The sequence below is a fragment of the Psychrosphaera sp. 1_MG-2023 genome (assembly GCF_030548245.1).
Classification (GTDB): Bacteria; Pseudomonadota; Gammaproteobacteria; order Enterobacterales; family Alteromonadaceae; genus Psychrosphaera; species Psychrosphaera algicola.
Window position 1 is genome coordinate 1 of record NZ_JAUORW010000025.1, and the last position, 47,633, is coordinate 47,633.

General features: G+C 40.4%; 25 protein-coding genes. 7 read left to right on the plus strand and 18 right to left on the minus strand.

The window, feature by feature from the left end; genetic code table 11:
* Positions 1-1,123: 1,123 nt before the first annotated feature.
* From Q4575_RS18045 to Q4575_RS18055, 3 genes are all read right to left on the minus strand, one after another.
* Positions 1,124-2,545, minus strand: coding sequence for an arylsulfatase (locus Q4575_RS18045; RefSeq protein WP_303523736.1), 1,422 nt, complete (start codon positions 2,543-2,545; stop codon positions 1,124-1,126).
* Positions 2,546-2,864: 319 nt separating this feature from the next.
* Positions 2,865-4,244 carry a hypothetical protein gene (locus tag Q4575_RS18050; protein ID WP_303523737.1) on the minus strand — a complete coding sequence of 460 codons (1,380 nt, stop codon included), beginning with the start codon at positions 4,242-4,244 and terminating at the stop codon, positions 2,865-2,867.
* A gap of 92 nt (positions 4,245-4,336) precedes the next feature.
* On the minus strand, positions 4,337-5,866 hold the full coding sequence (locus Q4575_RS18055) for a sialate O-acetylesterase (protein WP_303523738.1): 1,530 nt from the start codon (positions 5,864-5,866) through the stop codon (positions 4,337-4,339).
* 403 nt (positions 5,867-6,269) lie between these two features.
* Between Q4575_RS18055 and Q4575_RS18060 the strand changes: the two genes are divergently transcribed.
* On the plus strand, positions 6,270-7,517 hold the full coding sequence (locus Q4575_RS18060; RefSeq protein WP_303523739.1) for a hypothetical protein: 1,248 nt from the start codon (positions 6,270-6,272) through the stop codon (positions 7,515-7,517).
* Positions 7,518-7,810: 293 nt separating this feature from the next.
* Here Q4575_RS18060 and Q4575_RS18065 read toward each other — a convergent pair whose 3' ends face one another.
* From Q4575_RS18065 to Q4575_RS18090, 6 genes are all read right to left on the minus strand, one after another.
* Complete coding sequence (locus Q4575_RS18065) at positions 7,811-9,373, minus strand: hypothetical protein (protein WP_303523740.1); 1,563 nt, start codon at positions 9,371-9,373, stop codon at positions 7,811-7,813.
* Between the two features lie 246 nt (positions 9,374-9,619).
* The gene (locus tag Q4575_RS18070) at positions 9,620-12,640 is read right to left on the minus strand and encodes a TonB-dependent receptor (protein WP_303523741.1); all 3,021 of its coding nucleotides are present in this window, start codon (positions 12,638-12,640) and stop codon (positions 9,620-9,622) included.
* Positions 12,641-12,759: 119 nt separating this feature from the next.
* Positions 12,760-13,860 (minus strand): FecR domain-containing protein, encoded by a 1,101-nt coding sequence (locus Q4575_RS18075; protein WP_215964403.1) that lies wholly within the window; start codon positions 13,858-13,860, stop codon positions 12,760-12,762.
* Positions 13,860-14,459 (minus strand): RNA polymerase sigma factor, encoded by a 600-nt coding sequence (locus Q4575_RS18080; RefSeq protein WP_215964402.1) that lies wholly within the window; start codon positions 14,457-14,459, stop codon positions 13,860-13,862. Before Q4575_RS18080 ends, Q4575_RS18075 begins: the two co-directional genes overlap by 1 nt.
* Positions 14,460-14,850: 391 nt before the next feature.
* Positions 14,851-15,984, minus strand: coding sequence for an alpha-L-fucosidase (locus Q4575_RS18085; RefSeq protein WP_215964401.1), 1,134 nt, complete (start codon positions 15,982-15,984; stop codon positions 14,851-14,853).
* A 95-nt stretch (positions 15,985-16,079) separates the two neighbouring features.
* Entirely contained in the window at positions 16,080-19,244 is a 3,165-nt protein-coding gene (locus Q4575_RS18090; RefSeq protein ID WP_303523742.1) for a glycoside hydrolase family 2 TIM barrel-domain containing protein, read from the minus strand.
* A gap of 212 nt (positions 19,245-19,456) precedes the next feature.
* On the opposite strand from Q4575_RS18090, the gene Q4575_RS18095 reads away from it, so the two are divergent.
* The 5 genes from Q4575_RS18095 to Q4575_RS18115 all read left to right on the plus strand — a co-directional run bounded on the left by Q4575_RS18095 (position 19,457) and on the right by Q4575_RS18115 (position 32,004).
* Positions 19,457-21,370, plus strand: coding sequence for a hypothetical protein (locus Q4575_RS18095; RefSeq protein WP_303523743.1), 1,914 nt, complete (start codon positions 19,457-19,459; stop codon positions 21,368-21,370).
* A gap of 329 nt (positions 21,371-21,699) precedes the next feature.
* Positions 21,700-23,799: a DUF5011 domain-containing protein gene (locus Q4575_RS18100; protein WP_303523744.1), complete on the plus strand. Its 2,100-nt coding sequence runs from the start codon at positions 21,700-21,702 to the stop codon at positions 23,797-23,799.
* 394 nt (positions 23,800-24,193) lie between these two features.
* Positions 24,194-27,553: a TonB-dependent receptor gene (locus tag Q4575_RS18105; protein ID WP_303523745.1), complete on the plus strand. Its 3,360-nt coding sequence runs from the start codon at positions 24,194-24,196 to the stop codon at positions 27,551-27,553.
* 220 nt (positions 27,554-27,773) lie between these two features.
* The gene (locus Q4575_RS18110; RefSeq protein ID WP_303523746.1) at positions 27,774-29,072 is read left to right on the plus strand and encodes a tetratricopeptide repeat protein; all 1,299 of its coding nucleotides are present in this window, start codon (positions 27,774-27,776) and stop codon (positions 29,070-29,072) included.
* Positions 29,073-29,418: 346 nt separating this feature from the next.
* Positions 29,419-32,004 (plus strand): immunoglobulin domain-containing protein, encoded by a 2,586-nt coding sequence (locus Q4575_RS18115; RefSeq protein WP_303523747.1) that lies wholly within the window; start codon positions 29,419-29,421, stop codon positions 32,002-32,004.
* A 373-nt stretch (positions 32,005-32,377) separates the two neighbouring features.
* Here the strand turns inward: Q4575_RS18115 and Q4575_RS18120 are convergent, their stop codons facing one another.
* From Q4575_RS18120 to Q4575_RS18160, 9 genes are all read right to left on the minus strand, one after another.
* Positions 32,378-32,968 (minus strand): hypothetical protein, encoded by a 591-nt coding sequence (locus Q4575_RS18120; protein WP_303523749.1) that lies wholly within the window; start codon positions 32,966-32,968, stop codon positions 32,378-32,380.
* 69 nt (positions 32,969-33,037) lie between these two features.
* Entirely contained in the window at positions 33,038-34,864 is a 1,827-nt protein-coding gene (locus tag Q4575_RS18125; RefSeq protein WP_215964394.1) for a dockerin type I domain-containing protein, read from the minus strand.
* 379 nt (positions 34,865-35,243) lie between these two features.
* The gene (locus tag Q4575_RS18130; RefSeq protein ID WP_303523751.1) at positions 35,244-35,807 is read right to left on the minus strand and encodes a hypothetical protein; all 564 of its coding nucleotides are present in this window, start codon (positions 35,805-35,807) and stop codon (positions 35,244-35,246) included.
* Positions 35,808-38,864, minus strand: coding sequence for a glycoside hydrolase family 2 TIM barrel-domain containing protein (locus tag Q4575_RS18135; protein WP_303523752.1), 3,057 nt, complete (start codon positions 38,862-38,864; stop codon positions 35,808-35,810).
* Positions 38,865-39,154: 290 nt separating this feature from the next.
* Complete coding sequence (locus tag Q4575_RS18140; RefSeq protein WP_303523753.1) at positions 39,155-40,627, minus strand: arylsulfatase; 1,473 nt, start codon at positions 40,625-40,627, stop codon at positions 39,155-39,157.
* A gap of 286 nt (positions 40,628-40,913) precedes the next feature.
* Positions 40,914-41,891, minus strand: coding sequence for a family 43 glycosylhydrolase (locus tag Q4575_RS18145; protein ID WP_303523754.1), 978 nt, complete (start codon positions 41,889-41,891; stop codon positions 40,914-40,916).
* 21 nt (positions 41,892-41,912) lie between these two features.
* Complete coding sequence (locus Q4575_RS18150) at positions 41,913-43,421, minus strand: sulfatase (RefSeq protein ID WP_215964389.1); 1,509 nt, start codon at positions 43,419-43,421, stop codon at positions 41,913-41,915.
* A 1-nt stretch (position 43,422) separates the two neighbouring features.
* Entirely contained in the window at positions 43,423-45,387 is a 1,965-nt protein-coding gene (locus Q4575_RS18155) for a glycoside hydrolase family 97 protein (protein ID WP_303523755.1), read from the minus strand.
* A 524-nt stretch (positions 45,388-45,911) separates the two neighbouring features.
* Positions 45,912-46,328: a DUF4760 domain-containing protein gene (locus Q4575_RS18160; protein ID WP_303523756.1), complete on the minus strand. Its 417-nt coding sequence runs from the start codon at positions 46,326-46,328 to the stop codon at positions 45,912-45,914.
* 608 nt (positions 46,329-46,936) lie between these two features.
* On the opposite strand from Q4575_RS18160, the gene Q4575_RS18165 reads away from it, so the two are divergent.
* Complete coding sequence (locus tag Q4575_RS18165) at positions 46,937-47,395, plus strand: hypothetical protein (RefSeq protein ID WP_303523757.1); 459 nt, start codon at positions 46,937-46,939, stop codon at positions 47,393-47,395.
* Positions 47,396-47,633 lie beyond the last annotated feature (238 nt).

The following is a 47,633-nucleotide window of genomic DNA, read 5'->3' on the forward strand; positions in this document are numbered from 1 at the left end:
AGTAAGTAAGTAAGTAAGTAAGTAAGTAAGTAAGTAAGTAAGTAAGTAAGTAAGTAAGTAAGTAAGTAAGTAAGTAAGTAAACACCAACCCCACAACACCTACTATGCGGGATAAAACTAAGCCATTAGTTTTATCCCGCATAGTAGGTGTTGTGGGGTCATACTTTCATGGGGTCAGAGCTGCTGATTTTTGTAATTTCCTCTGCACTTGGTTGGAGATCCCTAATATCGCTTAGCCTGCCTAACTTTACAAGCTACGGGGATGACGTTTTTTTGTTCTGGTTATTGTGAGCCAGTTGAAAGCGAATTATGACATTCCTCTACTTTCATGGGGTCAGAGCTGCTGAATTTTGTAATTTCCTCTGCACCTGGTTGGAGATCCCTAATATCGCTTAGACTCTTTTGGGATGACGTTTTTTGTTCTGGTTATTGTGAGCTAATTTAGGGCGAATTATGACATTCCTCTGCACTTGGTTGGAGATCCCTAATATCGCTTAGACTCTTTTGGGATGATGGTTTTTGTTCTGAACTTATGAGCCAATTTAGGGCAAATTATGTGATTCCTCTGCACTTGGTTGGAGCTCCCTAATATCGCTTAGACTGCCTAACTTTACAAGCTACGGGGATGACGGTTTTTCTGTTTAATTGGAATGACGGTTTTTCTAAAAAAACGTTTTATCACACCTAAAGTTCAGGCTACATATAACTTCGTCTAAATCCCCCTTAGGTGAGATTTTTATCTCGAAGTGAACGGCAGGGACGCCGTTGCAAGGAATGTGCATAGGGATGTGCGTACATTCCGTCTTCGACGATAATATAAATATCAAATAAGGATTAGGGATTTAGCCGAAAGCGGTCTTTTTGCCTACTTTTGGGGCTGTTGCAAAAAGTATGGTCGACGTAGTCGAAATAGCCGCCTGCAAGGCAAAGAAAACTTCAAGCCCCGCGCCAGTATGGTCGACGCAGTCGAAATAGCCGCCTGCAAGGCAAAGAAAGGCGCAGCCTGCAAAGCGAATTATGACATTCCTCTGCACTTGGTTGGAGATCCCTAATATCGCCGAGGCTGCCTAACTTTACAAGCTACGGGGATGACGTTTTTTGTTTGGTATTTGTGAGCCTATGCTTATTTTTTTCTTTTACTGGCGTGGATCATCTGTCTAAGTGGGAACTCCTGGTGTTCGGTTCGTGCAGAGTCCATATAATTTTCAAGTCGTTTAGCAATTTGCGGATTCGCACTTGCGACATTTGTCGTCTCGCCAATATCTTTGCTTAGGTCGTATAACTCCGGTGTTTTATTTAGCTTTCGAAGCAACTTCCAATTGCCAGCACGAACCGCCTGAATTGGGCCTTTACGCTCATTAAATTCCCAATATAGATAGTCATGCTCTTGCTGTTGTTTGGTATTTCCTAAGAGTGAAGGAACAAATGAAATTCCATCGTTTGCCGGACATTGTGCAACACCCGCCAATTGACAAAAAGTTGGCATAATGTCCCAGAACGCCGATATATGATGACTTTCAGTATTAGGCGCAATCGTTTCTGGCCAATAGGCAATCATAGGCACTCTTATTCCGCCTTCATATAAGTCTCGTTTTTTACCTTTTAAGTCGCCATTACTATTAAACCAGTTGTTCCCCGAATCCGGGCCATTATCTGAGGTAAATATGACTAAGGTATTTTTGTCCAAGCCTCGGCGTTTAAGTAATTCGACTATTTTTCCAACATCTCGATCCATCCGAGTGATCATGCCAGCATAAGAAACATTACCTTCGGCATCGTGTTTATAATGCCCTTTGGTATTCATCTTGCGTTTAGGCCAACCTAGGTCGCGATATTCTAATTGTGAGTCTTCAGGTACAGTTAGTGGCGCATGAGGAATGGTGTAGGCCAAATATAAGAAAAACGGCTTATCTGGTTTGGCATTGCCAACATAAGATAACGCTTCTTGAGTAAATAGGTCGTGAGTATATTGCCCTTGGTTTTCCTCAGGAATATTCGCTGAAAAATAGTATGGCGTATTGTTTTTCCAAAGTTTATTCCAGTAATAATAGTGCGCATCACGATGGTACTTATAGCCAAAAAAGTAATCAAATCCCTGCTGATTAGGCATCGCAGGGTCAATTTCATAATCACTAACATCGGTACTTTCACTTAGTCCCCATTTACCAATCGCAGCAGTACGATATCCGGCCGTTTTCAACATTTCAGCAATGGTTAAGTCTTCCTTTTTAAGGCTTACCGCTTTACCTGAGGCTGTCCATTTTGGATTGCCACGGATTGGGCTGTGCCCAGTGTGTAAGCCTGTAACTAAGCTAGCTCGCGACGGCCCACACACAGTAGAACCTGAATAATGCTGAGTAAATTTAATGCCCTGTTTCGCTAGGCTGTCTATATAGGGGGTTTTGAGTTTTGTTTGACCAAAAGCACCAACATCACCGTATCCCATATCGTCAGCAAGAATGTAAACAATATTAGGCGGTTGTGGAGTAGATTCTGATGTTTTGGATTGAGCTAGAGCCGTGTTGTTACAAAGAGCTAAGGGCATGACACAGCTGAGAATAAATAGTCGCAAGCAAGTTTTATGAATTGCACTTTTTTGGAATGTCATATCGGTATTGTGCCTTTTCTAATTTTTAAGATGTACAAGTTATGGCATCGGTGCGGAAGAACACCTAGCCAATCGGTCCGGCCACGCAATTTATAAACAGCTTTGGCGAATGATAACGGTTGCTGTTTTAAGAAAAATCGTAGTACATAAAAACTTGGTTTGTCACATTTTGAAAGTCACAAACCAAGTCTGTTTATTGCGCTGCAACGCAATGTTGCAGCGTGCTTTTACTTAAAGCAGTTAAAACAACTTTGTACTACAGTGCAGTCACTTTAACGCCGTTTATAGTAGGGCTTTGGTCGTTATGTTTAGACAGTTTAAACTCAAGAGTTACCTGATAACCCGCCGGTAAACTAGATACATCTAACGCCGCAGGTGTACTCTCAACGACCCGAGTAAACCCTTCTTTAGCTTTGTAAGTCTCTTTAACTTTAGTGAAAGGTGTCCATTGATCCACCTTACCGTCATTGTCGGTATCCACACCAGCACGCACGTTTACGCCATCAATCCATGGACCGTCACTGATAAAGTCAGTGCCAGAACGTTGAACTAACAAGTAAAACTTACCTTCGGCAAAACCAACGGTTGGGTCTGGATGAAATCCTTCACCGACTTCGCCGTCCCACACAAACTCTTTAGTAATATCGTCAGTACGCCAGCGTCCTACACGCATGCTTTTATTTTCATCATGAGGGTCATAATCGCAGAATAAATAATAATGGCCACCCACTTTAATCATTGTGTAGTCACCAAAAGCGTCCTGTGGCCCTTCGTGCTCTTCATAAGTATATGGCGTTGGATCACGGCCAAACTCTAGTTGATTAGGATGCGGTTTATAAGGCAAGATACGACCTGTTGCCGTTGTTCTTTGGTCGATTGGCGCCACATATTCATGAGGTTCAAAGCCATTGATCCCGTCTGGGCTATCTGCATGGCCAGCCAACGGTGAATCCCACGCGTGTTTGCTTGGATCTACTGGGCTCCAGTCTTCATAGATTAAATGAAATAAGCCGTCATCATCACGAAATATCGACATGTCAGAACCATGTGTTGGGTCTTCAAAAACCTTACCTACAACTTTGCCTTGTTTGCCATCGGTTAAATCTTCATCGATGATCAAATGTGGATCTTCATCATTTGGCTTGTCGAAATAAATGTAGAACTTACCGTCCATGTATTCAGCAGAGGTCACCCAACGGTTATCGTGATTTGAAATTGGGCCGTAATGCACCCAGTTTTTCATGTCCGTTGTGTGCCATGCATGATAGCCGGTTTTAGGCTGTTTTTTATGTCTAGATAACAACCAATAATTACCCTCACTCACAGGGATTAGAACCGGTGCATCTTTAGCAAATTTTGGCGTAATTTTACCGGCCGCCTGCCAATTGTCCCAAACAGGTACTTGGCTAATTTCAATTTGATCTAAACGAGTTTTAGTAGAAGACTTATAAACCACTGTTGATAACGTACCCGATTCTCCCACTAACGACGCTTTCCCGTCTTTAATTTCAACGTTTTCACTGCTTACAATTGAAGAAGCCCAATCTACATTGGACTGGCCTACTGATGCAGTCTCCATTACTGCACAGCCCCCCAAATTGGCTAAAACCGCTAGTGCCAATAAATGTTTTTTCATTGTCCTTACCTTTTTCATAATAGTTTTAATAGGCGTCTGCTCTTTAAAGAGCAGACTTATTTTTATTTTTATTTTTATTTTTATTTTTATTTTTATTTTTTGACATTTCTTGATTTAAGTGGCCAATCATCAGTTCGAAATGGCGTGACGGGTAACCCAATTTTGTCATATAAATTAACAACCGGATTATCTTCCCAAGCATATCTCACAGCGACGGGTTCTTTAATCTCGTTGCTATAAACTTCAACCGTATTTTTGCCGGTAATTTTTGCCGTGGCCCGGACAAAACGTTGGTCTTTTCCAGCAATGTAAAAACCAAGCACTTCATTTTTATCAAGTGCATAAAGCTTTCTTTTTACATTTTTGAAGGTTAGTAAAAATTTATTTCCTTTAATTCGACTCGATTTATACATAGGGCTGTCGGCCATCATCGGATAACCATAAATTTTGGCTAACGGATGACGTACTAAACGATTTGCAACATCTTGCTTATTGCCAGGGTGAATATTTCGCGCTTCGCCGACATCATAAATTACTGCTTCACCTGTATTTGGAAGGCTTAGTGTCATCGTTTGCGCTTCACGCAACTCAGCCCAGTCACTGTATTTTGAAGGTGTATCTTTTTCTGGTCTAAAATCGGCTAATTGAGCCCAATAGAATGGGAAATCGCCCTGACCCCAACGCTCACGCCACGAATTAATCAGCAGCGGGAATAGAGAACGGTATTGATAACCGCGAGCGCCATTAGCCTCACCTTGATACCAAATAACGCCACGGATACCGTAGCCAATAAACGGGTTTACTACACCATTAAATATATTGGCAGGTCGTTTACCGCCCGTTAATACATTAGCTGGGTTTTTCAGTTTTTTACCTTTTGGTTTACCTGCTTTTACCCAATCTTGAAATTCAGCAAGGTCTTTGTTGAATTTATCTTCATCAAAGTTTTCCGCTACCTTGTCCCAATGCGCTAGTAGTTCTTCATATTCATTATTCTTCTCAAGCGCATCTCGTGGGATCCATGCTTCGATTGGCGTTCCGCCCCATGAATTCTTAATTAACCCAATAGGTACATTTAGCGTTTGATGTAATCGACGACCATAAAGGTAACAAATTGCAGAAAAATCTCGTACATTCTGAGGAGTTGTCTTGTACCACTGTGTTTCCACGTCAAATTGTGGTTTATCAATACCCACTCTCGGTACGCTTAACAGACGTATATCTGGGAAATTGGCAGAGGCTAATTCAATTTCAGAGTGATTAATGTGCTGAACACGCCACTCCATATTCGATTGGCCTGAACATAACCACACTTCACCAACCAATACATCACTTATCTCAAGTACAGTATAATCACCTTCGATGGAAAGCTTATAAGGTCCACCAGCAGGCAATGGCGCTAATTTAACGCGCCAATCGCCTTTGCTATCGGCTTTCACTTTGTAATTTTGGTTTGCTATTGATACATGGACCTTGGCTCCAGGAGTTGCCTTACCCCAAATTGGGTTATGTTGTTTTTGCTGCAAAACCATACGATCAGCAAAAATATGCGGCACCGTTATTTTACTTAGTGCGGTGCTAGAAAATAATATAAGTGTCCAAAATAACAAATGTCGTTTCATTGCATTAACTCTCTTATCCCTGTTTAGTGTTTTTATTAACACGATTTTCTACTTTAAAGAACTATAAATGTTTTATTAAATATAAAACAACATATCCAACAAAAACCGTAAATATTTTTCCCCTCGCCGTTTCCGCTCATATTTCAACCAAACATTGTACGGTTTTTAGTTCCTATCTTGTTGTTACATCAGATCTATCCAAATTAAGTGGGGATTTTTCGTATAAAAAGTGCTCGCCTATACATTTGCGCAGGGATGCGATGTTATCGAAAGAGTCACTTATTTATGACGAAACACACTTTGTTGACCGATCTAGGTGCATAAAAATTTGCACTTAAAAAATAAAAGACACTTAACAGTGTGCTTATAAAAATAATAAAAACAATCAATAGGATGAGTAACAATGATAAAAAAAACCAAGAGAAAGCTGATTAACGCGGCAGTTGCGATGGCATTAATGCCAGCATTCGCGAACGCCGCCGATGCAGAGATCACGGTTGATCCAAGTAGTGTGCAGCAAAGCGTTAAATTTGCAGCCGATGTTAAACTGACTTTGAAAGGCGTCGCTGATGGTAATACGAGCTTAGTATTAGACCGTTTTATCGAACTCGGTATGGATATGCTCAGAGTACCAATCTATATGACTCGCGATATTAACGATGTATTTTACGATAAAGTCTATGACGTCGCTGATCAGGCTGAAGATAAGGGCATGACAATATTTGCTAGTGTTGCAAATGGAGACGGTGACTTAAATAACAATTTGCATCATGCAGACAAATTCGACAGCTCTTTTATTTGTAATTGTGCTTATAACGTATACAACCTGAACTTAACAAAATATGCGGCCTACCTTGACGATTATGTCGAAAACATGGCGCTTAATGACGCCAAAGTCGACATTTTAGGGCCATACAATGAAGACGCAGCCGACAATAGTGACTACCGCAAAATATGGGATCAAATGACCAACAGTGACTTCTCTCGAATTGGAGTTGAATCATGGGCGTTAGATGTTGCGCCTACAACTTACGCGGACGTTTCAAATCGTATTGATATCGCCGGTGCGCATTTTTATGATGATGGTCAATTTGCCCGTTCTACCCACGACAGTCTCTGGTCAAACTTCACAAGTGCGACTGGCACAACACCTGGATGGTTTACCGAGTCGACAAGACTCAGCGTTGGTGGTAACTCAACCATGCAAAACGTCGTTGCCGGATTAGAACATATCATTCCAGCAATTAGAGGTGGAGTTGAACGAGTTGTAGTTTATCAGACGGCAAACCGCCTAGTTTGGTATAACGGCGGTAAGGTGGCCTATAAATTCAGTGCCTTTAAGCAGTTTATCAATAACTCAACCGGGAACGTTGTAGCATCATCAGCGGATACAGCCGATATTCGAACAGTCAGCTTTAAAGATGGTAACAATGTAAGTATCAATATTACTAACCCTGACAGTGTTACTAAAAGCGTAATAATTAATTTGGATAGTAATTATAAAACCGATGGTTTAATCACTCGTACCGTATGGGAAACAGGGTCAGAAGGGGTAGCAAACAGTTATACATTAAATAACAATGCCCAATGGACAGTTACCGTACCAGCAGAGTCTTACGTTCATCTGCAAGTGCCAGTTAAAGTAAACTGATGTCGTAGCATTAATTAGAAGCCTATTGTTTGAATCACAGTGGATTAATCAATAGCAAACGAACTTTAAAGCAAAAAAAGAGGCGCTAATATTAGCGCCTCTTTTTATTATTTGCCTGAGCCCTCAAAAAAACGAATTCGACTTTTAATACGGAAAACAAACCTAAATTTACAACTTATTTCATGGCCTAAATCGTCCATACTGTTCGTTTTCTATCATTAAAAATAAATTTTTTAGCTGACAACTATTTGTAATAAGACATGAGACTACCAAAGTGGTTCTAATTCAAGTCACTATTTGATGAAACGTCTAACCAGCAACAACATTAGAAAGGCCCATGTCCCAGAGAAGCTGCCGCCGCTACTTTTTTGTTCTGTTAGCGGTGCTTCAACTTCCTCGCTTACGGTTTCTTCTGTTTCTTCTGTTTCTTCTGTTTCTTCGACTTGAGTACCACTGCGGGTTGCATCAAATGGAAATTCGTCTAATTCGTCCAATACGGAATCGTTGTCGTCATCTTCATCAATAAAATCGGCAATGCCGTCTTGGTCAAAGTCTGGCAAGTCACTATCTTGCGGTAGACCAATATGGCTACATTCTTCGATAGTTGACGCAGATAAGGCAACCACAGGCACACTTAATTGCAGATAAGAATTTGCCGGCACAGTCATCGTCCAACAACTTGAATCATCAAAGGCAATATCCGTAAGACCAGCTTCGACATCGTTTGTCCACAACATCTGTGAACCGCTTCCTAGCGCGGCAAAGTTCCCCTTTAATTTAACCGAGGTAATTTTAGGCGTTGATTCGCCATTTGTGATATTTACTTTCAGAACACCGGACTCATAAAAACTGACCGTTTTAACGGCATAATCATCCGAGGTTGAATCCACTACATTTCCAATGGCATTTTTAGTGAATTGCTTAACACCACTAAAACGATAAGCTCGTGCACCACCGTTGTACCAAACAAACCGATTAGCCGCTTGATAGAAGATCACCCGCTCAGCACCACCACGAATAGACGGGATAATATGCTCTAAACCCGTGCGAAGGTTAGTCATATCATTGTTAGAGGCCTCAAAACGAGTGGCTTCGGTGAACCATACTTCCTTGCCGTTTGCCGCTTCGGTTAATGCAGCCCACTGGCTGTCATGAATAGCGACTTTATTGGCCGAATCATCATAAAAATGTGAGCCAACAACATCAACTAGATCAAGTAACTTTGGTGTATCAATAATCGAATTTCCAAGGCCCCAGAGCTCCGGTCCAATGCGTTTAAAGTCACTATTGCGCATGTGTTGCCAGATTTGCTGATAATCGCTTACCGCACCTCTGTCTTCGTTAAATGGCCCGACAAACGTGACTTTAGCATCGTGCAATGCCATTTGATCAAGAAACGCATCCATATACTCTGCATAGGCCGCTAAATTGATATTATAAAATGTTTTAGGGCAATTACTTTGACAGATCAATTTGTCAGAAAACTTATGCGCCCCGTGTAGCCAGTTATTTTTATCACCATCGCCATTTGCAACACTAACAAACAAAATGAGTCCTTTATCTTCGGCAATGTCAGATACCTTAAACACTTTGTCATAGAATGGGTCAGTGACATCACGAATGGGAAAAAATGGCAAACGAACCATATCCATTCCCATTTCAATAAATCTATCCATAACTTTCGACGTGTTCCCCTCGGCAACATTTTTTATGGTTAATTTAATGTCCGCACCAAATTTAACTTGCTGTTTTTGTTGTTCTGGAAATATCTCCAAATGAGTATCAGCCGCATATCCGTAAGCACTTACTAACGCACTCATCATTAAGTTTATTGTTATTATTTTTATTGCTTTCATAATTCCTCTGTTGAGCTTTACCCAGTATCACATTGCTTTGTTGTTGAAACTGCAATTTAGTTAATATGAAACAAGGTATGAACGAGAAAGACGTAATTTTTGGTGGGTTTAGCCAACGGTATAATATGAGTGAGTGACGGTTGAGTGGCTCTGGTCTTGGATATTAATGACGTTATTTAGCCTGATTGTGCTAAGCACTTTATTCAGTCCGCGGCATGTGCGATTGAATTCGAGCCAAAAATCGGGTTAAAACTCAACACTCATAGAGAGGGAATAATCACTACCACTGTTGATATAATTGATCAGGCGCTCTTCATAGACAGAGTAGGAACGTACTGGCTCGTTAGTCAGGTTTAAGATGTCAAATGACACATTGATATTGCCATATTTGTAACTCATTCCAAAATCAAATTGATCTCTTGCTGCAACCATAACGACATCGCCTAGCAACCCGATGCGGGACTGCAAAAAACTGTCTCGATGGAATAGGCTTAAATTAAAATTTATATTATCTAAATCGTAAAACAATGCCGCAACGTAAGAGTCTGCAGCCCCTTCAATTGCCGGAATCGCCGTATTACTTTGCTCATGTAAATGCTCAGTGGTTTCAACATCTGTATATCTAAAACGACCTCCGAGCCCTTGCAATAGTCCAGGTAACATATGGAATTTACTGACGACATTGAGCTCCCAACCGCTGACGGTTTCATCCGCAATATTTGTAGGAGAAATAATAAGATATTCTCCAAACTGCGAATCATGTAGGGTTCTATACTCTGCCTTACTCGACAAATAATTGGAGAAGTCTTTGTAAAAGTAAGCTATTTCAAATACCGAATAGGCATCCCAGTAATAGTTCCAGTTGATATCAATGTTGTTCGACAAGGTAGGCTCTAAGTATGCATCACCTTGAAAAGCGATACTTGCTCCGACCCTTGAAATATAATTGCCAAGTGTAATTGATAAGTCACTTAGGGTTGGTCTTGTCATCGTTTTGGACAACCCTAAACTCAAGACATTTTGCTCAGATAGAGCCAGTTTTACATTAAACGATGGCAAAAACTCTGAATAGCTATGAGTTTCGCTGATGTCACTAGCAGAACTAAAACTCATAATTAAGTTTGTCGGATCCCCTTCAATTGTTTCAATACTTCTAATGGCCTGCTGATTTCCTTCTGACAAAACCTTTGTATTGGCAAATCGAACCCCAAGATTACCGCTCCAGTCTCCCATTGCAGATTCGCCTTGGAATTTGACACTGACATAACCTTCTAATAACTGCTCTTCCACCTGCCAAGATTTGCTAGGGTAATGCACTGGTTCTACACCACCTGCTTGTTTTAGTGCCCAAATCGAATCTGCTAAAGGGTGATCTTTGTCAATGATTTCCGTTTGAATATGTTCATCCGACCATAGGTAATCAACGTACTCTTGAGCGTCAAATGAATACCAATCTGTGGGGTTGCCGCCATCAATGAAATCTGACGCATTAAAAGGGCTAAAAATTTCGTCCGGTATGTCAAACACATAACCCGCAAACTCCCAACCATTTGGAGAACGAAAGCCATCTCTTTGCTTGGTTCTGGCCGATTGGTATATTCCCATATCAAACTGTTTAAACCATTTAAAGTCTGGAAACCAATGTAAGTCTAAACGAGTCTGAAAAATTTCATCTTTAACATTTTCACCATTAAATATAGTGCCATGGCTTCGAATATCTTCGATACCAAATTCACGGTCATAACTTAGCTCGGCATAATTAGCACCGGGGATAAATTGATAAACCGGATTCGCAAATGGCACACCGGCGATAATAAATTGCTGTTTACCACCATTATTATTTTCGGCAGCTGAGTAAGATGTATCTAACGTTAACTCTATCGCATCGGACAACAAATGTTGAAGGTTCAACCCCATTTGGATAGTAGAGGTTGGTCGGTTTCGGTTGAGCTCAACAAAGTCGGTTGCAAAGTCCCCATCTTCTCTATATCGATAACCTAGCAACGTATTGTGATTATCTACTTGAACACTTTGAAACGACTCGCCTAACGTTGACTCAACACCAATTGGATTTACATGAGTCCAATTACCTGAAGACTTTATATGAGAATCGACTTCATATTTTGAATACAATAAGTCTGCCGTCAAAAGGGTTTTATCGGTAATGCTCGCCTGTAAAACGATATTTCCTCCAATACGCGACTCCTTACCTTCATCTATACGAAAATCATAATTCCTCGGCACGTAAACACGAGAATAGTCATCATTCTGCCCTTCTAAGTAAGACAAATCGACAGGGATCCAACCGTCTGTGTTGACCGACTCTAACCGATAATCTTTTTCGTGGTATTGAATGGAGATTAGCGCACCGTAGTCACCATTGTTATAACTAAATAACTGGGATATTTCAGGAAAGTACTCACCGGAAAGTTCACTGTAACCTAGTTTTACCGCTGACTTAGAATACGTTCCTAAGTGAGAACCGGGCATGGGACTGACTAAGTTAATCGTGGCGCCAATACTTCCGGCTATTAAGTCGGTTGACGGAGATTTATATACATTGACCCGTTCGATAACATCTGAGGAAAGCACATCAAAACTAAACTCACGTCCTTGATTTTCCGTCGCGATAACACGACCATTATAAAGGACGTTATTAAATTCTGCTCCAAACCCCCGTACAGAAACATGGGTTCCCCCACCGTAAATTTTATCGGTTGATATGCTGGGCACATTTCGCACGACGTCTGCGGCATTGCTTTTGGCGATTTGATTAATCTGAGACTGGCTAATTTGCTCTGTTTGAGAATCAGAAAACCGTTTAAAATTGGCCGACTTGTCCATCGCGAACATTTTACCTTCAACGACGATAACTTCGATTTCCTCAACTACAGGTGAAATCTCAACTTCACCTTTGACTACCACTGGCGCTTTTTCTTCAACGACTACAGGTTGAATCTTAGTGATCTGGATGACACCACTAGGCCGCACGGTTCCTTTTAGAGGGGTGTCTTTCAGTAATTGCTGTAATGCTTGTGATGCACTGAATTCGCCCTGGAGGCCGTCGACGTAAAGTGAGCTTGCTAAATGATAAGGATAAATTAATGCGCGATTCGTTTGTTTCGCAAAGCTATTTAAGGCATCGACTAAATTTGAAGCGGGAATATTAATAGATGATTTAGGTTGAACGTCTTCAGCAACGCTTACTTGGCTGTAAAGAACAGCACAGACTAGAAAAATAGCTTGGGTTTGAATTGAAAAAGTCAAAATAAATCTGAACTACACATTGATCAAAGCAGTTGCACACAATATCCCAAAAGCCAAAAAAAAAGAAGTCACTACTAACATAAATATTAGGGTGACTTCCATTCTTCGGTAATGGCGTATTAGTCGGCCGCCATGATCTCTATTTGTTGATATCCAACTTTTGCAACCCTGATTGGGAAGTTAGACTCCAATGAAGCGAAAATAGAATCAATATCGTCAGTTTGGAAACTACCAGCAACTTTGATTGATTTTAATTCACTGTCCACGATCTTAATCTTATAACCGGTTAGGTTGCGGATTTCATCGACGGCATATTCAAGCGTTTCACCAGAAAAGACTAACATACCGTCGCGCCATGCTTGCATACGAGACATGTCGGCAATATCAACATTAAGTGCGTCTTTAACAGCGCTTAATGACTGAGCAATCTCTGCAACTGTATTTACTACAACTCGTTTACCGGCTGTTAATAATCCCAGTTCAACCAAATTTGGTTCAATATTTTCAATCAAATCTGACGATTGTGGGTTACCTGTTGAAGCAACTGCGACTGTACCTTCGGTGACTAAAACGTCTAACGATTGTTCTTTTACTTTTACAGTAAATGCTGTACCAACCGCTTCAACACGACCTTGAGCACCGTATACTCGAAACGGGATCTGCTTGTCATGAGCAACATCAAAGTGTGCTTGACCACGTACCAACTGGATATCTCGCGTGCTTTCATCAAAGCTGACATTAACTTTACTATTAGAATTTAACGTAATAACCGAACCGTCGGCCAAGGTAAAGTTACGCTGTTGACCTAAAGCAGATATAAAAGTGCCATTAGTGTCTGCATATGGGTGCTGCTCAGTTGGGGTTTGAGTTGTCATAAAGACTATCATCATGACCCCAACAAAACTCGCCAATGCGCCACCCATTACAGGCCAAGCAAACAACTTGTCAAACCAAGAAGTTTTTTCTACCACAGGACTAGACGCTGTCTGGTGCGCCGTATGCTCCAATGGAACCATTAGATCAGTTAGCGACGTATCAGACATAAATTGATTTAGCTTAATTAACGTGCCGCGGTGTGCTTTACTACGCGCCATCCAGTCAGTTAAGTCAGCCAACAATTTTGCGCTTGGTTTTTCATCGCGATCCAACGCGACCAACCATTCGGCGGCTTCCTGCTCAATCACATTTTGATCAGGAAATTCAACGATTTTCTTAACCATTATTCATTTCCTCGAACTTGCTTTAATGGACTTTTTCGATCTCTAATCGGAGTATCGACGTCCTGTTTTCTAATATACTCACTGCAATAAACCAATGCCATACTCAAATGTTTTTCAACACTGCTGAGTGAAATCTGCAATCGATCAGCGATTTCTTGGTGCTTCAAGCCATGCACCCTTTTTAATAAATACACCAACCGCCCCTTTTCAGGTAAATTTGATATTGCTTCACAATGAATTCCTAATGACTCCATGGCGACATTTTCAGCCTCCGCACTATGTGCTTCATCTTCATTAATGTGATCCATGCAATCTTGTATATAACTTGTCCGTTTATGCGACTTATGGTTTAACTCATTAATCGCTAAGTTCTTAGCAATAGTAAATAAAAACGCTTTTGGGTGTTCCAGCTCTTCTGTGCGTTCACTTTCCGCTTTAGCTGCTTTGATATACACCTCTTGAACAACATCCTCAATATCTTGTTCACTGTGCAAAAATCGTTTTAGATAATTGCGCAGAAACAGGTTGTTCTCGATAAATACGCTGGTTAGTTTTGTCCAACCACTTTCTCTACTGCTGCTTCTCGTCAAAACAGACACTCCCCCAAGTTTCCAAACCTAATGAAATAGCGTTTGGAGTTACCCGTTAGGTACTATTAAAAACAAAGTCCGATATCAAAAGCCGTAAATTTAGGCTACTTTTTATCATTGAATTTTATTATTTTTTCGGACTTACCCTGTTGCGCATTCAAAAAACTGATTTCTAGCTTATCTAGTTGCCAATTTTTAGCACTGCTAAATTGATAACATACGCACCATAAAAAAACCGTAAAAATAATTTAATTTTTTTTACGGTTTTTTCATTTTGTTTTGTCTTCTTGCGCGGCATCCAAGTCTTTTCTTGTTTAAAATCAGAATATTAAATGATTAAAAAAATTTCAAAAAAAAAGGCAAAGTATTTACAACTTTGCCTTTAAAAGGTTGGGAAAGGTTAAAAACCGTGTTTACGAATATACTCACCCACTTGTTGTAGTGAAGCGATATCTTGTTTATCAAATTCGCCATTTGGACGAGGTGCAAGGTTTAACAATAAGTTACCATTATTGTGTTCTTTGGCTACTTTTAGTTTATCTAAAATCGCGTTAACGCCTGGGTGTTTACCATCGTGTTTTTTGGTGTATCCCCAGCCTGCAATATGGGCACAAATTTCAATATGCTTGCCAGATTCCAACATTTGTTTTGTGACTTCTGGACGGTTTTGCAACCAATGAATTTCCGGCGCATAAAAATCTTCTGTTCCTAAGTAACCCGTTTTGTATGAAATCAGCGTTTGTGGCTGCAACTTACGGATTAAGTCATAGGTTTCTTCCATTCTAAACAGTTCAGTTTGACCGCTTTTTGGAACCGCGTGACCGTCTAACCAAATGTTTGCAATTGTGCCGTAATTTGTTAATAACTCGCGAAGTTGTTCGTGCATGTATTCAATGTAAATATTGAGGTCATGCTCTTTACCATATTTATAGTATTGCTCCTGCGGGTCATAAAGTGGACGAGCATGCCCACCCCATTTATCATTATTTGCCGCATGAGGGTGACGCCAGTCACGGCCATGGGAAAAATACAAACTCAATCCAAGACCTTTTTTATCACAAGCTGTTGCTAGTTCTTCAACTAAATCGCGTCTAGCTGGAGAGTTAACGCTGTTAAAGTCAGTCGTTTTCGTATTCCATAAGCAGAAACTATCGTGATGACGCGTTGTGATATTGATATATTTCATTTCCGCCTGCAACGCCAAGTCAGTAATGAAATCGGCGTCAAATTTCTCAGCGGTAAAACGGTCTTTCAATTTTTGGTATTCAAGTACTGGAATTTTCTCTTTAATTTGAACCCACTCACCGCGACCTAATAAAGAATACAATCCGTAATGAATAAACATGCCAAATTTAGCGGCTTTAAACCATTCTAAATTCGCTTGCTTAGGATCGTTGCTAAAGGTGTTGCTAAACCCGTTTAAATAACCCGGAGTTGACGTTGGATTTACATTAGATGAGCAAGAAAACAAGGGCGCTGCCAATAATGATCCGGCGCCATAGCCCATATATTTAATTAACTGTCGTCTATCCATTTGTTTGTTTCCTCAATTCTTGTTGCTTTTACAACTATTCTTAATCAATTAATCTAGAAATAAAGTGCGCTTTAAGCGCACTTTAGAAACGATTATTATTTGGTAATCGGTCTGATCCTGAACGAGTATTGGTAGTCGCCCCACAGTATTTGGTAGTCAAACAATGGCGTAGAGCGCCACGAATCGGTGCCACCCACACCGCGTTGACGGTGATCGATATTAACAAATACGTAATCCGATTTTACTAAATCACTTGGATGTTGACGTAGTGGCTTCATTTTTTTATACCAAAACTCACTGATGTCATAATGCGACGCATTAAAGCCCATCGTATAGTCGGATACAAACTCAACCCCTTCACCTTTGTCATTAAATAAAGCGACATGACGCACGTCTGTTCTATGACCACTTTCCTGCGGACGAACATATGGTGTGAATAGCTCATCAACTGTTGCTTCATACAAACCAACGTAAGCTGCTTCTTTTCTATCCCAATAGTTTTCTATCGGACCACGGCCGTACCACTGAACTTTGTCCATCGATTTATCAAATGTGAACTTCATACCAAGACGAGGCATCTCTGGGTGTTTTTTATGCTCAGCTGCATAAAACCAGTTATTTACCTGAATTTCACCTGAAGGTGACACAGTGTATGTGACCTTTTGACGAGACTCGACCGCTGGAATTGATTGTTCTAACTCAACGATGACATCTTGTCCTGACATTTTATAAGTAAAGCTGTTGTTGAAGATCCCTTCAGCAGCTTTGTGCCATACAAGACTTTCTTTCGGCATCCCATCACCAAAGTCGTTGTCTGTAGGCGCACGCCAGAAGTCCGGAGTCGAGCTTTGTAAAAACTGTTCTTTGCCATGGTAAATAAGTGAACTGATGCTGCCATTATTTTTATCAAATGATACAGCAAACGTGTCACCGGTTACGGTGAGTACTTTTTCGTTCACACTGACTTTAAGAGCGTCATTAGTGACGTCTAATTTAGGCGTAATTTTTGGCGTTTTAGCAAATGCTAATTGCTCTGACGCTAATAACGTTCCAGCTGGTAAAATGCCTTCTGGTTTCGTATTAACAATTTCTAAATTAACAAAGTACTCAGCACCTTTTTTCAGATCATAATCAAAATCAAGGTCGACTTTTTCAGATTTGAACGGTTTAGCGTCTAGATCAAAGCCATCGTCTTGAGCGACAACAACTCCGTTTTCTAATAGCTGCCAGCGTAAAGTACGGTTCGACAAATCACGGAAATAGTTTTTATTGAAGACTTTTATTTCTTCATCTTCCATATCGTGCCAATCGATATCGATGTTTTGGTATACTTTTTTAACTTCAAAATAATAAGGGTATGGCGTGCGATCAGCGTAAACCATGCCGTTAGCAGAGAAGCTGGCATCATTGCGAGTTCCTTCAGGTTCAATGTCACCACCGTAACCCCAGAACGCTTGCCCTTTTTCGTCTTTTAATGCCCAAGTTTGGTCAACCCAATCCCAAATAAATCCACCTTGTAACGAATCATGAGAATAAAACAGGTCCCAATATTCTTTAAGGTTACCGCCAGAGTTCCCCATCAAATGTTCATACTCAATTAGGATCAGAGGGCGTTGGTCAGTTGTTACCGTATTTTTAATGTAGTATTCAACACGCGGAACGCTTGCATACATTTGGCCATAAGCATCGGTATGACGACGTTGTTGCGCTTGTTCAACAATAACAGGTCTTGTGCCTTTAGATTTTAACCAATCGTATCCAGCTTCAATGTTTCGGCCATCGCCAGTTTCATTACCAGTAGAAAACATCACTACAGACGCGTGGTTTTTGCTGCGTTCATACATGTTTTCAACACGATAAAGGTAAGCGCCCGTCCATTCTGGTTTATTTACGATGTGTTTTTTAGGATTGTAAGTCGCCTGGTTAGACGCCCCTAGCCCGTGAGACTCAATGTTTGCTTCATCTAAGATATACATGCCATATTCATCAGCAAGGTGATACAAATATGGGTCACTTGGATAATGAGAATTACGAATCGCGTTAACGTTTGCACGTTTCATCATTTCAATGTCTTTACGCATCGACTCACGAGAAATAACATGACCACTAACCGGATCGTGTTCGTGACGATTGACACCTTTAAATTTAATTGGCTTACCATTTACTAAGATAGTGCCATTTTTTAATTCACTGCGTCTAAAACCAACGCGTGCTTCTACAAACTCGATTTCCATTCCTTTGTCATCAAGTAACGTTAAGTTTAGCGTATATAGATTTGGAAGTTCTGCACTCCATTGCTTTGCTTTCTTAACAACTTTAGAGAAGGTTACTTCTGAAGTTTGATTTGCCGCAATTGGGTTTACATCAAGTACTTTCTTAATAACACTATCGTTATCATCGTCTAACAATTCAACTTTTACTTTATAAGCCGATTTTGCAGATGTGGCGTTATTTTTAATTTTTGCACTGAAATTAAAGACACCGTGTTTGTAGTCGTCGGTCAATGTCGAATCAACAAAATAATCTTTAATATGGGTTTTAGGTGTCGAATATACGAACACGTCGCGCTCAATCCCGCTTACACGCCACATGTCTTGGCATTCAAAATATGTCGCGTCAGAAAAACGGTGCACTTCTAGAGCAACGGTATTTTTACCGACTTTTGTATAAGGAGTAATATCGAAGTCAGAACCCGTTTTTGTATCTTCAGCGTAACCGACTTTTTTACCGTTAACCCAGATATAATAAGCAGAGTTAACCCCAGCTAAATGGATATACTGTTGACGATCGCCCCACGAAGCAGGAATGGTAAATTCTTTACGATAAGAACCTACTGGCGTAGAAGCATCAGGTGTCGCAGGTGGTGTCACCTTAGGAACCGTACACGGATGATTTAAGTAATTGGCAATGCCAAATCGTTTATTCTCAGAGTTCATTTGCCAGTTAGCCGGCACTGGGAAGTCAATCCAACCCGAGTCATCAAAGTCCACTTGATAGAAATCTTTTGGACGCTCATCACGAAGATTAACCCAGTTAAATTTCCATTGGCCATTTAACAACTGATAGTTATCAGCCTGATAAGGAGTCGTTAGATTAATGTCGTTTTTATCTGTATAAGCATAAAAACTCGACCGTACAGGTTCCTTGTTTACCTGAAAAACTTCAGGGTCCAACCACTCAGGGCTTTTAGCGCAGGCGATATTGACCGTAAATAACAAGAAAACACCAGTCGTCAATTTCGATAATTTTACGTTGTTCATAGTCTTATTTATTTTTTTAACTTGGTGACATATAAACAAAGCCTATTAAGAAAAACCGCAAAAATAGTTACAAAAACTTACGTTTATCCATTTAGTTCGCTGAATATAGACGCGTTTTGATCACGTTTGTGGGATCACGCTGTGTCTAATTTATTTACGGAATTCAGGGAGATTACATGTTATTAATACCTCAAATAAGTCGGAGGTAATTAATGATGTACTCTTGCAAAAAATTTATTTCGGTGGCGGTATTGGCCACAATTTTACCAACTTTAAGCATGGCTAACGACAAGGTAATCGTTGATGTCGACTTATCTAAAGTCATTGGTAGTCAAAACCCTTTGTATTATGGCGGAAACAATATTTACCCTAAAGGGGGCCAAGGATTATTAACAGCCCAAGGCGAATATGATCCAATTGAAATGGAAGCGATCGAGAAACTCGGTATTCAATCTTATCGTTTTCCAGGCGGTTCAGAAGCAAATCTATATAAATGGAAACGAGCCATAGGGCCTTTAAAAGACCGAATAGATAATGTCAGTGGCAATAACCGAGGAAGTCGAACCAATGAATTTGGCTCTGATGAATTTGGTCGAATGTTAGAAAAAACCCCATTTAAACATGGCGTGATCATGGTCGCCTGGGGATACGAAACCCCACAAGACGCAGCGGACTGGGTGGAATACATGAATGCCGAAGTTGGTGCCAATCCAAATGGTGGCAAAGATTGGGCTGCTGAACGTGCTAAAAATGGTCACCCTAAGCCCTATGGCATAAAATATTGGGAAATAGGCAACGAAGTGTACGGGAACTGGGAATTAAACTGGGGGTCTTATCCATACGAATTGGACGCTAAACGCGGCGCAGCCAATGTGCAAAAAGATACTGCGTCAGGCACCAATGGCATGTTGCCTTTTGGTGATGCCAACCGCTATATTTATGGTGGGACTAAGTACTTTAAGCAACAAAGGGCCGCTGCAGAATCCACTTGGAAGGGGCCAAAAATTAAAACAAATGGCAAACCTAATCAAAACCTTTTTGTAAAATTTGCCCCTGTAAGTTTATCTAATCCAGATCAGCCTTTTGTGCTGACAATCAATGGATATAAATGGCAACGTGTGGATAATTTCACGCAGTCAACAGCGTCCGATACACATTTTGTATTGGAACCGAGTTCTGGAAAGATCACCTTTGGTAATGGCCAACAAGGACGTATCCCCGACGCAGATCAATATGTTGTTTTAGATTACCTTTCTGGCAGACAACCCGGTTTTATTGATTACTATCAAAAGATGAAAGACGTCGACCCAACAATTCAGATCCTATCTTGTTTTGAAAAAGAATCATTTGTCGCGCAAATGGCGAAAGCAAACTTGCCTTTTGATGGGCTAACCAAACACTACTACCCAAATATGTTAAAAAGAGGTGGTCATCAAAAGTTTATGCCTTCTTTATTATCCGGTATTGATATCAGCCACAAAATTGATGAAATGATGTCTTGGTATAAAAAGTACCCTAACCCCGCGTTATCTATAGAGGATCAGAAAATTTGGCTAACCGAATACGACACAAAAAACCACATTAACCAAATCGCAATAATGCATACGGTTATTAATAACCATAGTAATGACGTTGCCGCCATGTTGGGACATTCTTTATTTTTAAATAATGATACGCCAATGGTCACTGACGACGGTATTATTCGTCCTCACGCTCTGCCAATCGAAGTATTTTCCAAACATATGTTCGACAATTTTGTTGAAGTGTCGGTTAAAGGTAAGCCGAATCACTATGAACAACGTTCTTTTCCTGCTTTTTTAGCCTCTGCTAGCATCAACAAAATTAGAAATAACTTTGCTGTAGTGTTAACAAATACCTCTGATACAAAAACAACGACGGCACAAATAAATATAAATGGGGTTGATGTTAAAGCTGGTGTAACCGCAGAAATCTGGGCTTTACAATCTAATACAAGTAAAATTATTGACGACAATACTAAGGCATCACCAAATGCGGTAAGTCTTTCACATATTAGGGATATGCCAAACATCGGTACAAGCCTATCGGTTCCTGTTGCACCAGGTGCGACTATTATTGTGAAATGGTTAAATACAAAATCGCATTAATAAAAAATTTAATTGAAAGTTTCTAGTGGTTTTTAAACATAAATGTCTTCAAGCTTTGTATTTTGATAGATTAGGCATGCGTAGAAAACGGCTAGAACTTTCTTTTAATTGGAGTTTTTAATGATTATCGAACAGCGTAAATTTGCGTAAAATACTAAACCTTGGTTTTGCCTTTTGTTTCCCTGCGATTAAAATTTGAGCCCACACACAAACTTTTTATCAGTAAAAATACATCAATATCCAATTTTTATAGATTATTTTTACGGTTTTATCAGATGAGCTTGTTTTTATTCATGCTTCGATAACAATAATAAAATATAGGATATTGTATGATGAACAAATTCAAACTTCTCGCAATAAGTTGTTTTATCACGATACCACTTACAGGGTGTGGTTCAGATGATGAGACTAAAGTGTTTCAACCAGAAGGTGCAATCGATTATTCAGCACCGGAAATTTCAATTATTGGTGGTGACGAAATTGAAGTTACCATTTTTGATACATATACAGACGCGGGCGCAACTGCAGTCGACAATGTTGACGGCGACGTTACAAGCGCTATCACCTCTGTAAGTACAGTTGATACATCAGTTGTAGGTGTTTACACCGTAACGTATACCGTTAGCGATTCTGTCGGTAACGAAGGCGTTGCAGTCAGAACCGTAACCGTTCCAGATACAGTCTTGCCAATTATTACCATCACTGGCACTGACATGACAATAGGTCAGGATACCAATTATACAGATGAAGGCGCGACCGCTACAGACAATGTTGACGGCGACCTAAGCTCAGCAATTACTGTTGTAAATAACGTGGATACAAGTACTATCGGCGTTTACACAGTGACTTACAACGTAACTGACGCAGCAGGCAATGTTGCGGCTGAAGTTGTTAGAACGGTTACTGTTGAAGAAGCTGTTCCAGACGATATCGCTCCTGTAATTGCGGTTGAAGAAACAGACATTACAATTCATCAAGGTACGACATATACAGACTCAGGTGTGACCGCGACAGACAATGTTGATGAAGCATCTGCGATTACAAGCGCAATTGTAACAACTGGTACAGTAGATACGAATGTAGTTGGTGTTTATACCTTAACTTATAGTGTTACCGATGCGGCAGGCAATGATGCCGACGAAGTGGAAAAAATCGTTCGCGTTATCCCAGTTATTGACGGTGTAGATATCGTAGCTGACGTATTCCCAATGCAGACAGGTCAACAAGTCAAATTTGGTAGTTCAATTGACGGCGTTGTTGGTCAAATGTATTCAACTGGTCACGGCGTAAAATTAGTTACACATATGGTTAATAACATGCGTATGGACTTAGTACGTATCCCAGTACACGCAACGCTTCCTTTAACTGACCCTGTTTATGAGCAAATCAAAGAAGTTGCCGTTTATGCCAAAGAACAAGGCATGAGCATTATGGCTGTTGTATCTCAAAAAACAGGCGCTTGGTCTGAAATAAATACGTCACTTGAAGGCGACGCAAAATATTCTGCAATCGCTAAATGTGGTGAGACTTGCCCTGACAACATTTATGGCCTGGACTTAAATGACTACGCAACTTACTTAGACACTCTGTTAACCGATTTAGAAACAGCCGGTGCAAAAGTTGACTATTTAGCGCCGTTTAGTCAGGACGACGTAAGTGCGTCAGATTATCAAGCGTTATGGACTGCAATGTCGAGTGATGATGACGGTACGCTTAAACGCGTTGGACCTGAATCAGGTTATATTACTGACGCAGATGAAGTATACACAGCGCTTGCTGCTGAGTTAGATGTTGCCGCAGCCAACTTTGACGACGAAGATACCTTAACGTCTAGAGAGCAAAGAGCTGAGTGGGATGCTATGTCTGCAGCAGCTACAAACGACAGCGCACCATTATGGTTTACTGAATCATCTAAATGGATTAATGGTGGCTCTAATGCCAATGATAAATTGGTATCTGGTATCGGTAGCCTAATGGCGGCAATTAACGCTGGTGCAGAACGTATCGTATTTGAACGTCACGCTGCAATCTTCGCCTGGTTTAATGGCGGCAATACAGACGCAAAATATCACGCAATGAATCACTTTGCGTTAGGCACACTTGGTAACGTTGTTAAATCGGAAGTTTATAGTCAAGACATTAGAGGTGTGAGCTTTAGAGAAGGTGACACTTTATATGTAATGTTCACAAATGGTGGTACAGAGCCTGTACATGTAGCTGTTCGTTTACAAGACGGCGAAACAACGACCGTGACTGATATTGCGGCAACTGATGATGTATTTACAGTTCAAACATACGGTACAGGTGGTAACAATAAAACACCTAGTAACATTTCAGTTAATGATGATAAAAACATCATTCAAGCGACAATTAACGCCAACAATTACATTCGCTTTACTATTCCACTAGCGCCTAGCACAGACGGTTAGTGGTTCGTTGATTAAGATGAAAGTGAATACACTTAAACTTAATGCCAACAATTAAAGCAACAAACATTAAAGGCCATTTACACCGAGTGTAGGTGGCCTTTGTATATATACCTAATTAAAACTGTACCGTTCTATACCGCTGTCGATATAATTCAAGTGGTTAATCGACACCGTGTTATACGCTGATATAAAACAACTTTAATGCATTATGTAAATAACAAAGCTTTTTGATGAATTATTTACGGGTTTTTAATTTTGATTTGTTTATATATAGAACGACAAGAGTGACGTTACAAATTACTGCGTTGCACTTTCAGTTAATCCAAAATAATAAATTGCGACATTAGCCAATTAAATAAAAATACTAGTGAGCAAAATAACAACGGAGTCAACAATGAAAAAGCCTTGGAAAACTTTACCAACGATAGTGGCCGTTTCGGTTCTGGCAGCGATTTATCCAGCCTATGGTCAAGCAGCTGAACAACAAGACGCAGAAGCTGAAGTTGAAGTTGCTAAAAAGTCGAAAAAAGCCAAAAAACTTGAGGACGAAATTGAGGTCATCGAAGTCACAGGACTTAGATCGAGCTTATTAAGAGCAAGCGAATTAAAACGAAGTGCAAACAGTGTAATTGATGTTATCAGCGCCGAAGACGTAGGTAACTTCCCCGATGAAAACGTTGTTGAATCTTTACAACGTGTAACGGGTGTTCAGGTCCTGTTTGGCGAAAATGGTAGTGCAGGTGCTTTCCAGGTACGTGGTGTAAGCCAAAACCGCATCGAACTTAACGGCCGAAGTGTCGCCGGTGGTGAAGGTACAGACCCTTCTCGAGACGTTAACCTTGCTGATTTTCCATCTGAACTTATTGACTCATTAGAAGTAATCAAATCACCAACAGCCGCGTTAACAGAAGGTTCGTTGGGTGCGACAATCAACTTAAAAACGAAGCGCCCACTTAGCGTTAAAAATAGCTTTTTAAACGTTAATGCTAAAGCCAAATATGGTGATGAAGTTGACGAAGTTTATCCAAATATAAATATTATCGGAACACATAGCTGGCGCGACACTAGTTTCGGTGACTTTGGTATGCTTATTAATTTAACGCATAATGACAACCACAGTGGTGGTGATGTTGTTGGGCTTGCCAGTTGGGGAAACAATTGCCCAATGTACAGCACTGACAACAATGGTTTAACAACCAACCAACAAGCTCTATGTGGTGAGGATGACGCGACAGTATACCGCCCTAACAGCTATGTACTGATTGACCGTAATAATCAAAATAGAAAAAATGCGATTGCAGCGACGTTTCAATGGGCACCAAACGATAGCTCATCTTATACATTAGATATCGTTCACAACGATACATTGAGCCACGGTACATCAGACGTATTCCAAATTACTTCTCAAACAAACTGGATATTACCAGCGGAAGAACTTGGCGAAGACGGCACCTTATATGCGTTCAGCAATGTTCAAACCGGCACCGAAGTAACCCGTACAGATAATATGGGCCGAGTTATCGACACCGTTTATCCAGTAACCGCATTTGACAGCTCAATTGGTAATTTAAACCGAAGTACAGCCCAAGCGAACCACAACAGCACGACTCAAACTACAATTGCTTTAAAAGGTAAATGGGATTTTGATACGTTAGGTATCCAAGCTGAAGTTGCACACTCGAAGTCAGATCACGAACGTCATTACATCGCCGTTGGTTACAATGGTTATTATGGTAACCCTACCACTCAAAATGATCACCGTTTACGCGTTGATGACCCAAGCTTAATAGGTACCGACATGGCAACCGCTATTCGTCAAACTGGTACAGACTTGAGTGTTGATTTAACGGACCCTAGAACGGTTGGTATTTCTTTAGCAAATGGTATGGATCCGAATGACTTACGCTCATGGCGTGTTACTAACTACCGTGATGATGGCTGGATACGTGAACCTACCACATCTGCTGCAAAAATCGATTTTGACTATTTTGTTGACTATGGCGTACTTGAGTCAATTGAATTTGGTGGCCGTTTTGCCCGTGACGTAATGGAAAACGCAAGTCGTTTCCGCTTCGTTTGTAACCCACGTTGGGCTTACAACGCAGATGGACCACATGCGAACAGTTATGATGAAACAATTCATGATGCGTGTGAAGAGCCAATCTCTGCGGTTGAATTAGCAGAACGTTATCCTGGCATTAACGGAACACATGACGGTTTTTATAGTGAAGCCGGTAATGTGCCAACTTGGACCGTTTTCGACCTAGACATGTATCGTGATAATCGTAGTTTATGGAATGAAATTTCTGGCTTTAACGACAAAGGTTACGAAGAAAGCCCAGGTGAAAACTATACGATGACAGAAGACACCACTGCGTTATACGTAATGGGTAATTTCAACGGTGATGTATCTAGCTCAGTCACATTCCGCGGTAATATCGGTGTACGTGCAGTAAGAACAAAGGTAAGTTCTGAAACTTACAATGCCCTTGATGCCGAAGGTAATCCAGCAAAAGTAGAGTTGGAAAATACCTACGACAACTATCTACCTAGCATGAATATCGCCTTCGCACATGAAGATTATGGTTTAGTGCGCTTAGCCGCCGCGAGAACGATGGTTAGACCTGCATTAGGAAAACTATTACCAGTAGCACAGTTAAACAACTTCCAAGGTTGTGCGGTTTTTGACCCACAAGACCCGTTTGGTGTTTATAACTATGGTGTTCCAAACCCGAATCTAACTCAAGCTGAACAAGAGCTTCAAATTGCGCAGCAATATGCAATACAAAACAACTACAACGGTACCGTTGACAGTTGTCCAGGTATCCGTTCTGGTAGCACTAACATTGGTAATATCGAACTAACAGCACAAACGTCTGATAATGTAGATTTAAGCTTTGAGCGTTATTGGGGCAAAGGCAACATGGCGAGCTTAGCGTTCTTCTATCGCAACGTACAAGCTGACTTAGTTACAAAACGTGGTATTTTAGCGGTTCCTGCAACACCAGGAAGTGAAGTTATTGGCCAAGATGGTAATGGCGGCTACTTGTTAGGTGAAGACTTATCAACACAACCTGGTTTTGAATTATGGCGTATACGCAGTGCGTTTAATGGTGAAGGTACAACACGTAAAGGTATCGAGTTAGGTTATACTCAGTGGTTAGACTTTTTACCAGGTGCGTGGAGTGGTTTAGGCTTCTCTTTAAACTACACATATACTGAAGGAACTCGTCCAGCGCCGACATTTATCGACTCTGCAACTGAAGAAGAGCTTGATTTATCGACCATGCAGGGCATTCCAGTCAACCTTGTTGGCCAAGAAATTCCAACTGACTTTGTCGGTCAACGTGATATTTTTGACCAGCTAGCTGCACTAGGTGACGATGGCCCACTTCCAAATGGATTTGAGTTATTAGACCATACGGTTCTGCTACCGATTTCAAACATGTCGGAGCACTCAGGAAACATATCAATATTTTACGACAAAGGCCCATTAAATATGCGTTTAGCGGGTAACTATCGTAGCGAATATTACAATGCCGGTGAATTAAATTGGCCTAAGTACTTCGACGACGTTGTCCGTGCTGACTTCTCGTCATCTTATAAGATTACAAAAAATCTTAAGGTTCAATTTAATATCAACAATATACTTAAGACTGTTTCGCACAGCTACCGCATCGATCCGCAACTTACGGACCGTTCGAGCTACAGTGACCGTATATTTACACTTGGTATGAGTTACCGCTTCCAGTAAGCAATAATAATAAGGCAAGCATTTAATGCTTGCCTTTTTTTTGTTTAATCGAGACTGTGTTTGTTAATACGCTATACACCTTTCACTAAGGATCTATGATCAAATAACCTCTTCTTAGGTTCCTTAATAAAATGACGAAAGGTACCAACAAGTTACAAAAACTTAACCGCTGTTAAGTTAAATATTAACAAGCTAGCTCATTCTTAATAAAGAGTTAGAAATGACTATTTCAAAAACAAAATCACCACTTTATAAAGCACTGACCATCAGCCTTTTGTTAGGTTTCAGCGGTTTTTCTGCTGCCGATGTTAAACAAGATTTCCAACAAGCTTTTACTAACTTTTCTAATTTTGCCAAAGCTGGCGATCTTCAAGCTAGCTTACCGCACGGCAAAAAAGTGTATGAACTAAGCAAGGAACTGTACAACGAGCAAAGTCCTAGCCGCATTGCTGCTGCTGAAAACTACGCTTTTGTCCTCAAACAACTTAGCAAAGATAAAGACGCAGAAAAGGTCTATATCGACTTAATTCAACTTAAAGAAAAGAAATTTGGTAAACATTCAAAAGAGCTTATTTTACCGTTATCTGATGTTGCAGGTTTGGCGTTAGATAAAGAAAAAACGGCTGACTATCAAACTCGTTATGAAAAGCTATATCTGCGCCACAATAGTTCGCAATTTGTACCACAACTTTTATCAAATGGTTTACCATCAGCGCCACTGGCAGAGAAAGTACGAGATAAAATGAGCCAAAGTTATGGCTCTGAAATAAAAATTGTAGAATCACCACACTGGACACTTGTTGCTGTTGGTAAATCTAAAAAATTCGCTAAAAACGCCTCCAAAATACTGGAAAACAGCTATGAATCTTTGCTTGGTTTTAGCATTGCAATTGATATGGCTCCAGCAAAACTAGAGGAAAAAATGACGGCAGTTTATTTTGAATCACCAGAGCAACAGCGACTGTTTATGCAAAAATCTAAGTGGGCGAGAAACAAAATCGCCATTATGGTTATCAATAAAAATGGTAAAGCCTTTCCTGGTACAGCGATAGCGCGCAACGCAACCCGATTAGCAGGCTTTATCACTGGGTTAGAGAAACGGGTTAAAGGTAAACCTACATGGGCTTATCGAGGCTTATATAGCAGTTTCCAGTTCGGCAAGGGAAACCAAGAATATGGTCCACATACCAATAACTACAATCGACAACAGGTGAAAAAAATCGAAACTATTTTGAGCCGAGAAGATGCGCCAAATGTTCACAAAATCGTGTCGTACACTGGCTCAAGTTTACCTTGGTTGGAAAAATCTCAATTGGAAACCTATTATCCGTTTTTAATCCGTTATTTATATCAATATTATCCTAACCAACTCGCCGCGTATTTAACTGAAATTTCGTCGAAAAATTCAAAGTCGTCTGGCCCTTCATTAAGAGCCACATTTGAAGACGCTTTTGGTGATATTTCGGCTCATGAGGCACCATTTAAACAGTACTTACAAACGCTCGTTAATGAACTTTAACCACATAAATTTCTTTAACGATTAGACATACAACTCGGAATATAGGACCACTTAGTCTTTTATTCCGAGTTTATGCCATTTCCAATATCACCTAAGTTTCACCGCTTGCTTCGCGTTAATCTAGCGCGGAGTCTAATGAGCGCCCACTAATCCTAAATGCCTTAATTTTAATCACGATAATTATCATATATCTGCCATTTTTTTATGGTTTCGACGTCGCAAGTTTGTTTACTAATTGTCCAAAATCGAACTCAAAACAAGTGCACTTCATATCGCCTGCACTGAATAAAAAAACAAAAACAAAAACAAAAACAAAAACAAAAACAAAAACAAAAAAGGCTACTACATGAACCTATTACAAAAACTAACAGGGATGCTTTTGATATTATTTTTAATATCCTGCGGCGGAGAAGATTCATCAACAAAACAAAATGAACAAAACAATACCGAGACCGGAGGATCTAATACCGGTGGCGGCTCAGAGAATGGCGGCACAAGCGAAACCAAAAGGATTTTGGTGGATGTCACCAATATCAATCAAAGCATTTCTATGATGGGAGGTGACATGGAGCGCAGTCATAGAAACTTCGGACAAGTCGCCAATCAACAAGAAGTTATTCGTTGGGTCGCAAAAGACATAAAATTTGATACGTGGCGAGTCGCTTACGATAAACACCAAGAAATGACTGAGGGCGTTAAAGATTTTTCAATTTACGATAATGCCGTCAAAGCAATGCAATTGATAAAATTGGAAAACCCCAATATAAAGTTTTTTGCCACACTGGAGTCAGATTACCACGGCTATAGTCAGGGGAATCGGAATAATCTACCAACTTGGATTTACGATTATGCCTACCTAGATTCAGAAAATACTGGAAGCCGTTCATTTGACGCTGTGAAGTATGGCCTTTTTCTCGCCGATTATGTTGAATATATGTCGCAATCTGGCGTGCCAGTAAGCTATATAGCAACATCAAAAGAATATGTAGGGGTGATTACCGTTGATCGTGCAAAAGTGGCGATAGAGACGTTGCAGGATGCCTTAACCGCTAGAAATATTGCCATGCCACTCATAATCGATGCTGGTACATGGTCGTTAAGCAATGGCATTAAACTCATTGGTAACTACCAAGCAAAGGGCATTAACCAATATGTTGCAGGGTACAGTTCACATAATTACTGGTCAGGGGAAACAAAAAGTTGGGGTGATTTTATACAAGCCGCCAACGACGCTGGAAAATTTGCCTATAACGAAGAATCAGGTCATGGCGGTGGTGGACAGACAATATATGAATCTGATTTTAACTATGCACTAGGCACCTATGCGGCAAAAACCGAGATGTATAGCGCGGGCCTGCAAGGCGAAGCCATTTTTGAATTATGGCCTCGTGGTTATAATGAGATCCAAACGAACAAATATTTTGCAAAACCGATCTTTTTTAACAAAGGCACCGACGGCCGAAGAATGCGCTCTTATTACCTGATGAAACATTTTGCAAACAATGCTGTCGACAGTAAGTATGTTTCTGCGTCAACCACCAACCTTGATTCATTAAGCACGATGGCGTTTATAAAAGGTGATAGTTTGGCCCTATGGGTTATCAACAACCAAAACGACGCTCAAGACGAAGTTGAATTTGTTATTGACCAACTCAATTTGAAAACAGGTATGACGGTTCAACACAGGGTTTGGCAAGAATCTACAGCGATTGAAGGCCTAGCATCGACAATCGAGCTACAACAAGACGGTAAATTTACGGCAGATATCGACATGAATAGCCTCAACCTATTTATCATTAAGCCGCAATACCCTCTTACTCAGTTTGTCAAAACTGACGACGGTGAATTTACTGAGATGAATAACCAAGCGGTCGCTGTTATTGAAGCGGGGGATTCCGTTGAGTTTGAACCCAAATCGACTGCAACGGGCACATGGCATTGGAATGGTCCAAATAATTTCAGCGCCGATCAAGCTCATATTCAACTGTCTAATATTACGCCTGAGATGGCGGGTTATTATCAGGCAACTTTTAGTGACAGCGATGGCAATACTAGCGCAATCACTACTGAATTGGCTGTAGATTGTAAAGTCGATCCTGAACTCAGTTTTGAGTATCAAATAAACCAAGAAAGCCGGGTCGACAGCCAAACAAGCATCTATTTAAATACCGGGGATAAACTGAATATAACTCCACTTTCTCAAACATCGGGGGACTGGCAGTGGACAGGACCGGGTTACATTGATGCAGCACAGGATTACTTAGCAATTGCAACGGCGAAATTAAAACACGCTGGTCAATATACCGCTCACTTCACGAGCGACGCTGGGTGCCGTGCCAAACTAGAGTTTGATGTGAATATAGCCTGTGGTGACACGCCAACAATTGAACCTAAAATGTTCATTGCAGGAAAGTGGCAATCGACCTATGAACTTGAATATAGAAACGGTGATACCTTTCAAATTGGCCCAACGTCACCAGATGTGGGTCGTTGGAAGTGGACTGGTCCTAATGACTTTAAAGCCATAGAAGTTCGTCAACTGTCATTTGCTGATGCAAGTGAAGCACAGCAAGGACAATACACGGCGACGTTAACTACGCCATTAGGATGCAGTAGCAGCGCAGTTTTTGAAACAAAGCTTGTTGAAGGAGAATGCACGCCATCGACTGTAACGCCTTATATAAGGGTAAACGAAGGGACTTGGCAAAAAGTCACCTCGGTAACGGTCAAAGTAGGCGATACGATTGATTTAGGGCCACAACCCCACAGTGGCACTTGGTCTTGGTCTGGACCAAAAGGGTTTAGTAGCTCAGAACGCCAGATCCAAATATCAAATCTACAGTTAGACCAAGCAGGGACTTATACGGCGACCTATACGCCCGCAAACGGTTGCCCTGGCACAGCCGAATTTGTAATAGAAATATCCCAATAACGGGTCAAAGGCAACATTAACCAATGTGTTCGTGTTGCCGCCTCCCCACTGTCTAATCTACCAATGATTTACAGCCACACTTCCTGAACAATTAATGTACGACGTAAATTAGACAACGCAGAACCTGCAAAAAAACCTTTATAACAACCTTTATAACAACGTTTATAAAAACGGACCTTATGCCAATTCAGTAAAACCGTGGAAACTTTCAAGTCGTTTAAGAGCCAATGGTAAACCTAGCTTGACGACAGTTTTAGGACATACTTTTGATGCTGGCGAGATATCGCCTTTGATTAAAATGAATAGACATTAACAAATATGAAATCAAGGCTAGGGGCAAGACACTGCTTCTAAGTTACAGTGCCTAGTTTTGTCAATAACGCGCACGCACTATACGTACACCAAATAGGCACAATATCAGCAAGCCAGTTAATGATCCGCCGGAGCTGTTGTCGGTATCAGGTAAAGATTCAACTTTGTCATTCACAACGAAGCTGACATTGGCGTCAATTGATTCATAAGTAAGATCAGTAAAAAATACACCAGACAACTCACCGTCGTTACCAAGCAAAGATAATGTAACCTTTCCTGTGCTATGGGCATAAAATTTCAGTGTCGCCAGCAGGGTATTTTGCTCATTAACTCGCTCAGGGCTGATAACTAAGTTATCTACCGTAGCGTATTCTTCAATACGAGAAAATCTCGGTTCGGTCAACTCATCCCCAGTAAATTCAAGTTGCTGCAATGCAGCGTCGTTATAATCAAATGCAAATGAAGAAATGGATTTATGTTCAGTATTTTCTAAAATAACATTTACTAAAAAGTAATCTCCGACCTGTATATCATCCGATAATACATCCAATGTTACGCTAGCTTGGGCAGCAGGTATAAAGCTCATGCAGATTATGATAAAGCGACAACAAGCCTGCTTTAGACGGCTCCCTACGAGTGTTGTATGTGTCATGAAGACAACCTTTTTTTTAATTTTAAAAGCGCCGCCATTATGTATTCTCACCTAGCGACAACTTTTTAATTATTGTTGTAAGAAAATTGCGTAGAGTTGGCTGTAATCCCGCTTTGTGATCTTGCCATCAACATCGAGATCAGCGCTTAGCAGGTAGTTTTTGTCGGTATTACTCAGGCCATAAACCGCTCTAAAAGATTCAAGATCCGCAGCATTAACAACACCGTCTAGATTCACATCCCCCTCACCTTGGCCATACCCGCCGGATTGAACCACAAGCAAAGGCACGTCGTTGACATAAATAGTGGCAGCACGTTCAACATTCGACATATTTTCAATCGCGTTAAATGTAATGGTTGTTGATGCATCGCCACTTTGTTGATCTACTGTTAGCCAGTTAGGGAGTTGAGTAATGACCCACGGTTGATTGGCCGTGACATCTAAGTTAAACGACTGCTCTGTTGCCGTGATTTCGTTTTGATTTAACGACAGATTAATTGTCGCATTACCACCAATTCTGAACTTATAGATGACTAAACTCGAAGGAGCGACATTTACTGAAAAAGAATTACTTGAGGTTTTTGTTATACCACTAACAACACCCATTTTAGGAGTGTCCTCGCTCCAGGTTTGAGCGACTATTGTATTACTGGTAATAACTTTATCATTAAGCGTAATTGGCAAGTTGGTAAACGCATTTGTTGTTGACGCATTAATCACATAAGCGGTGATATATTCATCGTCAGAAAACGCCATCACTTTAATGTCAGACAATTCTTGCGGTGTTGTGTGAGCGATATAATGTTTGTTATACACACCATCAATAAACGCTTTTATTAACCAATAACCACGGAGGCGATTGCCCTTTTGTCCTTTGGTAAAATAAACTGCGCGCGTTTCTTTGGTGATCCCTCTTGACCAGATTTCAAAGAACAACTCGCCCCGTAATCCAGCCCGATATGATTCTGTTTTACCCGTATAGATATTGATGACTCCACCTATCGTAGGTTCTTCGCCCCACAAAGGCCCGCCACCAGCGGCATTGGATTCTTCATTATATACCGGTTTATTAATCGCAGACGCCGCAGTAATTAAGTCTAACCAATTCGCTTCTGTCGGCTTGTCATAAGTGTGTGCCGAAAAGCCAGAGTAATTTGCCTGATAGCCATTATTGCTGACATCCACCACAAAATTTTTGGCTTGTTTTACCCCCCACGCCGCAGGGCCATTAAATTCAGGAACCGGTACACCTTTGTAGGCTTCCGTTGCTAACAGCTGTTTCAACTGATTAATCGTGTTGTATTCATTCCGTGCCGGCATTACCTGCATCCATTCTTTAGATACCGATATAATGTCAATTTTAACGCCACTTTCATGCATAAGTTTTAAGTAGTCGGCGAGAAAGCCCGCATATTTGTCGGCTTTAAAAAGTGTTGAATTATAGCTCCCACCGTTATAACCATTCCCAGTATAAATCCAGTCCGGCATATTGTTATTTTTGCCGTAACCGTCATAGTCGGTTTTTAATGTCGCCCAAAATTTTACGTCTGGATTGACCGCTTTAATTTTTTGCATCACTTCAATTTGTTTGCTGTAAAAACCAAAATTGGGAGCGCCTTCAATCAATTCTTGTTTTTTATCAAACACCACCCTCATATAAGGCATCACCATGTCTGAAAAATACCAATCGATGATTTCGTCTGGGTTGCTAGCTTGTAACAAGAAATTTGCCGAGCGTTCCATGTCTCCACCGACAATATCAATTTTTTGCTTTAATTCACCCGCATGCAATTCAATAGCTGATTGCGCATGCAGACTATAAAAACTTAGCGCGCCAATTAAGATAACGGCAATGTTAGAAAGTCCCTTTTTTAAAACGCCTTGCTTGATATTCATAATTATAAATTCGCTTTTGAAGTTGCCACTGAAAGTTTTGTTATCAAAACTATTTTAATTGAGTCGCTCTACCAATAATTTCGAGTGGTCGTTTATCCACGGTTAGATATAAAGTAAACAAGTCTGTCGCGCCAAACCCTCAAAAATTAATCAAATTGAAGGAACTAATATTTAAGAAAATTAATAGTAAAAGAAAGCACTTATACCAATCACTGAACTGGATCAGGTGTTGCTTGATATTTATATGTTCTGGAATGACAGTTTTAGATTACAAATCAAAGTTATGTAATCACTTAGCTACAAGATAGAAAAAATACGGAAGAATATTGGCGTTGAAAAACAAAGCCCAACAGAAGTTGGGCGATATTAAAGCTTGTCATCAGCCCGAAATAATTAGCGCTTTTAGGTTAGGTGCACTATTTCCTTTACTCACTAATTTAATGGTATTAATGCCACTATTCACCTTAACGATTACCTGGGCTTTTTCCCATTTGTAATGCCAACTGCCCGTATTTGAAAAACGAACTAAGGTTACAATTTCATCATTGATGTAAAGATCCATATTTCGTTGTTTTTTGGGGTCATTTAAAGCGTATAAGAACCTCAAGTCATAGTGACCAGTTTCACCAACATTTTTTAACTTCCATGTTACTGAGCCTTCTCTTCCTTTAAAGTCCACATGTTGAGCTGTTTTGAGCGCCCCCACAACATCTGCGTTATTTGCCAACAGTTTAAATTGACCGGGAGCAACGGTAGCAATTTCGCCATTGTCGCTCTTAGGTCCCTTTGCATCGTCAGTTAACTTGCAACCTGTAGCAAAGATAACAATCATGGTTATTACAAAAACTTTAACCAATTTCGACATCATCCAGAGCTTGTGAGCCAAAGACTTGTAATTTAAAGGCTTACTCAAAACTACGTTTGAGTAGTCTGCAAAATCCATTTATTCGTCATCCTTTGCCGTAATACTTAGTGACTTAATATTAGGGCCACTGCTACCCGTTGTTTTTAATTCAATGTAATTAGCTCCGGCACCAAGTGGTGCGTCAACCGTGACTGTTGCCCACTTGCCTTGCCATTTCCCTGTTTTAGGAAATTTCAGCTTCGCAATCTTTTTACCATTTACGATAAGTAACATCTCGCGGTCGCTTTCTTTATCATTGGATGCGTATTCGATGGCCAATTCATTCATACCGTATTCGCCGTCGTTTTCTTGATACCAAGTAATAGAACCTTCACTGGCTTGAAAATCAACGTGAGTAGCACGTTTTGCAGCTCCTTTAAGTAATGCATCTTTAGCAGGCATCGCACGTGAATTTTCGACTTGTGCGCTGGAGCCCGTTTTTCCCCAATACAAACCTGAACCATCTGCAAACGCTTCTTTCATCGTAAATAATGCTTTACCGTCAATATAAACAACCGCTTGAACTAACGTGTTTGGTTTTACTTTAAATGCGCCTGAATATTTTTGACTGCGCTTTGACGGTAGAGAACCGTCAGTTGTGTAAAACACGTCAATGCCAACTTTAGCCGCCTTGCCTTTGATATTTAGTGTGGCCACATCAATGTTAATTAAGTCTGATGAATATAACTGCTTATCTCCGATAATCGCGGCACTGATCATAGACACATTAGTTGCACCGTTATCAATATCAATAAACGCTCGAGTCGCTCCCATAAAAGCTTTACGATTATCTACGCCGACATTTTTTGCTGTATCAACTGGATCACCGTTTTCTAGTGAACGGATCTCGGCGTCTCCCACTAAATGGAAGTAAACCTTGTTTTCGCCATATGGATAGAAGGTTCCTTTTTCATCTAGCAGTTCAGCGGTGATTATTGCGCTGCCTGTTTCAGGTTGAACAAAGCGGTCTTCAAGTGTTAATTGTAAACGGCTTGGGGCGTTTGCTGTAACCTGCTGAGTGCTTGCTTTGACTTGACCATCAACTAAACAATTAGCGCTTAGTGTGCCTTCTTGCCAAGGTACCATCCACTCGGCTTGCATTTCGTCCCATTTAGTTCCTAACGAATCACGACCTAACGATTTTCCGTTAATAAATAGCTCAACTTCTTCACAGTTAGAATAAGCCCAAACAGGGATCTTCGTTGCTGCTGCCATTCGCGGATGAGTCCAATGCGGTAATAAATGTACAAAAGGTTCGTCGGTCCATTGGCTCTTGTAGAAATAGAACAGATCTTTTTCAAATCCGGCTACGTCTAACGCGCCACCCATAAATAAACGGAACGGCCAGCCACCGTGGACATAACCCGCTTCACCATAATAGTCAAAACCAGTCCAACGGAAATGTCCGCTAAACCAAGGTAAATCGCGCATTAATTCCCAGTTTTTACGGGCTGATATTCTTACCGTTGCGTTGTCATATGACGAATTAAAATGCTGCTTAGGGTTTCTCCATGTACTTGGATCTGCCCATTCGTAAGTGAAGATTTCTTCCTCGGCTAAATCAGGTAACGGGAAAATGCCTTGTCGTTTCGAATGATTGCCGTCTCGTAACCAGGTTTGAGAGCGGTAATATCCGCGTGTTTGCCAAGTGTGTGGTGCTTCAGTCGCAATAAAAGGTAGATCCGGTCGTGAATTTTCGAAAAATTGTGTTTTTTCACTGCCGCCGTTTACTCCAAACACGTCCATTTTACTTGACGCACTGTGGCCTGAAGTCACAGGGCGAGTTGGATCGAGTTTGTGCATTTCGCTTACTAATTTCTCAGCAATTTCATCGCCTCGAGTTTCGTTACCTACGCTGTAAAGGATAATCGATGGGTGGTTTCTGTTACGACTAACCCATTCTGTTAGATCTGTTTTCCAATCGTCTTTAAACGCCTGCTGACCATAGTCAAACGGTGCCTTTTTACTCCAGCCATCGAACACTTCATCCATGACCAAGATGCCCATTTCATCACACAATTCATAAAAAATTGGTGGATATGGATTGTGGGCTGTACGGATTGCATTGACGCCCATTTCTTTAAATAATGCTAACTTCCAACGCAACAATGGCTTAGTCCAAGCGCCACCTACCGGGCCACCTTCCCAATGCTCACTCACGCCTTTAAGTTTGGTCACCTTGTCGTTTAACCAAAACCCGGTTTTTGTATCCCATTTAATCGTGCGAATACCAAATCGAGTATCCACCGTGTCATAAACGTTATCGGCGCTACGAATGGTTGTACTCAAGGTATAAAGATTAGGCGTTTCTGTGTCCCATAACTTTGGTTTATATAAAGTTAACTGTGACGTTGTTGAACAGTTTTCTGAAGTACAAGCTGGTAATGGATTATTCTCAACTAATACTGGCTTGCCCGTTTGGTCGACAATTTTAGACTCAACATACAAAGATTCATTTCGGGTATTAGCGTATTCCAGTTTTACCGTCGCTTGTGCTGACTTATCTTTGTTTAACGACGTGGTGACATAGACACCATTATTTTGAACATAAGATTGAGCATCCATTACTGTTAGGGAGACAGGCGCATAGATACCTGCTGGGTGATACCAACGAGCAGAAGGCTCTTTCAAGTTGTCAACGCGCACGGCAATATGGTTAGTGCCCGCTGTTAAATATTGACCAATGTCGTATTGAAACGAAATATAGCCATAGGCTTTTTTACCAAGATAGTGACCGTTTATCCAAACTTCACTGTTCATGTAAACGCCTTCGAAATCAATCACAACACGCTTATCTAACCAGGATTTACTGACGTCGAATGATTGACGATACCAACCTAAACCACCGTCAAAATAACCGCCTTTGTCACCTTGTTGGCCGTCAATACTGATCCCTTTATTAAATGCCCAGTCGTGTGGCACATTTACTGTCTTCCAATCGCTATCGTCAAACGTTGGTGATGTTGCAGCGTCACTACCGGATAAAGAAAATTTCCAGTTTTGGTTTAAATCAATATGTAAACGTGCTGCATTAATGTGTGAAGAAATAATCGCTAAAACAAATAATACGAAGCGATATTTAGTAAATAAATTCATTATGGAAGACCCTTTTAATAACTACCCATATTAGACAAAAGTCGACGCTAAAAAACGTAAAATTTGTTAAACAAAAATAAAGATAAGCTATTTAGTGAATACCAAATAGTGTTAAAAAAGGGACTTTATAGTGTCTAATAAGACACAAAAACACAGTAATGGGGCGTATTATGAAATGTTATTGATTGTTAAAAATAGAGTGACACTGAATAATTCAGTACCACTCTATAAAGCGCAAAGGTAATAAGTGCAGAAATAAACCTGACCTATATTATCATCACGACATGAAGCTAACTGCTCTGCTGTTTAATTTTAGCTAACAGGGTCAACATCTCTGTTACCTTTGCAGGATATTTATCGTAAACATTATTTGATTCTGAAGGATCAGAGTCCAAATTATATAATTGCACCTGCGGCATATCTGTATATTGACTCAACTTCCCTTTATTAAACCCACCTGAATGTGGCGCATCGATTAACTTCCAAGCCCCTAGACGGATTGAAAACGTGCCATCTACCGAATGTGTAATGGTTGTTTGTCTAGGAGGTATGTTGGCATTTTGCTGCGTCAACACAGGCAATATGTTAACACTATCTTCACCGGCGTTTGCAGGTAACGTTGTATTTGTAATCGCTGCGGCCGTCGCCATCAAATCAGTCAGAGATATCAGTTCATCAGACACTTGATTGCTAGGGATTTTATTAGGCCATTTGGCAATAAATGGAACACGATGGCCACCTTCATAAATGTCGCCCTTATGGCCGCGGTAATTTAAATTAGCACGGTGTCCATGTTCGTCGATGTCACGCTGATACCAATGTGAAGCGTTGTCGCTGGTGAATATAATAAGTGTATTCTTAGTTAAACCCGCTTTTTCCGTTGCTCTTACGATTTGGCCCACAACACTATCGACTTGGACCATGAAGTCACCATAAGCGCCGGCTTGGCTTTTTCCTTTAAATTCAGCGGTTGGTAACCATGGTTGGTGCGGTGCAGGTAACGGCAAATATAGAAAAAATGGCTTTTTGCTATTTTTTTGTTCAACAATATAGTCTTCTGCTCGTTTAACTATGTTTGGTAACACCTCGATATGCTTAAAGTCTTTAGCGATTTTGCCGCCACGCCAAAACTCTTCACCACCACCAACACCGCGCGGAAGGCCATGTTTGCCGGTTTTTAATGTTGCAGGCTGAACCAACTTGTCGTTTTCAAAATAAACATAAGGGTCCATGTCTAATGACGCTGGGATCCCGTAGTAATAATCAAAGCCGTTATCAATTGGCCCAGGTGTTAATGGTTTACTATAATCTGTTTTTTTACCACTGCCCAAACCAATATGCCATTTACCGATACCAGCCGTGTTATAGCCGCTCGATTTTAATACCGATGCTACGGTTTCACGACCATCTTCAATTAAGGCTGTTCCATAACCAAATAAAACCCCTTTTTTTAGACGACTGCGCCAAGAATAGCGACCGGTTAATACACTATACCGAGTTGGTGTACAAACCGACGAAGGAGAATGCGCGTCGGTAAACCTAATCCCTTGCGCTGCCAGTTCATCCAAATTTGGCGTTGGGATCTTTGACTGCGGGTTATAACTTGAGACATCTCCAACTCCGGCGTCATCCGCGAGGATATATATGATATTCGGAAATTCCGCTTTATCGGGATCTTCCTGAGTATTTGTTTCTTGAGTGTTTGAACAGGACGCTAAAAATGCGATCCCAAATAACATAGATAAACTTCTTAATGATTTCATATCAATTGATTTCCAACCGTCATTTGAACATATTACATCGAATGAACTAAAGTGAGGCTTACAGCGCTCCACTACAAATTGTATTTTTAAATATAAAATACAGGGTATGAGGTCATTGATTTAATGTCAACAAATTTAAGTTTACTGCTAGGAATTGAATGAGTCAGTCAGTTGATGTTTGATGAAAATAAAGTGGTATTTGACCTGTGTCAGGCGCTGTTTTGAATAATTATGAGACGGTAAAATTATAAGCATGCCGAGGCTGTCGGCATGCTTATACAGTCTATCAATTTTGAATGATATCGAATCGATGAATGAAAGGTAATTGCTTTTTAGCTTTACCAATTTCAACACCCCATTGAGGCAAGCCACCTTTATTACTGTCGGTAAATGCCTCAGGTCGATAACCACCGGCAGCCCATGGATAACCGATGACGTCGGAGACACGAGTGAAATTAATACCATCTTCAGCAAACATTATTGAATGCTGGATATTGGCAGGCGCTCGATCTCCTATCATTGCCGCAACACCATTACCTTGTGGCCAAACAAAGACTTCGTGATTTCCAGGGATCACTGGTGTATTTGAAACTTTGACATATGGGCCTTGAGGTTTATCCGCTATGGCTAACCCCATTTGTGTTTCTTTTGGGCTTTTCCCTAACTGACGGCCTTTATAATACAGCCAATATTTTCCATCTTTAACGAGTAGGCTTGCATCGTCAATCAAATGACTATCGAAATCACTCTTGGTGTCGCTATTTTTTAAGATTGGTTGATTGGAAACACGCTCCCAAGGACCATATGGCGAGTCGGATACCGCCAGGCCAATCTTTGAATCAGGACTAAATGGGCGTTTATAAGGTTTAGACGTACCGGTATAAAAAAGCCAGTACTTACCTTCTGCAACAAGGATATTGGGCGTGAATACGCTTTCACCTTCCCAGCTTCCTTTTTTCCCTTTTGCTAATGCTTCGCCCTGCTCAACCCAATTATGACCATCAGGGGACGTAGCGTACCAAACGGTTGCATCATATCCAGTGGAAATCTTTCCCTTTGAATACCAAACGTAGTAAATGTTATCAACCTTGATAACATCACTTGGATCACGTCGCATTACCCCAGCTTCAACGCCAATTCCAGTTAACGCTGAGTGTGTGACTGTTACCTTTTGTGGCAGAGCAACATCCGTTGTACTGCAAGCTTGTAATGCCAAAGCGCCTACTAATGTGACTGAAGCTATCGCTGCTGATAGTAATTTCATTATTAAGTATCTCTCTTTTCTTTAACCAACTGGTTTCCAAGGTTCACCAAACTGTGGTTTGTTCGGGTTACTTCTCAAAAACTCTGCGTCTTGATCTTTGTACCACTGATGTAATACTTTACGAAGCTCTTCAACCTTTTCGGGATAATTCTTCGCCAAATCACGGTTTTCGCCAATATCTTCGGCTAAGTTAAATAGTTGCACTTGGCCATCCTCAAAGCGCTCCAATAATTTCCACTTTCCTAAACGAACAGCAGCTCCAGGGAAACCACCTTGGTTTGAGTAATGCGGGTAATGGAAAAATAACGGTCTGTTTTCAAGGCCATTTTCCAATGCCAAAATAGGTTTTAAGCTTTCACCGTCCGACTTTGGAAGCTTGTCTTCATCGATACCTAACATTGCGTAAATCGTTGCCGAGATATCCATCATCGTAACTGGAACGTTACTGGTTTTACCGTTAGATGCACTGCCTGGGACTCGAATTACAAATGGGACTCGTATACCGCCTTCATATAACCAACCTTTTCCGCCATTTAGTGGCAAGTTAGATGTTGGTCTACCTTCAGATGTAGACAAGCCACCATTGTCTGAAAGTAAGATGACAATCGTGTCGTCCTGTAAATTCTGTTTGTCTAGTTCGTTAACGATACGTCCAATATTCTCATCGACTTTTTCAACCATAGAGGCGTATGTTGGGTGTGTTTGAGACACGCGATTTAATCTGGCTTTTTTATTAGGCCAAATTTGTTCGATTTCTGCAAATTCAGATTTTGGATCAGTGCCAGCAAATTTGGCTTCATATTTTTCAACCAAGTCTTTAGGCGCTGCTAATTTAGTATGAACCGAATAATACGACATCAACATAAAAAATGGCTTGTCGGTCTGCGCGTAATTACCGAGTAGGTTAATTGCTTCTGATGTTAAACGATCTGTTAGATATTCACCTTTTGGTCCGCTTTCTAAACGCGGGTTTATATATGGTGAAAAATATCCGCCCATTGGGCTACCAGCAACATGACCGCCAACATTAACGTCAAATCCATAATACTCAGGCCACTCTTGCTCTGTTTGTCCTAAATGCCACTTGCCAAGAAATGCTGTATCGTAACCTTCTTTATTTAACACATTGGCAATGGTGTCATGGTTTTCCGGTAGACTTTCATTAAATGGTGCAGGTTTAAATTTGCCTTCTCTAATTTTGTTTTTCTTAAGTCTATTTCGAAAGAAGTCAGTTGTTCCCATTCTAGTGGGGTGCAAACCCGTTATCAAAGCCGCTCGGGTTGGACTGCAAATCGGGCTTGCAGCGTAGCCATCGGTAAACTTCATACCTTCAGCGGCTAATTTATCCATATTTGGCGTTGAATAATTAGTTTTTGGGTTGTATGTAGCAACATCTGCCCAGCCGAGATCATCAACTAAAATTATCAATACGTTAGGCTTTTTAACTGGTTCAGGCTCTGAAAGGGATGTGCAACCCATCATAAAGGTGGTGGCACAGGCCAAGATACTTAGACTAAGTTTTAATTTCATTTTATTTTCCTTTTTTAATCGGCTTTAACCAAATCGCTTGACCACCGCCTGGCGCTAAGTGCATTTTTAACACATCACTTTGAGTTACTTCACGCGTAATAACTTCATAAGCCTCACGATTAGTTATGTAATGGGTATTGGGCGCATCCGCATAGATTTTGGCTAGGTAAGTTTGATTTGGTTTTAAAAAGTTTAATTTAAGTGGCAAGGTTCCACCGGCTTCATTAATCGCCGCACCAATAAACCACTCTTCACCCGTTCTTCTTGCAGTAACTATGTGCTCATTAATATCACTTGATAACACCATTGATTCGTCCCAAGTAGCAGGCATGTTTTCTAAAAATTCAAACAAGTCCTTTTTTCCTAAATACTCTTCAGGGGCATCTGGAAAGATGATCAATCCGGAAAAAATAATTAAAGAACGCGCTACTTCACTTGCAACTGTGGAATAAACCTCTTCTCTAACATAATCTCGGCTTTGTTTTAGGCCATCTAGCTTAAAGAAACCATTGGACATATCTAACGGTCCAGCAAGTGCATTTATATGTGCCATTTCAACAAAACCTGAGGGTTTATAAGTATACAAACCATCCGTTTGTGCATGAACTGCTTCTCTGGTTACCCAGTTTGGCCATGTTCGTCTCATACCACTTGGAATTACCGGGCTATCGTGAAAATTGATTAATAATTTATGCTTGGCAGCAAGTTCAACAATTTTGAGGGTTTTAATTACCTTGTCTTTTCCACCCAGCTTCATAAAGCCATATTTAACACCAGCGGCTCCCCAACTTGCCCATGTTTCAAATAGCTCATCCAAATCATGATTTACACTTGCCTTATCATTGAGATACAAAATAAAGCCAATGCCTTTCTCATTCGCTTGGTTGATCAGTGCTTTGATATTTAATCCATCAATTTCAGTAAACGGGTCAGACTTGGCGTTATGTTCTGGCCCATACCAATTGGCGTCGATCATCACATATTGCATGTTATTGTTTGAGGCAAAATCAATCATTCGTCTTAGTGATTCATTATCTAAGGCATATGTGTGATCTTCATATTGCTCACCACGTACACGCCAGTCCCAAAAAGATTTACCCGTTTTGATCCAAGACGTATCTTCAATTTGGTTTGGTGGCGATAGACTTATCAACACTTGTGACGTAAGTAGGCTTCCTACAGTTTTACCAAGCTGCAATACGCGCCATGACGTGGCCGATGATGTATCACTAGCTACCAGAGGGGCGCTCGCAACTACAACTTTTGCGGAATCAGATACTGTTTTAAGCTTAATCATACCAGTATCGACACGACCAGCCTCTTGAAACGCTATTGCTGGCATTTGGCTGCTAGTAAACGCAATAGGGATTGCCAAATTCTCATTACTGCTACGCAAAAGACTCGCGGTTTGTTTCGTAGGCTTCATGCCATTATTACTCCATACCTTTGCGTCATGGGCTAAAGTAAATTCTGTTACTTCTTTAAACGTTTTAGTTGTTGATTGGGCTTTGGCTTCTAGCACATGTCTTAAAGCTACGGCATCGTTGAAAACCCTAACCTCTAGGTGACTTATTACGCTTTGAGTTTGTTTATCGATAAGTTTAAATCGAGCTTCGTTGTATCGACTTTTTAGGTCTTCAAACTGGCCCCAAGTTAATGGCGCTGTTTCATCGACAGAACGTTCAGAAAGCAACACTAAATCGTGTTCAGTTGCGACAGTACCTGGTGAGACCAAATCTATATCCGATGGTAAGACAACTGATTTATCGTCGAAAAATACACTGAACTGCGGTGATGTTGTTGACTCCCACGACAAGTTAAGTGCAATAAGACCATCAGGCGATGTTAACGTATGTTGTTCCGTTTTAAAGAGATTATCACTACTTTTACAAGCAAATAATACAAACGTTACACCAGTTACGACAATCAACTTTGAAATGAATTTTGATTTACCAAGAAATAACAAAGCTGTTTACCCCTTTATCTGTTTAACTTGAAAAATATAAAACAATGCAAGGACCTAAAAACCATAAAAATTTATACAAAATTGAAAGGAAAATCGTAATCCTAAAAGAACCTTAGCGATATTTGGGATCTCCAACCGAATGCAGAGGAAATAACAAAATCAGCGACTCTGACCCCGCAGGCCCAAAAAAGGCGCTGCACTGCCAGAAGTTGATGAAAATGTTTTACTAGAAATTGATAAAGCTATCGCGGTTTTGTTTCATAAAGATAAACAGCTCATTAAACTTTATGAAGATAGGTTTTGTTTTGGAAAGTCATTACGTGAGTTAGCTAAGCAATACAACAAGCAATCGAATTATTGTGAGTATCTAAAACTAGCTAATAATAGGAAGTGGTCGCCAATGTATATTAAACAGCTGGTAGATGTGTCGGCAGCTAAGCTTGAGGGTTATTAGCTAAAATATACTAACCGAATATTTTGGACAAAATTGAAGGCTTTTTAGTTTTTATGGGATCAGCGGCCCATCATTCTGCAAGTCTTTCAAATTCACAATAAGCGGTTGGTGCTTGATTTTGTAGCCTTAGAGTCTGAATAAAGGGTTTACACCTTTCGTAAACTCTAGTCACGGTACCACACATAATCTCCTTCATTACAATTTCGTCGTATATACCGTGTCGGATCCCAACAGAAATATATTCATAAAAATTGAGGCAGTATCTAAACTCACTGGCCCCTTTGGTAAATTTCTTGGATTCGTATGCAAAAGATTTTATTGTTTTATCTGCGTTGTTGTGAATCTGGCCTGTAACAGTAATAGCATTGCGCAACTTACCATCATTTTTAGCATGAAGGATTGTATCAATAGAGTTTTTCTTTCTGGCTATATCTCGGTTTGAGTAAATTGCTTGGTAAGCAATAGCAAAGGCTATAAGTCCAGTCATAATGGTTGATACGCTAGGTATCAACCACGGGAAATTGTTAGGGTCTGTGAAATCCAAGTCTACAGTTTATTTAGATAGGCTCGTAATCGTCCTTGAAGACTGGGGTGTGGTTTGATTTGTTTAATGAGTGCATTATCTATCTCCTGATATCGGCATTTATTATTTTACTTGGCCCCGATGATTCGCAATATATGCAATTTTCAGTATTTTTAATTGATAAATGGGATTAAAAAATATGTTAACGTTTTTTAACCCCAAATCACTATTTAAACGTACGCACTTGAAATAAATTAACGTCTTCGATATGTTTATTTTGTTACACATTGTTTTTGATTTGTAACAAATAATGGAATAATAAAAATTGAATAGGAATAAATATATTGTGAAAATTTTAAAAACACTTACCCCTCTATTACTTTGCTTTTTATTTAGTAAAAACGCACTGGCAGCTGATAGCCCCTATGAGCTAGCCGTTTGTGGTGCAAACCCAACACCTGAAACTACAGGAAGCGTTGAACCTCCATCAACGGGTTGGATAGTGCAGCCAGGTACTTCATGGTGCTTCGTTCAAGACAGTATCGTAATAACATGTTGGAAAGAGTGATATTATGTTGGAAAGAGTGAAAAAAATAATTAAATATATACCGGCTATTCTTATTGGTTTATGTCTGCCATTCTTTCTTTCAATTGCAGTACGTGAAATAGGAGATGTTTTTGCAATTCAAGAACACCTTGCTAACACAGAAGACTTAAATGCGGGAAGCACCATCTATTTAGCGGTTTCTGCGCTGGATAGTTTTAATGTATTTTTTACAGTATTAATAGTACTTCTTGTTTATCGAAGTCTAAAAGGAGTACTCCCATATAATTACGTAATGGTGCTTCTCATGCAATTGCCACTACTGCTTGTTACAGTAAGAAGAGAAAGTTATCATTTTGATGTTTCAACTATCTATGGCGTTGGATCCGCAATATCTGCCGTTATTTTGTGTACATCAGTATTTGTATCTTATCTAGTAATTCAGAAGTGCTCGAAGTATTACGGTCAAAAGCAGCAAAGTTTGTAAAAGTACATAACACATAAAAGCAACAAGACGATAGTAAGGGCAAGAATCATGGCTAGATACGGAACAATCACAAGAAAGGAATTAGCAGAAGCAATTGAGCTTCTCCATGTTATACCATTTTGGTTAAATATCTGATCTAATATGGCTAGGTTCATCATAGAGGAATATTCGAAAATTGGCTCATACATCACAGTCACTATTAGCTCTTTCAAGAAAGGAGCCCAATGCAAGAAAACGA

Bases quoted from the DNA above. Each gene is read 5' to 3' on its own strand.
- Q4575_RS18045 (WP_303523736.1), bottom strand. From the start codon at position 2,545: ATGCCCTTAGCTCTTTGTAACAACACGGCTCTAGCTCAATCCAAAACA.
- Q4575_RS18050 (WP_303523737.1), bottom strand. From the start codon at position 4,244: ATGAAAAAACATTTATTGGCACTAGCGGTTTTAGCCAATTTGGGGGGC.
- Q4575_RS18055 (WP_303523738.1), bottom strand. From the start codon at position 5,866: ATGAAACGACATTTGTTATTTTGGACACTTATATTATTTTCTAGCACC.
- Q4575_RS18060 (WP_303523739.1), top strand. From the start codon at position 6,270: ATGATAAAAAAAACCAAGAGAAAGCTGATTAACGCGGCAGTTGCGATG.
- Q4575_RS18065 (WP_303523740.1), bottom strand. From the start codon at position 9,373: ATGAAAGCAATAAAAATAATAACAATAAACTTAATGATGAGTGCGTTA.
- Q4575_RS18075 (WP_215964403.1), bottom strand. From the start codon at position 13,860: ATGGTTAAGAAAATCGTTGAATTTCCTGATCAAAATGTGATTGAGCAG.
- Q4575_RS18085 (WP_215964401.1), bottom strand. From the start codon at position 15,984: ATGGATAGACGACAGTTAATTAAATATATGGGCTATGGCGCCGGATCA.
- Q4575_RS18090 (WP_303523742.1), bottom strand. From the start codon at position 19,244: ATGAACAACGTAAAATTATCGAAATTGACGACTGGTGTTTTCTTGTTA.
- Q4575_RS18095 (WP_303523743.1), top strand. From the start codon at position 19,457: ATGATGTACTCTTGCAAAAAATTTATTTCGGTGGCGGTATTGGCCACA.
- Q4575_RS18100 (WP_303523744.1), top strand. From the start codon at position 21,700: ATGATGAACAAATTCAAACTTCTCGCAATAAGTTGTTTTATCACGATA.
- Q4575_RS18105 (WP_303523745.1), top strand. From the start codon at position 24,194: ATGAAAAAGCCTTGGAAAACTTTACCAACGATAGTGGCCGTTTCGGTT.
- Q4575_RS18110 (WP_303523746.1), top strand. From the start codon at position 27,774: ATGACTATTTCAAAAACAAAATCACCACTTTATAAAGCACTGACCATC.
- Q4575_RS18115 (WP_303523747.1), top strand. From the start codon at position 29,419: ATGAACCTATTACAAAAACTAACAGGGATGCTTTTGATATTATTTTTA.
- Q4575_RS18120 (WP_303523749.1), bottom strand. From the start codon at position 32,968: ATGACACATACAACACTCGTAGGGAGCCGTCTAAAGCAGGCTTGTTGT.
- Q4575_RS18125 (WP_215964394.1), bottom strand. From the start codon at position 34,864: ATGAATATCAAGCAAGGCGTTTTAAAAAAGGGACTTTCTAACATTGCC.
- Q4575_RS18130 (WP_303523751.1), bottom strand. From the start codon at position 35,807: ATGGATTTTGCAGACTACTCAAACGTAGTTTTGAGTAAGCCTTTAAAT.
- Q4575_RS18135 (WP_303523752.1), bottom strand. From the start codon at position 38,864: ATGAATTTATTTACTAAATATCGCTTCGTATTATTTGTTTTAGCGATT.
- Q4575_RS18140 (WP_303523753.1), bottom strand. From the start codon at position 40,627: ATGAAATCATTAAGAAGTTTATCTATGTTATTTGGGATCGCATTTTTA.
- Q4575_RS18145 (WP_303523754.1), bottom strand. From the start codon at position 41,891: ATGAAATTACTATCAGCAGCGATAGCTTCAGTCACATTAGTAGGCGCT.
- Q4575_RS18150 (WP_215964389.1), bottom strand. From the start codon at position 43,421: ATGAAATTAAAACTTAGTCTAAGTATCTTGGCCTGTGCCACCACCTTT.
- Q4575_RS18160 (WP_303523756.1), bottom strand. From the start codon at position 46,328: ATGACTGGACTTATAGCCTTTGCTATTGCTTACCAAGCAATTTACTCA.
- Q4575_RS18165 (WP_303523757.1), top strand. From the start codon at position 46,937: ATGTTGGAAAGAGTGAAAAAAATAATTAAATATATACCGGCTATTCTT.